This window comes from Chromohalobacter sp. 11-W, assembly GCF_029889905.1.
Classification (GTDB): Bacteria; Pseudomonadota; Gammaproteobacteria; order Pseudomonadales; family Halomonadaceae; genus Chromohalobacter.
The window spans coordinates 57,672-114,476 of record NZ_JARANZ010000007.1 but is presented as its reverse complement, the minus strand read 5'-3'; the positions used below and the strand labels follow the sequence as shown (position 1 = coordinate 114,476).

Sequence of the window (56,805 nt, the reverse complement as noted above, 5' to 3'; positions counted from 1 at the left end):
TCGCCACCGACGGCGGTCAGTTCGACGTCATGACCGTCGGTACCTATGAAGTGCCGATCTGGGCCAAGCAGGACTGGCTGGTCGAACTCGACGACCTGCCCGAGAGCTATAACGAGCAGGACCTGCTCAAGCCGATCCGCGACGGCCTGAGCCAGGATGGCTCGCTCTATGCCCTGCCGTTCTACGGCGAGAGTTCGATGATGTATTACCGCACCGATCTCTTCGAAAAAGCCGGCATCGAGATGTCCGATCAACCGACCTGGGATCAGGTTCAAGACTGGGCGAGTCAGATCAACGACCCTGCCAACGACGTTTACGGCATCTGCCTGCGTGGCAAGCCGGGCTGGGGCGAGAACATGGCCTTCGTCTCGACATTGGTGAATACCTTCGGTGGCCGTTGGTTCGACGAGGACTGGCATCCGGAAATCAATTCGCCGGAGTGGAAGGAAGCGGTCAGCTTCTACGTCGATCTGATGAATAACTATGGTCCGCCGGGAGCGACCTCCAACGGCTTCAACGAGAACCAGGCGCTGTTCTCCAGCGGCAAGTGCGGCATGTGGGTCGATGCCACCTCGGCTGCCGGCAAGCTTTATGATCCCGATGAGTCACAGGTGGCTGACAAGCTTGGCTTCGCCCCGGCCCCGATCGCCAAGACGCCGAAAGGCGCCAACTGGTTGTGGTCGTGGACGCTGGCGATTCCCGCCTCTTCGGACTCCAAGGACGCCGCCAAGACCTTCATCACCTGGGCGACCTCGCAAGAGTACATCGAACTGGTCGGTGAGAAAGAAGGCTGGACCAGCGTGCCCCCGGGAACCCGTGAGTCCACTTACGAGAATCCCAAGTATCAAGAAGCCGCGCCGTTCGCCGACTTCGTGCTGAACGCCATCCAGACCGCCGACCCGACCGATTCGACGCTCAAGCCGAGCCCGTATGTCGGTGTGCAGACCGTCAACATTCCCGAGTTCCAGTCGGTGGGTACCCAAGTCGGCCAGATGATCGGCGCCGCTCTGTCCGGCCAGCAGTCGGTCGATGCCGCCCTCGACCAGGCCCAGCGCTCGGTCGAACGTACCATGCGTCAGGCTGGCTACTACGACTAACCAGTAGCATCCCACGTCGGCCGGATCGTCATGATCCGGCCGCATTTCCCGACTCGTTTCCTTCAGTGGGGCACTCCCATGCGCGAGAGAACGTCTGGACGAACCGTCGGCGGTTTCCGCAATCTGTTCCTGCAGGGCCCGGCGGTTACCCTGCTGCTGTTATGGATGCTGGTGCCACTGGGCATGACCCTATGGTTCTCCTTCCAGCGCTATAACCTGATCAATCCCATGATCTCCGGCTTCGCCGGCTGGGATAATTACACCTATTTGCTCACCGACCCGGCCTTGTGGACGGCGATGGGCAACACGCTACTGCTGGTCGGCTGGGTGCTGGCGATCAGCGTGATCGGCGGCACGCTACTGGCGGTACTCTTCCAGCAGGAATTCTTCGGCCGTGGCATCGCGCGTCTGCTGGTGATCGCGCCTTTCTTCGTCATGCCCACCGTCGGTGCGTTGGTGTGGAAGAACATGCTGATGCATCCGGTCAACGGGGTGTTCGCCTGGCTGAGCAATCTGCTGGGACTGCCGGTGATCGACTGGTTCTCGTCGATGCCACTGACATCGATCATCATCATCGTTTCCTGGCAGTGGATGCCCTTTGCGCTGCTGATCCTGCTCACTGCCATCCAGTCACTGGACGACGACCAGGTCGAAGCAGCCCGCATGGACGGCGCCGGGCCATTGGCGATCTTCTGGTTCATCACCCTGCCGCACTTAAAGCGCGCGATCAGCGTGGTGATCATGATCGAGATGATCTTCCTGCTGACTATCTTCGCCGAGATATTCGTCACCACCTCGGGCGGTCCGGGGCTAGCCTCGACCAACCTGGCCTATTTCATCTATATCCGCGCGCTGCTGGATTTCGATGTGGGTGGCGCCTCGGCCGGCGGGGTCATCGCCATCATTCTGGCCAACATCGTGGCGATCTTCTTGATCCGCACCGTGGCCAAGAATCTCGAGACCTGAGGCGAGGAGCACTGCATGAACCCTACGATGACCAAAAAACTGCTGCTCACGCTGCTTGCCTGGGGCATCGCGCTGATCGTGTTCTTCCCGATCTTCTGGATGGTACTGACCGGCTTCAAGACCGAGGGTGAGGCGGTAGCGACACCGCCCAGTCTATTCTTCGAGCCGACCCTGGCAGGTTACAACGAGGTCATGGCGCGCGCCGACTACTTGAAATTCGCCCTGAACAGCATCGTCATTTCGTTCGGCTCGACGCTGTTAGCGTTGATCGTGGCGATTCCCTCGGCGTACTCGATGGCCTTTCTACCGACCAAGCGTACCCAGGGCACGCTGTTGTGGATGCTTTCCACCAAGATGCTGCCACCGGTAGGCGTGCTGATGCCGGTCTACCTGCTGTTCCGCGACATGGGGCTGCTCGACTCGCAGCTCGGGCTGACCATCGTTTATATGCTGATGAACCTGCCGATCGTGGTGTGGATGCTTTACACCTTCTTCAAGGATATTCCCAAGGACATCCTCGAGGCGGGGCGCATGGACGGTGCCGGCACCCTGCAAGAAGTGCTCTATCTGTTGTTGCCGCTGACCCTGCCGGGGATCGCTTCCACCGGGCTATTGTCGGTGATACTGAGCTGGAACGAGGCATTCTGGAGCCTCAACCTGACGACTTCGGATGCTGCCCCACTGACCGCTTTCATCGCCTCCTTCTCGAGCCCCGAAGGTCTGTTCTGGGCCAAGTTGTCCGCCGCCTCGACGCTGGCCATCGCGCCGATCCTGATCTTCGGTTGGATGACCCAGAAACAGATGGTGCGTGGTCTCACCTTCGGCGCCGTCAAATAAGGAATTCGCCATGGCAACGCTACAACTCAATAACATCGTCAAGGATTTCGGCGGCACCCAGGTCATCAAGGGCGTCGATCTCGAGGTCAAGGATCGCGAGTTCGTGGTCTTCGTCGGTCCCTCGGGCTGCGGCAAGTCGACCCTGATGCGGATGATCGCCGGGCTCGAGAGCACCACCAGCGGCGATATCTCAATCGACGGTCAGCGCATCAACGATGTCGGTCCGGCCGATCGCGGCCTGGCGATGGTCTTCCAGAGCTACGCGCTCTACCCGCACATGACTGTCGAGGACAACATGGGCTTCAGTCTGCGCCTGGCCAAGGTGAAAAAGGCCGAGCGTCGCGAGAAGGTGCTCGCCGCTGCACGTATTCTGCAGCTCGAACCCTTGCTCGACCGCAAGCCCCGCGCGCTCTCCGGTGGCCAGCGCCAGCGCGTGGCCATCGGCCGGGCGATCGTACGCAATCCCAGCATCTTCCTGTTCGACGAACCGTTGTCGAATCTCGATGCGGCGCTGCGCGTGCAGATGCGCATCGAGCTGGCGCGGCTGCACGAGGAACTCGACGCGACGATGATCTACGTCACTCACGATCAGATCGAGGCCATGACCATGGCCGACAAGATCGTCGTGTTGCAGGACGGCTTGGTCGAGCAGATTGGCTCGCCGATGGAGCTCTATCACCACCCGTGCAACCGCTTCGTGGCCGGCTTCATCGGCTCACCGAAGATGAACTTCCTCGACGTCGAGGTCCGCGAGGCAAGTAGCGAAGGCATCGATGTGGCGCTGCCTGGCGGTGATTGCCGGGTGCCGGTCGATGGTAGTGGCATCAGCGCCGGCGACACGCTGACGCTGGGCATCCGCCCCGAGCACTTGAAGCTCGATGACGAGGGCCCGCTGACCGGCAAGATCGTGGTCATCGAGCGTCTCGGCGGGGTCACTTCGCTGTATCTCGAGCACGGCGACAGCGAGTGGATTCTGGTTGCCGACGGCGATGTTGCTCACCGGGTGCACGACCAAGTGCGCTTTTCCTTCGACCCAACCTGCGGCCATCTCTTCAAGGGCGATGGCGAGGCGCTGAACCATCTGCATCGCCATCCGTTGGTCGACATCGACCGCAAGCAGAATCGCGTGTCCTCCGCCTCGGACGGCCAATGATGGAGTCGCCCATGGAGATGCTGATCTTCGATTGCGATGGCGTGCTGGTCGACAGCGAGGCCATAGCCGAGTCGGTCCTGCATGAGTGTCTGACGGCTTGGTTGCCCGACTTGGCTATCGGCGACGAGCTGCGCCATGCGCTAGGCATGACCACCGAGGCGATTCTCGAGCATCTCGCTGCCCACAGTGCCCACGCGTTACCTGGCGACGCCCTGACACGCATCGACGCAGCGATCGAGGCGCGTCTGGGCGAGGAGCTCGAGGCGATGGCCGGCGTGGCGGCGGCCATCGAGGCGCTCGATTTGCCACTGGCGGTCGTCTCCAACAGCCGTCGCCGCCGGGTCGTCGACTCGCTGGCCAACACTGGCCTCGATGCACTGCTCGGCAAGGCGCCGCTGTTCACCGCCGAGCAGGTGGCCCGACCCAAGCCGGCGCCGGACGTCTATCGGCTGGCGGCGGAGAGCCTCGGTATCAAACCTGAGGCTTGTCTGGTCATCGAGGACAGCGTCTCCGGCACCCGTGCGGCATGTGCCGCCGGCATGACGGTGATCGGCTTTACCGGCGCTAGCCATATCGAACCCGGTCACGAGGCTCGGTTGCGCGATGCCGGTGCCTGGCAGGTGCTCACGCAGATGGCGGAACTTGGCGCACTGGTGCAACGCTGGCGTGGCGAGCGACGGGTCGTGCGCTAGGCGGCCGCGTGTTGTGTCTCCCAACTTCTTCCGGACAAGGAATCACAGTGATGAAACTCGAACAGCGTACGGCCGTGGTGACCGGTGGGGCGCGCGGTATCGGCCTGGCAATCGTCACACGCTATTTGGCAGAGGGGGCTCGGGTGGCGATCGCCGACATCGACATCGAAGCCGCCGAGCGGGCAGTAGCCGACCTCCAGGCTGACTCGCGTGATGCGCCGGTGATGGCGGTGCGTCTCGATGTGGCCGACGCCGCTTCTCGACAGTCGATGATCGAGGCCGTCGAGGCGCGCTTCGGCGGCATCGATATCCTGGTCAACAATGCTGCCGTGTTCGACATGGCGCCGATCCTCGAGGTCAGTGAGGCCAGCTACGACCGGCAGTTCGGCATCAACGTCAAGGGTACCTTCTTCACCCTTCAGGCCGTGGCGGCGCATATGGTCGCGCGCGGGAAGGGTGGCAAGATCATCAACATGGCCTCCCAAGCCGGGCGCCGCGGTGAACCTTTGGTCAGCATGTACTGCGCCTCCAAGGCGGCGGTGATCAGCCTGACCCAGTCCTGTGGGCTCAGCCTGATCAAGCAAGGCATCAACGTCAACGGCATCGCCCCGGGCGTGGTCGACACGCCGATGTGGGACGAAGTCGATGCACTGTTCGCGCGTTTTGAGAACCGTCCGCCCGGCGAGAAGAAGCGTCTGGTCGGCGAGGAAGTGCCTTATGGCCGCATGGGGCTTCCCGAGGACCATACGGGCGCGGCGGTATTCCTGGCCTCGGGTGACAGCGACTACGTGGTGGCGCAGACGCTCAACGTCGATGGCGGCAACTGGATGAGCTGAAAAACGCCTGCAGGCCGTGCGCCTGGCGCTTCATTCGGGGACGCTGAGTCCGCTCTACGATTTTTTGATCTGGCGGGAACCAAAATGACGCCGAGTATTCACGACATGGCGACACGATTGCTCGAAGCGGCCGATGGGCGTCAACGCTTCATCGTGGCGCTGGCCGGGCCGCCGGCGGCGGGCAAATCCTTTCTCTCGGATGGCTTGTGCCGTGAGCTCAACACCCGCCGGGAAGGAGATGCCGTGGTGGTCCCGATGGACGGCTACCACTACGACAATGCCGTGCTCGAGCCGCTGGGGCTGGTCGCTACCAAAGGCGCACCCGAGACCTTCGATTGCGACGGTCTCAAGCACGACCTGATGCGTATACGCCGCGCAGAGCGCAGCGTGGCGGTACCGGTGTTCGACCGACCGCTGGATTTGGCCCGCGCCGGTGGGCGGTTGGTAACGCCACAGCACCGGCTGATCATCGTCGAGGGCAACTACCTGTTGCTCGATTGGGCGCCTTGGTGTGAGTTGCATCCCTTGTTCGATATGACGCTGTTCATCGACGTACCCGATGACGTGCTAGAGGCGCGCCTCATCCAGCGTTGGGGGGAGATGGGGGCGGATCCTGCCGATGCGCTCGACCGGGCGCGTAACAAGGACATGCTCAATGCCCGCTTGATCAAGACCGACTCCGTCGCCGCCGATCTGAACTGGTCCGCAAGCGACCGATCCTTTAAAGACCCTCAGGCGAAGCACTCGCCGTCTAAGGCAGGAGACATTCATGACCCGACTCAATAACGACAACCTGCAACATTTAGCATCCGATATCGCCGTGCCTGCCTATGATCGCGATAGCGTGACGCCGGGCATCGTGCACATCGGTGTCGGCGGGTTCCACCGTGCCCATCAGGCCATGTATCTGGACACGCTGATGAACCGTGGCGAGGCGCTGGACTGGGGGATCATCGGCGTGGGCTTGATGCCGGGCGATGTGCGTATGCGCGATGCTCTGGCAGAGCAGGACCACCTCTACACGTTGATGGTCAAGCACCCCGACGGGCAGTACGACGCCCGTGTCATCGGCTCGATCGTCGATTATCTGTACGCGCCCGAGGCCCCCGATGTGGTCATCGAAACCATGAGCGACCCGGCGATTCGCATCGTCTCGTTGACGGTGACCGAAGGCGGTTACAACGTCGATCACATCACCGGCGAGTATGATCTCACGACACCCGAGGTACGCCAGGACCTGGCGACGCCCGAGGCCCCGCGCACCACCTTCGGGTTGGTCGTTGCGGCGCTCAAGCGGCGGCGTGAACGCGGTATCGCGCCGTTCACGGTGATGTCCTGCGACAACATCGAGGGTAACGGCGATGTCGCCCGCAAGATGTTTACCGCTCATGCGCGTGCATTGGATGGTGAGTTGGGCAGTTGGGTCGACACCCAGGTCTGCTTTCCCAATGCCATGGTCGATCGCATCACGCCGGTGACGACGCCTGATGATAGCGCCGCGCTCGTCGAGCGTTTCGACGTCGAAGATCAGTGGCCAGTGGTCTGCGAGCCCTTCACTCAATGGGTCCTCGAGGATCGCTTCCCCGAAGGGCGCCCGCCCTACGAGCGAGTCGACGTGCAAATGGTCGACGACGTCGTGCCCTATGAACTGATGAAGCTGCGCCTGCTCAACGCCAGCCATCAGGCACTGACTTACTTCGGGTATCTTGCTGGTTACCGCTACGCCCATGAGGTGTGCCAGGATCCGCTGTTCGTCGACTTCCTGCTCGATTACATGAATCGTGAGGCCACGCCGACGTTGGCGCCGGTGCCGGGTGTGGATCTTGACGCTTACAAGCACACGCTGATCGAGCGCTTTGCCAACCCCGAGATCAAGGACACCCTGGCGCGGCTTTGTGCAGAAAGCTCGGATCGCATTCCCAAGTGGCTGCTGCCGGTGATTCGCGAGCAACTCGAGCGAGGCGGAGAGATCCAGCGTAGTGCCGCCGTGGTAGCCAGTTGGGCGCGCTATGTTGAAGGGGTCGATGAACAAGGCCAACCGATCGAGATCGTCGATCGTCTCAAGGAGCGTTTGATGGCGGTTGCCGGTGACAATCGCGACTACCCAACGGCGTTCATCGAGCAGCATGCTTTGTTCGGCGACCTGGCGAAAGAGACACGTTTCCGCGACGCTTACCTCCAGGCGCTTGCCTCCTTGCATGCAGATGGAGCACGCGCGACATTGCATGACTTGGTCGAGGGTCGTATGTCGTAACGTGGCCAAGGGGCGGATACTCGATGCCCCACCGGGGAATGCGATGCAGCCGAAGGAGAGAGCATGTACGTTGGCGTTGATTGTGGAACGCAGAGCACTAAGGTCGTGGTGGTCGATATCGAGCATGCGGCGATTCTGGGAGAGGCGAGTCGTCCGCATCATCTGATCGAAGGCGATAACGGCAAGCGTGAACAGCACGTGGGTGAATGGGTCACGGCCTTGACCGAGGCGTTCCATGAGGCGGTGAGCGAGGCGCGGATCGACGCGCGCGACATCCGTGCCATCGGTGTCTCAGGGCAGCAGCACGGCATGGTCGCGCTGGATGTGGACGGGCAACCGCTGCATCCCGCGAAACTATGGTGCGATACCGAAACGGCACTGCACAACGAGACGCTGATAGAGCGCTTGGGTGGTCGAGAAGGCTGCCTGGACAAGCTGGGGCTGGTGCTTCAAACCGGCTATACGGCCTCGAAAGTCACCTGGTTGCGCGATACGCATCCGGACGCCTACCGGCGTATCGCCACGTTGTTATTGCCCCACGACTATCTGAACTTCTGGCTGACCGGCGAGCGCGTCGCTGAGTGCGGCGACGCCTCCGGTACTGGGTATTTCGATACCCGCACGCGCAGTTGGCGTCATGACGTGTTCCAGACCATGGCGCCTGAACTCTCGCCGGAAGCGGTATTGCCGCGTTTGATCGACTCTCACGCCCCAGTGGGCACGGTGCGGCCCGAAGTCGCGCGCCTGCTGGGCCTCGGCGATGACGTACTGGTGTCCAGCGGCGGCGGCGACAACATGATGGCGGCCATCGGCACCGGCAACATCGCCCCTGGCATGGTGACCCTGAGCCTGGGCACCTCGGGGACCGTATACGCGCATTCGGCCGCGCCGATGGAGGCCGAGGACGCCCAGGTTGCCAATTTCTGCGCCAGTCACGGCGGGTGGCTGCCGCTTATCTGCACCATGAACGTGACCTCGGCGACAACCAAGGTTCGCGAGCTGTTCGGTTTCGATCTGGCGACCTTCGGAGAGCGCGTGGCCCAGGCTCCGCTGGGCGCCGAGGGCGTCATGGCGTTGCCTTTTTTCAATGGCGAGCGCGTCCCGGCGCTGCCGCATGCCACCGCCAGCTTCGAGGGCATGACGAGTCTCAACACGACCGCGGACAATCTGTGTCGCGCGGTAGTCGAAGGGACGACGTTCGGGCTACGCTATGGGTTCGAACGCTTGGGCGAGCTGGCATCGCAGGCCAGCCAAGTCCGTCTGGTCGGCGGTGGCGCCAAGAGTGCCGTCTGGCGCCAAATCGTTGCCGACGTGCTGGATGTCGACGTGATCTGTCCACGCATTACCGAGGCTGCTGCCTTGGGCGGTGCGATTCAGGCTGCCTGGTGCGATACCCAGACGCGTGGGCGGGGCGAGTCATTGGCGGCACTGACCGAACGGCTCGTCGAGGTGGATCTCGATACCTTGACCCGCCCGCGTGGCGAACCGGTGCGCCGTTATCAGGAACTCTACCAGCGTTACCGTCAGGCGCTGGCCGAACGCTACGACGTCGCGCCATGAGACGCGACCCATGACCCTTTTCGTTACAGGATATTTGCCATGACGCAACTCGAGGCTCTCAAGCAACTTTCGATGGTAGTCGCCGATACCGGCGATCTCGAGGCGATCAAGCGCTATCAGCCGCACGATGCCACGACCAATCCTTCGCTGATCCTCAAGGCCTTCGAGCTGCCCGGCTATCAAACGCTGATCGACGAGACGCTAGCGCAGGTCAAGACTGATATCGCCGACCCCCAGGCCCGAGTCGACGAGGCAGTGGATCGTTTATCCGTCGCCATTGGTAGCGAGATCACGCAACTGATTCCGGGGCGCGTGTCCACGGAAGTGGCTGCCAAGCTGTCCTTTGATCGCGAGGCGAGCATCAAGAAGGCGCATCGTCTCATCGAGCTTTACGAGCAGCACGGGATCGGCCGTGAACGCGTGCTGATCAAGCTGGCCTCCACCTGGGAGGGCATTCGTGCCGCCGAGCAGCTCGAAAAAGAAGGTATTCAGTGCAATTTGACGCTGCTGTTCTCCAAGGCGCAGGCCCGTGCCTGCTTCGACGCCGGGGTGTATCTGATCTCGCCCTTCGTGGGCCGCGTCACCGACTGGTACAAGCAGAAAACCGGGCAGGAGTACGCGCCGGAGGAAGATCCGGGCGTGGTGTTCGTGCGTGAGGTCTGCGACATCGCCAGCCGCTACCGCTACGACACGGTGGTCATGGGCGCCAGCTTCCGTACCCAGGGCCAAATCCTGGGACTGGCCGGCTGCAACCGCCTGACCATTTCACCGGCGCTGCTCGAGGAACTCGAGAGCCAGGAAGGCGACATCGAACGCAAGATCAGCGATGTCGGGGACGCCAGCGAGCGCCTCGCGCCAATCGATGAAGCCGAGTTCCGCTGGGGGCTCAATCAGGATGCCATGGCGACCGAGAAGCTCGCCGAGGGCATTCGCCGTTTCGCCGACGATCAGGCGACTCTCGAAGAGAAGCTCGCCGCACGTCTGGGGTGACGCGCAGTCGTTCTGCGTGAACGCAAAAAGGCCGGCGAATGCCGGCCTTTTCGTCTGCACAAATGGCTGGTGGGACTCAGCCTTTCCAGACATCGGCGAGAATCTCGTACGAGCGACGGCGGTCGTCATGGTCGTAGAAATCACCGTTGATCATGAGTTCGTCGGCTTGAGTATGTGCCAGGAAGTTCTCGAGTTCATCGCGGATCGTATCGGGGCCGCCGACGATGGAGGCGCCGAGGTTCTGGCTGACCATGGCGCGTTCCTGCGACGACCAGTCGAGTGCCTCGACGGGCGGCAGGGTCCGCGTGCTTTTGCCGCGAATCAGGTTGAGAAACTTCTGCTGCTGGGTGGTGGCCAGATACTGCGCATGGGCGTCGCTGTCGGCGGCGACCAGCGGGATGCCCAGCATTACATAGGGTGCGTCCAGCACGTCGGAGGGCTGGAACATCTGCCGATAGAGCTGGATGGCCTCGAGCATGTAGCCCGGCGCGAACTGACCGGCGAAGGCGAACGGCAGGCCGAGCTGTGCGGCGAGGCGCGCGCTGAAGTCGCTGGAGCCCAGCAGCCAGAGTGGTACATGCGTGCCCTGACCGGGAATCGCCTTGACGCGCTGGTCGGGCAGAGCCTCGCCCAGATAACCGCGTAGTTCGGCCAGACGGTCGGGGAAGTCATTCACGCCGGCGCGAGGATTGCGACGCATGGCCTGCATGGTCACGCCGTCGGAGCCGGGGGCGCGTCCCAAACCGAGATCGATACGACCGGGGTAGAGCGTTTCCAGCGTGCCGAACTGTTCGGCGACCACCAGCGGCGGATGATTGGGCAGCATGATGCCACCACTGCCCACGCGGATACGTTGCGTCTTGCTTGCGACATGGCCGATGAGCAAGGACGTGGCGGCACTGGCGATGCCGTCGATGTTGTGATGCTCGGCCAGCCAATAGCGGTTGTAGCCCAGAGTGTCGGTGAGTTGAGCGAGATCGACCGTGCGTTCGAAGGTCTCGGCGGGCGTGCCGTCATGCGAGATCGGCGCGAGATCGAGCACGGAGAGTGGGATTTGCGAGAGTCGGCTCATGATGGCCTCTTGGATAGGGTGAACGTTAGCGTCCTCAATATTTCCCTTCTGTTGGGATGGCGAGGGCATAACTCAAGGCAAGGGGGCTTCCGAAACTTGCTTATGGCGCTAACTGAGCCCAAGCCCAGATACCAAAGAGCGCGATGCCCAGCACGCCGATGGGGCGTGCGTGGCGCCGCCACAATGACAGGGCGGCGTCGCCGGCGAGATGCACCAGCAAGGCGAGGCCGAAATAACGCACGCCACGGGCCATCAAGGCGGCCAACAGGAAAAACGGAAATGGGTAGCCGCTGGAACCGGCAGCGAGCATGGCGATCTGGAAGGGGATGGGGATGATGCCCACCGCGAGCACGGCCATAAAGCCGTCGCTGGCCATCCGCGCTTGAAAGGCGGCATAGGCGTCCTGGCCACCGAATAGAGGAATGAGCGTCGTCCCCCAGGTATTCAATGCCCAGGCCCCTAGGGCATAACCGATGCAGGCGGCGGCCAAGTTGCCGGCCAGCGCTACGCTTGCCAGGCGCCATTTGCGACGCGGCTGGGCCAGCATCCAGGGAATCAGGATGGTTTCGATGGGAATCGGCACCAGCAGGGTTTCCAGCATCGAAGCGAAAAACAAAAGCGACAAGGCGTGCCGTGAATGCGAGAGACGCTCAAGCCAGGCGGTGGCGGACGCCAGGCGGTTCGTAGGCGGCATAACAGGCTCTTCAATGAAGTTTAATGGTTGATATGCTTAAATATAAATCGCGGTTATGGTCGTGCAGCGTTGGTTTTGCCATCATTGTCGATTGGTCTCATGCACCGAGCTTGGGTTCCCTGGGTTATTGCAGTCATGCCGAGCTCGGTGATAAGAACCCGGGAGGTGCATGAGGCGCCGTATCGTCGGAGACTAAGAGGATAGCTGCATGGCCAATATTGGAAGGCAATACGTATTTATCGTCTCCGCCCTGATCGTTGCGGTTCTGGTCGCCATTGGTGCGGCCTTTCCCGAGGGCTTCGGTGAGGCGGCATCGACGGCATTATCAACCATTTCACACTATTTTGGGTGGTTCTACCTGTTCTCGGTCTTCGGGTTCGTGGTGTTCCTGCTGACGTTGGCGTTCAGCAAGTATGGCAAGATCCGTCTGGGCCCGCAGGATAGCTCGCCCTCCTACAGCTTTTTCTCGTGGATCAGCATGCTGCTGGCGGCGGGATTTGGTGTCGGGTTGGTATTCTATGGCATGGCCGAGCCGATGACACACTTTCTCGAACCGCCGTACGGTGACATGGAAGGCGGCACCGAGGAAGCGGCACGCTATGCCATTCAATATAGCTTCTTCAATTGGGGCATTCACCAGTGGGCGGCGTTCTCGGTGGTGGGGTTGATCATCGCCTATTACCAGTTCCGCAAGGGGCAGGCGGGACTGGTGTCCAACGTGCTTTCGAGCATGACCGCCAAGCGCCCCAAGTTGCGCAGGGTGGGGCCGGCACTGGATGTGTTCGCCGTGGTCGCGACCGTGATGGGGGTAGCGACCTCCATCGGCCTAGCGGTGTTGCAGATCAACGGTGGTCTCCACGAAGTATTCGGTGTCGAAGAAGGTATCAAGTGGCAATTCATCATCATGGGCGCCATGTTCCTGTGTTATATGGCGTCCACCTGGTCGGGGCTGGATAAGGGGATCAAGCGCCTCTCCAACCTCAACATGGCGCTGTGCTTCGCGCTTATGTTCTACGTGTTGTTCACTGGCCCGACCGTGGCCATTCTCGAAACCATCACTCTAGGCATCGGCGATTACCTGCAAAACATCGTGGGGATGAGCCTGCGTATCGCGCCGTATAGCGATAACACTTGGGCGAGCAATTGGACGATTTTCTACTGGGCGTGGGTCATTGCCTGGTCTCCCTTCGTGGGAACTTTCGTGGCGCGTGTCTCGCGCGGGCGGACCATCAAGGAATATGTGTTCGGCGTCTTGTTCGTGCCGCCGCTGCTAGCCTGCCTGTGGATCGGCGTCTTCGGTGGAGCGGCGCTCAATATGGAGTTGACCGGCGATGTCGGGCTGGCCTCGGCAACCGCTGACAACATCACCGTGGCGTTGTTCCAGATGTTCAACTTGATGCCATTCTCCAACGTTCTGTCAGTCGTGGCGCTGTTTCTGATCTTCATCTTCCTGGTGACGTCCGCAGACTCGGCGACGTATATCGTCTCGCAGATGACCGATGGCGGCTCGCTGAATCCGCCCTTGGTGAAGCGGATTATCTGGGGTGTGTTGATCGCTGCGATCTGTCTCACCTTGTTAGTAGCGGGAGGCTTGAATGGTCTGCAATCCGCCGCGGTGCTGGCGGCCTTGCCATTCACCTTCATTCTCTATGGCATGATTATCGTCTTGATCAAGGAGTTGCGGGCGGATCGCAAGGCGATGCTGACCTCGCTGTACCATCGTCACGGTGAGACCCCGGTCGGCGCTGATGCTTTTGAAGCCGAAACATTGGCCGATGCCGAGCGGTATCGTCGCGCTCCGAATGTGGTCAACCGGCGTATCAATACGCGTGAAGGCGGGTAATACTTCACATGACGACGCGTATAACGCCCGGCTTTGGCCGGGCGTTATACGTTGGCGCTGGTGGAAACGCGCGTCACCTCTTATGGTAAGCAATATTGCATGCACGGAGTGAGGAATGCCCCAAGTGGCCAAAGCAGGTAGACGGCGACGTCAAGGTGCCACTCGTCGTCAGAGACGAGGCCCCGCGCGTTCCCGGGGCAGCGTCGATGATTGGTTGAATCGGCTGGTGAGCATCACCGTGCTCACCGCGTTGATCGTGGGCGTATCGGCGTTGCTGATAACCTTGTTGTGGGGCTGATCATGTTGACCGTGGTGAGACTCTCCAGAGCCCGAAGCAGCGTGCAAAGACCCAGATGCCCATCCCCCAGGCGCCATTGACCAGAAAGCCGATGGGGAACCCGGCGAGGTTGAGGCCGCGCCCCTTGAGCGGAAAGACGATGAACAGCGCCACGAGTGTCAAGGCGATACCGCCGAACAACACGCTTTTCCACCACAGCCCGGTCGTGACGTGGAAGCGTGTGAATACCCACAGCATGACGATGCCCCATACACCGCCCCAGAAACTCGCCGACAGCCACTGAGGAATGCCCAAGGGGGGGACGGCTGTCATGCCATAGGGTGCAAATGGCACGATGGCGTAAGCGTGCAACAGGCCCGCCATGGGCTGATGGAAGCAAAGCACGGCGAAGAAGCCAGCGATGAAGGCGAGTGGAATCCAGCGTGGCATGACGGTTCTCCTTTCAGGTCGAGGGTGCATACAGTATCGATCAAATTCACATGCCTCACAGGATGATCGTCATATGACTGCTGGCGTTCTCTACACTGTAGGCTTTGCACCATGCCGGGAGCGCCATGAAGCCGTCGCTTGCCTTCCTCGTGTTGAGTTTCGCCGTGATTGCCGCCGGTATCGCTCTGGACAAGGGCATCTGGTCAGTCCCTCGGGCGTGGAACCCCTTTCAGCCCTTGCACATCGAAGACCCGTTGACCCCCGTCACGCAGTGGAAGTTGCGCCAACTCAAGGGGGATCGCGAGGCATGCCGCAATGTTCTCGACTCCGCGCCTGCCGGAACGCTGAATTACACGCCGCTGGCGGATTACACCCCCATTGCCGGCTGTCCGCTTAAAAACGTGGTGCGCGTGCGGCATACCGGCGTCGGTTTCAATGCCAGCTTCGTGGCCAGCTGTCCGCTGGCGGTGGCTTGGTCGTTGTTCGAACGTCAACGCCTGCAACCGGCCGCGCGGGAGGTATTCGATGAGCCGGTGGAATCGGTGCGTCATCTAGGAAGCTTTGCGTGCCGTAATATCTATCATCGCGACAATGCTCGCCGCAGCGACCATGCCACTGCTGAAGCGCTCGATGTGGCGGCCTTTCGGATAGCAGACGGACGCCGTGTGTCCGTGCTCGACAACTGGGAAGGCGACGATGACGCGGCGAATTTCCTGCATCGCGTGCGCGACGGCGCTTGCGATGTGTTCGGGACGACCCTAGGGCCGGACTACAATGCTGCGCATGCCAACCATTTCCATTTTGGCATGCGCGGCATCTCGTTGTGTCACTAGTGACATCGCGCATGGGCGCGCCGTTCGTCCTATGCGCACCACCTCATGGATGTGCCAAACTGAGGGTCGTCATCTTCTTCACCACGGACTACCTGGAGGCAGCCGCATGCGCATCGACGTGCAGGACATCATCGACGGTGAACCTATTCCCGAACGCTTCGCGTTCGCCGTTCCCGATCCCGAGCAACACCTTCGTTTCAGCGACAATCGCAATCCGCGTGTTCGCTGGCACGATGTGCCCGCCGGGACGCGTAGCCTCGCGCTGTTGGTGGTCGATGTGGATGCGCCCACGGATCCTAGCGACGTCAACCAGGAAGGTCGCAGCGTGCCGGCCGACCTGCCTCGCGCCGACTTCTACCACTGGGTATTGATCGACATTCCAGCGGAGGTGAGTGGCATCGACGAAGGCGAAGATGCCGACGGCGTCGTGGCCATGGGCAAGGCACCGGGTGAGACCGGCAAGGGCGTACGCGGGATCAACAGCTACACGGACTTCTTCGTCGATGACGAACAGCTCGAAGGTATCTATGGGGGCTATGATGGGCCTTGCCCGCCGTGGAACGACGCGCGGGTGCATCGCTATCACTTCACCGTCTATGCGCTGGATATCGCCTCGCTGGGGCTACAGGGCGAGTTCACCGGTGATGAAGTGCTCGAGGCCATGCAAGGACATGTCATCGAGGAATCCAGCGTGGTGGGGACTTACACGCTCAACCCCGAGCTTGCACGTTAAGCTCGTTCACAAAGGTGGCTCATGGAATGAGACATAGACGCACGGGATGGTGGTTGGCCCTGGTGGGGCTGGCGCTAAGTGGCTGTGAAATGCTGCCGACGGGAGGACCGACACAGCCCGTCGAGATCGAGGAAGCCGGCGAAGGCACGCCGGTGGGTGCCGTCGAACGTCAGGTTGCGTTTCCCGCCGAGGAATACGCCAAGCTGGATAAGCATGGTTCCGCTGTCGTTAAAGGGCGGTTGCGCTATACCTCTTCGCCAGCAGGCACGCTGGTGGGCAAGAACGAAACCGTATCGATTGCCCCGGCCACGCGCTATTCCGCCGAGGCTGCCGAAGCCGCGCTGGCGGGGAAGCGTATCGAGCCCGCGGACCCACGTGCCCGTGAATACACGCATTACGCCAAGACCAACGACAACGGATATTTCGAGGCTACCGGTATCCCCGCGGGGGTCTTCTATGTGGCCGGAAGCGTGCGCCTGCCGGACGGCTCGCGCAGCCCACTGATTCTGAAGCAAATCGAGATCGGCGCCGGTCAGACGCGAGAGGTCGACCTGAGCCGCTGACGCGCGATGTATGAGCCCGATGACAAACGCCCTGCCGGTTGGCAGGGCGTTCATGGTTCGTTCCTTGCCCACGCAAGGGCGAGGCGTGCCCCGATCACTGACGTCAGCTCGAGTGCGTGGGTGTCTTCTTGTAGTGTCCGGGCACCGTCACGCGTTCGCCATTGGGCAGATCGCGGACATAGGTAGGAACGTAGACACGTTTGATGACACTCTTGGCTTCCGCCATGATCCAGTCTCCTATGAATTCGACGCCTTCACGCTACGCCGGTTGCGGATTGGAATCAATCCTATCCCCTGTAGGCGTTCGTATGATGATGGCCTGTTTATCTGACTGTTGACCGAGCTTGCCATGACTCCGTTCAAATCTCGTGCGCTTGAATATCTCGATGCCGTCGTTCGCTATGGCTCGCTACGCCGAGCCGCCTCCCATCTGGAGGTCAACCCATCGGCGCTCAGTAGGCAACTGCGGGCCCTCGAGGAAGAACTGGATGCCGTGCTACTGGTACGTTCCCCACGGCTTGGTTTGACCCCCGCCGGTGAATTGATGCTGCGTCACTATCGCGATAGGCGCGCCGCCGAGCGGGCGACACTTTCCCAGTTGCAGGCAATGCAGAATCTGGAACACGGCGAGGTACACATCGCCGTCGGCGAAGGATTCATAGCGGACTTGGTCTCGGCGCCCTTGCAGAACTTTTTGGCCACCTATCCGGGATTGGAGATCGAAGTGCACATGGCCGGGCTCACCGACGCGATGGCGTTGGTCGAGGAAGGGGGAGTCGATCTGGCATTGCTGTACGCGCCGCCCGACGATCACCGTTTGGTGTCGCATGTCGATCGGTGCCAACCGCTGGATCTGATCGTGCCCGCGGAACACGCATTGGCCCGCGCGACGGCGCCGCTGACGTTAGCCGAGATCGGTGCGCATTCCTTAGCGCTTATCGACGGACAAACCGGCATGGGGCAGTTGGTCGATATGGCATTGCGGACGGCCAAGCTGTCTTATCGACCGCGTATGAAAACCAACTCGGTGTCGGTGCTCAAGAATTTCGTGCGTTCCGGTTTGGGCGTGACGTTCATGCCCGAACTCAGCGTTCTGGAAGAGATTCACGAAGGAAGCATTGTCACACGCGAGGTTGATGCCGATGTACTGTGCCAGGCGCAGGCGCGCATTGTCAGTCAGGTCGAACGGCCCTTGACGGTGGCAGCCCAAGCGTTCATTGAACACTTGCGATATAGCATGCGTTTCTTCAGCGCCGACGCACCGCGCGTCTTGGACGCACGCATGTTGCCTTCAAGGCAACGCTAGAGCGCTTGAAAGGTCAACATCGCAACGATTAGCGTCATAGAGAGCCGCTGTAACCAACGGCCGACCAATACGCGAGTCATGTCGCGTTCCGATAACAACAAGGAGTCTCCTTCATGCATTTCTCAATGCTGCGTCCCGTGTTACTCACAGCTGCTGTTACCGGCTTGCTGACGACGGCGAGTCTGGCCAATGCGGCCACGACCATCAATCTGAGCTATAACGGACCATCCGATGCCGACAAGAATGCGGTCCATCTGTTTGCCTCCAATCTCAAGCGGCTAGTGGAAGAAAAAACCGACGGCGATATTCAGCTCAAGCTATATCCCAACTCCATGCTTGGCGAAGAACAGGAGCGCATGGAGCAAGTCGTCAATACGCCGAGCCTTAACATCGCCTCATTCGCCGGTTTGTCACCGATCGTGCCCGAAATCTATGTCAGTGCCACTCCCTTCCTGTTCGATGATTACAACGCCGCTCATGAGTTTTTCGACGAGGGCGATTATTGGAACAAGGTCGAGGAGGCCCTCAAGGAGCGTACCGGTGCCGAGTTGCTCGGCGTGATCGAGGAGGGTGGCTTTCTCGGGTTCACGAACTCCAAGCGGCCAATAAAGGGCCCCGATGATTTCGAGGGACTGCGCTTTCGTGCCATGGATCCTAGCCAGGTCGCGCTCTATGAGGCCTTCGGTGCGTCTGGCACGCCGATTCCCTGGACCGATACCTACATGGCGCTCAAGACCAACGTCGCCGATGGCCAGATGAACCCGCCGATGTACATCATCATGGGTAGTCTCTACGAAGTGCAGAAATACTTCACTCGGGCCAACGTGCAGTACTCCGATCAGTTCCTCGTGGCCAACGGCAGTTGGTACGAAGGGCTTTCCGAAGACGATCGCCATGCCATCGACTCAGCCGTCGAGGAAGCCAATGCGCTCAACCGTGAAGATGTCGAGAAGCGGGTCGACGAGCGCGTCCAGTTTCTTGCCGATAATGGCATGACGATAATCGAGCCTAGCGATGAAGAGATGGCGGCTTTTCGTGAAAAAGGTCAGCCGGCTTATATCGATTGGCTTGAAGAGCAGGGCATAGGCGACGAGTGGATCAAGATGGCGCTCGAAGATGCCGGCCAAAGCGACCTGCTCAGCGACTGATCTTCACGTTATTCACCCGGATGCCAGGAGTACGACCGGCCGTGCCGGTCGTACCATGTAATCGCTATGTTCCGAAACACCTTATTATCGCTGCTGGGGCGGATCACGACCGGCCTGGGCGGGTTGGCGTTATTGGTCACGCTCATCGATATCTTGTATGGCGTGGTGACGCGCTACGTGGTTGGTCAAGCACCTATCTGGAGTGACGAGCTTGCGCGTTACTGCTTGATCGCATCGGCATTGCTGATCGCCGGCAATGTGTGGGTGCGTGGCGAGCATATGCGAGTGGCGTTATTGGAGCGCAAGCTGAAAGGCGTTGCGCGACATGCATTGTTGGCCTATCAATGGCTGCTCACCTTGGTGCTGTGCACGGCCATGACTTGGTGGAGTTGGCATTACGCTTTATCGGTGAGCTACTTCACCTCCCAAGGGCTGGGCATTAGTCGCACTATTCCCATGCTTGCCATGCCGCTGGGTTTCGGCCTGCTTGCATTGCAGGTACTGCTTTACGGCCCTCGTCCATTGCCTCAGACCGGTGATAGCTCTCCAGACGTTGCGGAGGACGCCTCATGATGGTCGCCGTGATGTTCGCAACCTTGCTGGCCAATACCTTACTGGGTATTCCACTTTTCTTGACGCTGATCGTCACCGCCCTGGTGGGCTTCGTTTTCGTCGATCCGGGCATGATCGCGCGGATGATGCCGCAACAGTTCTTCGGTGGCCTCAATAGTTTTTCGCTGATGGCGATCCCGTTGTTCATTCTCGCTGGTAATCTGATGAATGCCTGTGGGATGACCGAGCGTTTGATGCGCGTCGCTCGACTGCTGGTGGGGCATCTGCGGGGCGGTATCGGGCATGTCAATGTGGTGGGTAGCGTCTTCATGTCCGGGGTCAACGGCTCGGCGGCTGCCGATGCCTCGGCCCTTGGGGCATTGCTGGTGCCGGCGATGAGGCGCGATGGGTATACCACGGCTTTTGCCGCCGGGCTGACCGCTGGAAGCTCGCTGATCGGGCCGATCATTCCGCCGAGCATCTTCATGATCTTGTATAGCGCGCAGACCAATACCTCGGTAGGTCAGTTATTCCTGGGGGGTGTGGTCCCCGGTCTTTTGCTGGCACTGGCGTTCATGGCGATGAATGCCGTGCATGCCAAGAGGGCGGGATTCGAGCGTCGCACCTCGCTGCCGGCAAGACACGAAGTGATCGATGCCGCACGCGGAGCGCTTCCGGCGCTGGTTGCACCGTTCATCATCGTCGCCGGCATCGTGCTGGGTTTTGTTACGCCGACCGAATCCGCCGCCTTGACCGTCCTCTACGTCGCGGTCTGCGGACTGCTGATGGGCGAGCTGCGTCTAACGGCTTTCTGGCGTGCTGCGATCGAGACCACACGGCTGACGGCAGCCATCTTCCTGATCATCGGCATCTCGTCGGTGATCAGTTGGGAGTTGGCCTATGCGCAAGCGCCTGACCGCTTCACCAGCTTGCTCGAGCCCTTCATCGAATCGCCGGTGATCGTCCTCTTGCTGCTTAGCGCCATCACCTTCGTGACCGGCATGTTCATGGAAGAAGTATCGGCGCTGATGCTGCTGTCGCCGGTATTTACTCCGGTGGCGCTGGCGGCCGGCATCGATCCTGTGGCGCTGGGTATCATTATCACGCTGAATATCACCATCGCCTTGATAACCCCTCCGATGGGGGCTTGCCTATTCATCGCTGCGGCGGTCAGTCGCTTGGATATCACCGTGCTCTTCCGCACTATCTGGCCGTTCATCCTAGTAGCGGTCGGGGTGCTGTTATTGCTGATCGTCTTTCCCGGCCTGATCACTTGGCTACCCAACACTCTGGGCTGACTTCAACTTGAAAATGAACCGCTTGAACGTGACTGACTCGACGCCCCAACCCATCGCTGCTATTGCCGATCCACAGTGGGAGGCCATCGCTGCCATCCCCATCGCCGATGATGGCACGGCGCTACATGCGTTTAGCCTCGCGACGCCGACTTTACGCGTGCAGCCTATCTATCATGCGCTTGGTGTCCCTGGGGCGGTGCCCGAGTGCTGGGCACGGGAGGCGGTCTATCGGCGACTCCTCAAGGTGGCTCGGAACCTGCCGGACGGCCTGGGGTTGGTGGTGCTGGATGCTTGGCGGCCCTATGTCGTGCAGCGCCATCTGTATGACACTTTGCTGGGAATGGTGGAAGCGCGCTATGCGGATCTCGACGAGGCGGACCTACGGGCGATGACCCGGGCATTTGTTTCGCCGCCCAGCGATCGACCGGAGTGCCCGAGCCCGCATCTCACCGGCGGGGCAGTGGATGTAGCACTATGCGATGCTGATGGGATACTGCTGGAAATGGGCTCGGCATTCGATGAAGCGCGGCCGGCCTCGCATACCGTCCACTTCGAACATCATGCCCACGACGCCGTGACACGGACCTACCGTGACCGGCGGCGGATTCTCTATCACGCCATGGTCGATGCCGGGTTCGCCAACCTGCCCAGCGAGTGGTGGCATTACAGCTACGGCGACCAGATGTGGGCCTGGTACCGCGGCGAATCCCGCGCGCTATTCGGCCCCAGCGGCCCCGATAGCCTGGAGGCTCGCTGGAGGCTCGCTGGCGGCGTTCGCTCGGGCAGGACGCCTAGCGGACTGGCGGGATGCCCAGAGACGTCAGAGCGGCATCCAGAGAACTCCGCTCGCGTTCGGCATAGAGCGTCAGCTCGTCGGTGACCGGCGCGCCCAGTGCCTCCTCGAAGGCTTCGCGGTTGGCGTGACCGGCATAGGCCTCGCTGCCGTCACCGCCGAGATTCGATTGAAAGATGCCGGCCGCGCTGACGGGCAGGAAATCCTCGTAGGTGATCGGCCGAGCGGCGACCAGCCCTTGCTCGATGAGTTTTTCCAGCTCGGTCTCGGCGCCCGCTCCGGCCTCGCGCCCCGCTTCGGTCAGCCGGTACTCGAAGAAGGCCAGGCCCTGATGGCGTAGCTCGGCTTCGGTGTCCGGGAAGTCGGCGAACACCTCGGCCAGAACGCGCTGGTGTTCGGCATTGGTCAGTCCAGCCGTACGCTGCCGCGATTCGGCGAGCAGCCGATCATAGAGCGCACGCCCCTTGGCGGTCAGCGCCACGCCACGTTGTTCGATCTCGCCGAAGCGCGCGGTGTGAGTGCCCTGGCGTTCGCCGGTGAAGCGAGTCGGCTCCTCCAGGGCTTTGAAGCTGGTCTGACGCAGCAGGATCGGGCAGTCGCGGTGCGGCGGGCCTTCGATGACTTCCTTGGGGTTCATCCCCGCCGCCGGCATCCGCCGCTGGACCTCGTCGATGTCCAGGGTGCGCGGCGTCAGGTGATTGATATGTGGCCCGTGGAAGCAGACCACATCGGCGATCAGCCGATGCTCGGCGTGCAGCGCCTCGTAGGTGTCCAGGTCCACCGTGGCGTCTTGGTGCCAGCGAAAGGTCTCCAGCGACTCGGCCACGAAGCGGTCGGCCTGTTCGTCGGTGAGCCCATCCTGGCGCTCGCTGAGTTCGATCAACTCTCGTGCGCTGGGCGTGAAGATGTCGCGCGCGGCAAGAATGCCGGCGGCACGCTCGCGCAGCTCGGGACTTTCGATCAGTTCCAGGCGCAACAAGGACGTGAAGACACGGAAGGGGTTACGCGCCAGGGCTTCGTCGTCGATGGGGCGGAAGGCGGTGGAGTGTACCGGCACGCCGGCCTCGGAGAGATCGTAGTAGCCCACCGGGTACATTCCCATCACCGCGAACAGCCGGCGCAGCATGCTGAGCTCCTCGGCAGTGCCGACGCGGATGGCGCCATGCCGTTCGACGCTGAGGCGATTCAGTTCGTCGTGGGCCTCGAGCCGCTCGGCCAGTTCGGGATCTCGCCCCAGGGTTTCGCGGTTCACCTCCGCCACCAGGTCGAGCAGGGTTTCGTACTGCGGCACCTCGTCCTGATACATGGCCGACATGGCCTTGGAAAAACGGTCACGAATCTCGTGATGGGAAACGAGGGTTGTCATCGGGTATGCCTCTCGGTGTCGGTCATCATGAATTCGGTTCGGGGCTACAGCCGCCCCAGGGCTCGCTCGAGCCTCGCTAGCCCTTCGTTCAGCACTTCGAACTCGGCGGTCAATGGGGGCAGCAGACGTAATACGTTGCGCCGGCGCCCGCTGGGCATCAACAGCACGCCCTCTTCGCGTCCGGCGACGATCAGCGCTGCCAGATGTTTGGCACCGCTCGCCTCGCGCGTATCTTCAAAGACGATACCGCGCATGGCGCCTACGCCTGTGATCTCTCCGAGCATCGGATAATGGCCCGAAGATCGCCAGTCGCGATACGCCGCCAGGACCGCCGCTTCCTGACGCTCGCTCCAGTCGGCCAGGCATTCCTCGCTCATGACGTTCATCACCGCCAGGGACGCGGCGCAGGCGACGGCATTGCCCGAATAGGTGCCGCCCAGGCCACCTTTAGGCGGGGCATCCATGATGTCTGCCTTGCCCGCTACTGCCGCCAGCGGCAGACCGGCGGCCATACTCTTGCCCATCAGCAGCAGGTCGGGTTCGACATTCAAATGGGAAAAGGCGAAACGCTTGCCGGTGCGTCCGAAGCCGGACTGGATCTCATCGAAGATCAGCACAATGCCGTGTGCTTCACATAGCGAGCGCAGGCGGGCGGCGAAGTCTCCATCAAGCAGCCTGAAGCCGCCTTCGCCCTGGACCGGCTCGACGATGATGCAAGCCACCTCATCGGCGGGTACCTCGACCTCGAACAACCGCTCCAGTGCGGCCATGGCGGTGTCGGCATCGACGCCACTGTCGCGGCTCGGGAAGGGCAAGTGATGCACCGGGCCGGGCAAGGCACCGAGGCGGTTCTTGTAGGGCTTGACCTTGCCGTTGAGATTCAACGCCGCCAGCGTGCGGCCATGGAAGCCGTCATCGAAGGCGATCACGCCCTGGCGCCCGGTGGCGGCGCGAGCGATCTTGAGAGCGTTCTCGGTGGCCTCGGCACCGCTGTTGGTGAGCATGCAGGACAACGGATACGACACCGGCACGAAGGCATCCAGGGCCCGGGCCACCTCGAGATAGCCACGATGCGGCAGGGCATTGAAGGCGGAGTGCATCAGGGTGCCGACCTGCGCCTTGACCGCCTCGATCACGGCGGGATGCCCATGCCCCAGGTTGAGCACGCCGATACCGCCGACGAAGTCGACATAATGCTTGCCCTGTTCGTCCCAGACCTCGGCGTTGCGACCTCGCTCGATGCAGATGGGGTGCACGATGCCGAGCGAGTCACTGATGTGCGGGAGATCCATGTCCTCGTCCTGTGGGAGCGTATGACCATGATGAGAACAGAGCCGCGTTCCGGGCTTCAAACGAAAAAAAGCGTGTTATCCATTCCATTAATTCATGCATTAGGTTGCAACACCGTCTCCAGGTGCCTCCCGATGCTCGAGTATCCAGTCGATGAAGCCTCGCACCTTGGCGACCTCTCCCTTGTGTTCGGGGTAGGCCAGGTAATAGGCATCCCGGCTGGTCAGCCCGAACGTCCAGGGAATCGTCAGCAGGCCGGCCTGTAGTTCCTCCTCGGCCAGGAAACGCGGTACCAGGGCCACGCCGCAGCCGGCCCGGGCCGCACGCAGGGCCATGTAGAAGGTATCGAAACGCGGCCCGTGGTAGCTGTGCTCGGTATAACAGTCCTGTGCCTCGAACCAGTCGTGCCAGGCCTCGGGCCGCGTCGAGCTTTGCAATAGCACCAATTTTGTCAGTTCCAGCGGCTCTCGAATGCCGTCGACTGGTAGCACCGTGGGTGAGCAGACCGGCACCATCTCCTCGTCGAGCAGCTTGATGCACTCGGCCCGCGGCCAGGCGCCGTGGCCGAAGAAGAAAGCGACGTCGACACGCTCCTCCTCCAGATCGAAGGGCTCCGAGCGGTTGGCGATGTTCAAGTAGACCCGTGGATGCCGGAAGCGAAAGCCATTGAGCCGTGGAATCAGCCAGCGCGCTCCGAAAGTCGGCAGGGTAGTGACATTGAGTACTTCGCTCTGGCCGCCGTAGGACTGCATGTAGCGCGTGGACATCTCCACCTGCGCCAGGATCTTGCGCACCTCGGTGAGATACAGCGAGCCCTCGGGGGTGACCTGGAGCCGCTTGCGTACCCGTCGGAACAGCGGATGCTCGAGCACCGACTCGAGCTGCGCCACTTGCTTGCTGACCGCGCTCTGGGTCAGGTTCAGCTCGTCGGCGGCTCGGGTGAAACTCATGTGCCGCACCGAGGCCTCGAAACACTGCATGGCGGTCAGGCTGGGCAGGTGTGGACGGCTCATGCATCTCTCCTCTTCATGTATCGCTCCTTGTCATGAGCGGCGGCGCGTCGTGGGCTTTCTTTTCATCTCTAGGATCATGACCCGAAAAAAAGGAATGATCTCCGTATAAAACGTCGTTTGAAGGGCGTCAAGTGCCGCACCAATACTGGTTTCGTTTTCTGCATCCTGAAACGAAAAGTAGGAGGAAGAATGATCGAATCCCTCATGCAGCGCCTCGGCGTCTCCGAGAACGCTTACCGCCAGGGCGACTTTGCGATCACGTCACCCACCGATGGTGGCGTGCTTGGCCAGATTCGCCTCGAGGGTGCCGATGCCGTCGAGGCCCGCGTGGCACGTGCCCAGAGAGCTTTCGAACAGTGGCGCCGAGTACCCGCCCCGCGTCGCGGCGAGCTCGTTCGGCTTTTCGGCGAACAACTACGTCGGCACAAGGAAGATCTCGGCGCCCTGGTCACGCTGGAGTGCGGCAAGATCTATCAGGAAGGCCTTGGCGAAGTGCAGGAGATGATCGACATCTGCGACTTGGCCGTGGGCCAGTCGCGCCAGCTTTATGGCTTGACCATCGCCTCCGAGCGCCCCGGGCACCACATGCGTGAGAGTTGGCATCCGCTGGGGCCGATCGGTCTGATCACCGCCTTCAACTTCCCGGTGGCTCCCTGGGCTTGGAATGCTGCCTTGGCCTTGGTGTGCGGCAACAGCCTGCTGTGGAAGCCCTCCGAGAAAACGCCGCTTACCGCCCTGGGCTGCCAGGCGTTGCTTGAACGCGCCATGGCCGAATTTGGCGACGATGCACCTGATGGTCTCAGCCAAGTGATTTTGGGGGATCGTGAAGCGGGCGAGCGTCTGGCCGACGATCCCCGCGTGCCACTGATCAGCGCCACCGGCAGTACACGCATGGGGCGCGAGGTCGCACCGCGGGTGGCCGCTCGTTTCGGTCGCAGCATTCTCGAACTTGGCGGCAACAACGGCATGATCCTGGCGCCCAGCGCCGATCTAGATATGGCAGTTCGCGCCATTCTGTTCTCCGCCGTGGGCACGGCCGGTCAGCGTTGTACCAGCTTGCGTCGCCTGATCGTCCATGAGTCGATCCGCGAAGAGGTCATCGAGCGCGTGAAGAAGGCCTATGCCGGCGTGACCATCGGTGACCCCATGGAGGGCAGCCTGGTCGGTCCGTTGATCGATGCCCAGGCCTTCGAACAGATGCAGTCCGTGCTCGATCAGGCGCGTAAGCAGGGCGCTAGCGTCTTCGGTGGCGAACGCCAACTCGCCGATCGGTATCCCGATGCCTATTACGTGACCCCGGCCATCGTCGAGGTCGAGCAGCAGGACGATCTGGTCAAGAACGAGACCTTCGCCCCGATCCTCTACGTCATGAGCTACCGCGACTTCGACGAGGCCATGGCCCTGCACAATGACGTTCCTCAGGGGCTGTCGTCGTGCGTCTTCACTAGCGACGTGCGCGAATCCGAAGCCTTCATCTCGGATCTTGGCAGCGACTGCGGTATTGCCAACGTCAACATCGGGCCGAGCGGTGCGGAGATCGGTGGTGCCTTCGGTGGCGAGAAGGAGACCGGCGGCGGTCGCGAGTCTGGCTCCGACATCTGGAAGAGCTACATGCGTCGCCAGACCAACACTGTGAACTACTCCCGTGAGCTACCGCTGGCGCAAGGGATCAAGTTCGACTGATCACGAGCGTCGTCCCGATGACGGGGCGGCGCCTCGTTGCATGAGCGTGCTCGAAACCTCGGCGCACACGGTCAGGTTTTTGGCACGTTCGACCATCCAGGCAGAACGTGTCATGGAGTCCCAAGATGACAACAACAATTTCTCGAGAACAATGGGGTAGCCGCTTTGGCTACCTGATGGCCGTCGTCGGCGCCATGGTCGGCGCCGGCAATATCTGGCGCATGCCCTACGTGACGGGCGAGAACGGTGGGGGCGCCTTCCTGATTGCTTATTTCCTGCTGCTTTATCTGATCGCGGTACCCGGCCTAATGGGCGAGACGAGTCTTGGGCGCTATACCCGGCAGGGATTGATTGGCACCTTCCGCAAGGTCTATGGCGACAATCGACTCGTCGGCCTGGGGCTGGTGATCCTGATCTTCAACATCGTGCTGATGTCCTACTACTCGTCGATCGTCGGCTGGTCGATCTACTATGCCTTTCATGCCGTGCTCGGCACCTTCACCCAGACCGGTTTTGACACTGCTGCCCTGTGGCGAAACTTTAGCGGCAACACGGCCCTGAACGTCGGTATGCATACTGTCGCTATGCTGATGGTCACCGGCATTCTACTGTTCGGTATCAAGGGGGGTATCGAACGTCTGGCCAAGTGGATGATGCCGATTCTGACCATTGCCTTGATCGCTATCGCCATTCGAGGGGTGACGCTGCCGGGGGCCATGGCTGGCCTGGAGTTCGCCTTCTCGCCCAACTGGGAGTACCTGGCACGGGGCGAAACCTGGCTGGCGGCGCTGGGGCAGGCGTTGTTCTCCACTGGCCTCGGTTGGGGGATCGCCCTGACCTACGGCAGCTACCTCGGCCGTAATGACGATATCCCGCTGGGTGGCGGCATCTTTACGGCGATCGGCAATACTAGTTTTGGCCTGCTTGCCATCTTTGCCGTCTTTCCCATCGTCTTCGCCTTCGGCATTTCGCCCAGCTCCGGCGCCGAACTGGCCTTCGTGGCACTGGCTAACGCCTTTGGGAGTATGGCGGGCGGTTACTTCTGGGCCCTGTTGTTCTTTATGGGCTTTTTCTTCGCCAACTTGACCACTGCTATTGCCATTACCGAGGTTGGCGTCACCACTTATCGAGAGGAGCGCAATACCAGCCGTACCAAGTCCGTGCTGACTATCTGCGGGGTTATCTGGCTACTTGGCATCCCGAGCGCCATGAACGCCAATATCTTGGGCTATCTGGATTTCGTGGTCGGCAACTGGGGCCTACCGCTAGCAACGTTCATCGTCATGATCGCCATCGGCTGGAAGTTCGATGCTCACCGACTGAGGGTCGTAAGCCTTAATCGGGGCGCCGATCTTTACGTGCCGCGTGTCTGGGAACTCGTCATTCGCTACCAAATCCCTGCCATCATGCTTGGCATCATGGCCTACTTCCTCTATAGCAACCTCGGGCAGACACCCTGGAAGACGATCAGCGGTCTGGTAATACTCACTCTGATGATTCCGCTATGCATGTGGATCATGAGTCGTCGCCATGACACGCCTTATGTCGCCAAGCCCAAAGGAGGTCAGTCATCATGAGCATGTCCGCCATTATTGTCATGATCGCTTCTATTATCGCCTTGTGGGGTGTGGCCAGCTACGCCCTGATCGTTTCGATTCGACACGAGGAGCACAAGCTGGCTCTGATTCGCTCACAGGGCGATTTTGAACCCTACTCGCCGCGTGCCTTTCGGGATCTTGAGCGCTGGCTGACGCAGCATCCCGAGAGCGAACACGCTCCAGAAATCCGGGAGTGGCAACAGTCGCAGCGACAGTCCATGAAGCGTAACCCGCAACGCTTCTACGATTGGTCGCACGCCGACGACATTAGGGAGGCGCCATGAAATCGGCTTGTATCTGGACCACCATCTCCCCCGAACGACAACGAGACTACCCACGTTTGGAAGGCAATGTCGCTGCCGATGTCGCTGTCATTGGCGGCGGCATCACCGGGCTCAGTACCGCTCTGCATCTTGCCGAAACCGGCGTTTCGGTGACGCTTCTGGAGGCGGGAGATATTCCTAGCGGTGGTTCCGGGCGCAGTGTCGGCTTGGTCAATGCAGGGATGTGGATACCACCGGACGATATTCTTGAGGCCTTGGGCCCGGAAAACGGCGAACGTGCCAACGAAGTTCTCGGTCGTGCTCCCGCTGACGTCTTCACACTCATCGACCGGCACGGTATCGACTGCCAGGATACTCGGACCGGCACCTTGCATCTCGCACACAATAGTAAGGGAGCCGAGGACCTGGCTCGCCGCTACGAACAGTTCTCGCGTTGCGGTGCTCCGGTCGAGCTACTCGAGGGAGAGGCGTGTCAACGGCGCACCGGCACCCCCCGAATCCGCCGTGCCCTGCTCGACCGGCGGGCCGGCACGCTGAATCCGGCCGCCTATACTCGGGGGCTCGCTCGAGCGGCTCATGATGCAGGCGCCAACCTGCACACTCACAGCTCCGCCGAGGGCATTGAGCGCGAAGGCGACAACTGGCGCGTCGACACCCCGCAAGGCAGCGTTCGGGCACCGCGTCTGGTGATCGCAACCAATGCCTACACTGAAGATCATTGGAACCAAGTGCGCGAGCACTTCTTCCGTGGACATTTTTACCAGGTTGCTTCCCCGCCGCTCTCCGACGAGCTCGCCGGTGACATCCTGCCTGAACGCCAGGGAGCCTGGGATACCCGCACGGTGCTCAGCAGCCTGAGACGCGATGCCGAGGGACGCTTGATTCTTGGCAGTCTGGGCTGCGGTGACAGCAAGCCGGCGTCTTTCTTGCGCTGCTGGGCCGATCGGGTGCAGCGCCATTACTTTCCGCAACTGGGACGGGTGGACTGGGAGTGCACCTGGACGGGCCAGGTCGGTTTCACTCCGGATCACACTCTGCGCCTCTTCGAGCCGGCGCCGGGCATTTTGGGCGTGGCGGGTTATAACGGCCGTGGTATCACGACTGGCACGGTGGTAGGAAAGGGCTTTGCTCATTACTTGAACACTGGTGATGATAGCTTACTGCCATTACCGATCTGTTCCCATCAACCGATACGCGCCAAGCCATTGTGGAGCACCGGTTACGAAGGAGGCTTCACGCTATACCATGCAGGGCAGTGTTTACGCGTATTGATATGAAAAGCATCTATCACAGCAGTTTTTACGTCAGCTATCCCTCCCTTTAATGGGAGTGTGAGGGGATTGGTCTCATTGGGCATAGGGACTGTTGACGTTTTATATGGTAGCTGTCGGGCCTGAGTTATTGACTCCCCGCTTGGTAAATAGCGCTGGCCGTTTGGCCCTTCATTCTTTCGCCGCTGCAATCGTGCAGTGTCTTCTGTGCGATATGGCGATTGCAGCAACCGCAGGAGAGTAAGATGCGTACAGTCTCCGCGCAGGAGGTCAGCGACGCCTTGGCATGGCCGGCGTTGATCGAGCGCCTGGAAGCGTGTTTCGACGGCAGTATCGAAACGCCGTTGCGCCACCATCACGCTATCCCGCGCGACGCGGGGGAGGCGACCTTGCTGTTGATGCCGGCGTGGCAACAGGCGGGCTATATCGGCACGAAAATGGTGAATGTCTTTCCTCACAATGCCGAGCGAGGCTTGCCGGCGATCTCGGGTGTCTACCTGCTGTGCGATGGGGAGACCGGCCATCCCTTGGCCTGTATCGAAGGCAGCGAGTTGACCCGCCGCCGTACCGCCGCCGCCTCGGCGGTCGCCAGTCGTTATCTGTCTCGCGAGGATGCCGAGACGCTGGTGATGGTCGGCACCGGCAAGCTGGCGCCCATGCTGATCGAAGCGCATGCCGCCGTGCGTCCTATCTCACGCGTCAAGATCTGGGGGCGCCACCCGGAGAAGGCGCAACATCTCGCCGAGGCCTACGCGGAGCGCTTCGACTGTGAGGCGGTCTCCTCGCTCAGCGAGGCGGTTGCCTCGGCCGACATCGTCAGTTGCGCGACGCTGAGCAACGAACCGCTGATTCGCGGCGAGTGGCTACGCCCGGGGACGCACCTTGACCTGGTGGGGGCGTTTCGCCCGACCATGCGTGAAAGCGACGGCGCATGCCTGAGCCGCGCGGAGGTGTTCGTCGATACGTATGAGGGCGCCAAAGGTGAAGCCGGTGATATTCACCAAGCCATTGAAGAAGGCGATTTCCAATTCGACGCTATTCGTGGCGAGTTGCGTGAATTGATCAGTGGTGCCTCGCCGGGGCGCAGTAGCCCTCAAGCGGTGACGTTGTTCAAGTCGGTCGGTGCGTCGCTCGAGGATCTCGCGGCGGCCATCGAAGTGTGGGAGAAGCTGGAATCATGACGTCGGCATCACGCACGGGTTTTTACTGGCATGAGCGTTGTTTCTGGTATGCCCGCAGGCTGTCGAGGGCTTTCCTCAGTATCGGGGGCAGGGACGGTATTCGGCCCCAGCGGTCCCGATACGCTTGAAAAGCGCTGGCAGCGGTCGCTGGGGGTAGGTGATTGATGTCCCTCGCGATACCGCGGCCAGCGCGTGCCGAGGCTACTGCGAGGGCGGTTCGACGTGGCCGCCAAAGCCGAAGCGCATCGCCGAGAGCAGCCGGTTGGCGTAGGTGCTGTCCTTGCGCGAGTTGAAACGCGCGAACAGCGCGTTGGCAAGCACCGGGGCGGAGACGCCTTGCTCGACGGCGGCGTCGATGGTCCAGCGGCCTTCGCCGCTGTCGGCGACGGCGCCGGAGTAATGATCGAGCTTGGGGTCGCCGGTCAGCGCCTGGGCGGTGAGGTCGAGCAGCCAGGATGAGACCACGCTGCCGCGGCGCCAGACTTCGGCCACGTCGGCGAGGTTAAGGTCGAAACGTTCGTCTTCCGGCAGTTCCGGCGATGACTTGCTCTGCATCAGCTCGAAACCTTCGGCGTAGGCTTGCATGAGGCCGTACTCGATTCCGTTGTGGACCATCTTCACGTAGTGGCCGGCACCGACCGGACCGGCATGGATATAGCCACGCTCGGCGCTGTCATGGGGCGCGTTGCGGCCATGCGTGCGCTCCAAGTTGCCGTGACCGGGCGCCAGGGTATCGAACAGTGGATCGAGATGAGCGAAGATCTCGTGTTCGGCACCGACCATCATGCAATAGCCACGCTCCAATCCCCAGACGCCGCCCGAGGTGCCCACGTCCACGTAATGGATGCCCGTGAGCGCCAGCGCCTTGGCGCGGCGGATGTCGTCCTTGTAGAAGGTGTTACCGCCGTCGATGATGATGTCGCCGGCGTCCATCCGCTCGGCCAAGGCATTGACCGTCTCCTCGGTGGGGTCGCCGGCAGGCAGCATGACCCATACCACGCGCGGTGTCTCCAGTTGATCCACCAGCGTCGCCAGGGAGTCCGCCGGGGTGGCACCGTCCTCGATCAACGCCGAGGCGATGGATTGATCGCGGTCATGGGCGACGACGTCGTGGCCGCCGCGCATCAAGCGTCGGGCGATATTGCCGCCCATGCGGCCGAGTCCGATGATACCGAGTTGCATGTTCGTACCTTTCGCGATGTCGGGTAGGGAGTGGGAACGGCGGCAAGCCTACCGATACCGAGTGCATGACGCAAAGCGGGCCATGTCGCATGACACGGCCCACTCGAAACCTTGCATGTGACGTGTCAATCCCAGCTCAGCGCGCCGCCGACCTGGTATTCCGTGACGCGCGTCTCGAAGAAGTTCTTCTCCTTGCGCAGGTCGATGATCTCGCTCATCCACGGGAAGGGATTGTCGGCGCCGGGATACTGCTCCTTCAGACCGATCTGCGCCAGGCGGCGGTTACAGATGAAGTGCAGGTACTCCTCCATGATCGCGGCGTTCATGCCCAGCACGCCGCGCGGCATGGAATCGCGCGCATAGGCGATTTCCAGCTCGGTGCCCTCGATGATCATCTGAGTGACTTCGTCCTGGAATTCTGCCGTCCACAGGTGCGGATTCTCGATCTTGATCTGGTTGATCATGTCGACGCCGAAGTTCAGGTGCATCGACTCATCGCGGAGGATGTACTGGAACTGCTCGGCGACGCCGGTCATCTTGTTGCGCCGGCCCATGGAGAGGATCTGGCTGAAGCCGCAATAGAAGAAGATGCCTTCCGTCACGCAGTAGAAGGCGATCAGATTGCGCAACAGCTCCTGATCGGTTTCCGGCGTGCCGGTGTGGAAGTCCGGGCGCGCCAGCGACTGGGTGTGCTTGAGGCTCCACGCCGACTTGGCGGCGACCGAGGGCACCTCGCGATACATGTTGAAGACCTCGCCTTCGTCCATGCCCAGCGATTCCACGCAGTACTGGTAAGCGTGGGTGTGAATCGCTTCTTCGAAAGCCTGGCGCAGCAGGTACTGGCGGCATTCGGGATTGGTGATCAGGCGATACAGCGCCAGCACCAGATTGTTGGCGACCAGCGAGTCGGCGGTCGAGAAATAGCCCAGGCTGCGCTCGACGATGCGACGCTCGTCCTCGGTCAGGCCGTCATTGCTTTTCCACAGCGCAATGTCGGCGTTCATGTTCACTTCCTGGGGCATCCAATGATTGGCACTGCCGTCCAGGTACTTCTGCCACGCCCACTCATACTTGAAGGGCACCAACTGGTTGAGGTCGGCGCGGGCGTTGATCATCTTCTTGTCGTCGACCTCGATACGCGCCGCACCCATTTCCAGCTCTTCCAGGCCGGCGGCGACATCGAGCTCGTCTAGAGACTTGCGGGCGCGCGCTAGCCGGTCTTCATCGGCCACCTGGTAGCGTGACGCGCTTTCGCGCACCTGCTCGGGTTCCGGGGCCGCAGGTTGCGCTGTCGGCTTAGCGGCCGGCGCGGGCTTTTGAGGCTCGGCGGCGGCACTCTCGTCATCAACCGTGTCTTCGTGAAAATCGTCCCAGTTCAACATGTTCTTCTCTCTTGTCCGTTGACGAATGGCGTCGGCTTGGGATGTGGGAGCGAATTCATTCGCGAACAAGTTCGCTCCCACAGGCGGCTGAGGCCACGTCGAATAAAAGTGGTCAGCGTCTACTGGCAAGCCTCGCAGCCGAGCTCGTCGATATCGCCCGCCGAGGGCGCGCGCGAGCCGCTGCCGCTCTTGCCGCTCAGGAAGTCGTCGATGCCGCGTGCTTCGCCGGAGGCGCCACTGGCCGCTGGGCTGGGTGCGCCGCTGGCGGCGGGTTGAGTCGACGCCGCCGCACTGCTATCGGCGTTGCCCACGGCATTGAGATTGCCACGATCGACGGTGGATTTTTCCACCGAGGTGGCGCCTAGCGCGCGCAGGTAATAGGTGGTCTTGAGGCCACGGAACCAGGCCATGCGATAGGTGACATCGAGCTTCTTGCCCGAGACGCCGGCGATGTAGAGGTTCAGCGACTGCGCCTGATCGATCCACTTCTGGCGCCGTGCGGCGGCTTCGACCAACCACTTGGGCTCGACCTCGAAGGCACTGGCATAGCGGGCCTTGAGGTCGTCCGGCACGCGGTCGATGGGCTGCACGCTACCGTCGTAGTACTTGAGATCGTTGATCATGACCTCGTCCCACAGGCCGCGTTCCTTGAGATCGTTGACCATGTAGGCGTTGACCACGGTGAACTCGCCGGAGAGGTTCGATTTGACGAACAGGTTCTGGTAGGTCGGCTCGATGGACTGCGTCACGCCACAGATGTTGGAGATCGTCGCGGTCGGCGCGATCGCCATGACGTTGGAGTTGCGCATTCCTTGGCTGGTGACCTTGTCGCGCAGACGCGTCCAATCTTGCGTGGTGGAGGTGTCCACCTCGATATAGTCGGCGCCGCGTTCCTCGGCCAGGTTCGCGATGGAGTCGATGGGCAGCACGCCCTTGCTCCATAGCGAGCCTTCGAAGCTTTGGTAGCGTCCGCGCTCGGCGGCCAGGTCACTGGAGGCTTCGATGGCGTGATAGCTGATCAGCTCCATCGAGGTGTCGGAGAATGCAACGGCTTCCTGGGAGGCGTAGGCGATCCCACGCTTGTAGAGCGCGTCTTGAAAGCCCATCAAGCCGAGCCCCACCGGGCGGTGCTTGAAGTTGGAATTCTTGGCCTGCGGCACGGCGTAGTAGTTGATGTCGATGACGTTATCGAGCATGCGCACGGCCGTCTTGACGGTCTTCTTCAGCTTGTCGCCATCGAGCTCGCCGTCGACGATGTGCTGCGCCAGGTTGATCGAGCCCAGGTTGCACACGGCGATTTCGTCCGCCGAGGTATTGAGGGTGATCTCCGTGCACAGGTTGGAGCTATGCACCACGCCGGCATGGTTCTGCGGGCTGCGCAGGTTGCACGGGTCCTTGAAGGTGATCCACGGATGGCCGGTTTCGAACAGCATGGACAGCATCTTGCGCCACAAGTCCTTGGCCTTGACGCGCTTGAACAGTTTGAGCTGTCCGTTGCGGGTCATTTCCTCGTACTCGGCGTAGCGCTTTTCGAAGGCGGCGCCGTACAGGTCGTGCAGATCGGGGCAGGTGGACGGCGAGAACAGCGTCCATTCTTCGTCGTCGAAGACCCGCTTCATGAACAGGTCCGGCACCCAGTTGGCGGTGTTCATGTCATGGGTACGGCGGCGGTCGTCACCGGTATTCTTGCGCAGTTCGAGAAATTCCTCGACGTCGAGATGCCAGGTCTCGAGATAGGCGCAGACCGCGCCCTTGCGCTTGCCACCCTGATTGACGGCCACGGCAGTGTCGTTGACCACCTTGAGGAACGGCACCACGCCTTGCGACTTGCCGTTGGTGCCCTTGATGTAGGAGCCCAGTGCACGCACCGGGGTCCAATCGTTGCCTAATCCGCCGGCCCACTTTGAGAGCATGGCGTTGTCGCGTATCGCCCCGTAGATGCCATCGAGCTGATCGGGCACGGTAGTGAGATAACACGAAGAAAGCTGGCTCTTGACGGTGCCAGCGTTGAATAGCGTCGGCGTGGAGCCCATGTAGTCGAAGCTCGAGAGTAACTCGTAGAATTCGATGGCGCGCGCTTCGCGATCGTCTTCGTTGAGCGCCAGGCCCATGGCGACACGCATGAACATGACCTGCGGGAGTTCGTAGCGGATGTCGTCGTGGTGCAGAAAGTAGCGGTCGTAAAGCGTCTGCAGGCCGAGGTAGGTGAACTGGGCGTCGCGGGTGTGATCCAACGCCGCACCGAGGCGCTCGAGATCGAACTCGGCAAGCTGCGGGTCGAGTTGGTCGAACGCGATGCCCTTGGCGATGTAGGCCTTGAAGGCCGGCGCATAGAGGTCGGCCATCTCCTGGTAAGTCGCTTCGTCGGCGATATCCAGGAAGGAGAGTGCCTCGCGACGCAGGTTGTCCTGCAAGAGTCGCGCGGTGGCGTAGGTATAGTTGGGCTCTTTTTCGACCAAGGTGCGCGCGGTCATCGTCAGCGCTTGCGACACGCCATCGATGGAAACGCCGTCATAGAGATTCTTCAGCGACGCGTCGACGATCTTCTGTGGCTCGACGTTGGTGAGCCCTTCGCAGGCGTCAAACACCAGCGTCTCGACCCGGCCCAGGTCCAGCGGACGCACGGTGCCGTCGGCCTGCGTGACGTTGAGGCTGGGGTGGGGCTTGGCGATATCGCCGTTCTGGGGCTGACGGGCGCGAGCATGTTCCTCGCGGTACAGCACATAGGCGCGGGCGACTTTCTGCTCGCCGGCGCGCATCAGAGCCAGCTCGACTTGGTCCTGAATGTCTTCGATGTGCAGGGTGCCGCCATCGGGCATGCGACGCAGGAAGGTATCGACGATGTTCTGGGTCGCCTCGTGAACGAAGTCACGGATGCGTGACGATGCTGCGGCATTATCGCCTTCGGTGGCGATGAATGCCTTGGTGATCGCCACCGAGATCTTGCTGCCATCAAAGGCTGCAACATCACCGCCTCGCTTGATGACACGCAGTCGCTGCGGCGCGGTGATGTCTACTGACGCCTTGTCAGGGGAAGAAAGAGTGGTATCCATGACGCCTTCCTGTCGTTACGGGTCCAAGGGAAAAGGTGCCGCCGGTCATGTCGCATCGCGAGAAGTCGAGCTTTATGGCGACGATGGCCGAATTAGCCGTCTTGTCTCGGCATTTTCGTGCCGGAAGAGGCCCATTCGGGACGAGCACGCTAAATACTGTGATCCCTATATATGGGGTGGGTCTTGATGATGAGCACAAGATAGAGCTGTTTCTCAGGGGTCGCAAGTGGATAAGCTGTGGATAGTCTGTGTCTCTCTTGGGGGTTGTTCTTGCGCTCCGTCAAGATATCTATAACTCGCTGCTACGCGACGATTTTTCAATCAGCGTGGCGATCTCTATGATGCTCGACAGCTACTCGAGAGTGAATTCGGGTATCATCGCTTGCTTTCCGCTATGGTAGGGAGTGGCGGCATGCACCCCTTTGTCGCACCGCTTATTCAGGCGGAGTCTCTTTGGATAGCGCGAAGAATACAAAATAAAGACGAACGGAACTCGCACGACAAGGCCGAAGGTAGGCAGGGCTTCATGGCACTAATGTAAAGGGATGGATGACAGCTTGGACAGCAGCAGACATCACGATCACGTCCTGATCATAGAGGACGACGAGCGGCTGGCGCATCTGACGCGGGAGTACCTCGAGGCGAATGAGTTCCAGGTCGATCTGGAATACGACGGCGCACGTGCCGTGGAGCGTATTCTCGACGAGCAGCCGGATATGGTCATTCTCGACCTCATGTTGCCCGGCGAGGATGGTCTTTCCATTTGCCGTCGTGTGCGTGCTCAGTATGCCGGCCCCATTCTCATGCTGACCGCGCGTACCGACGACATGGACCAGGTGCTGGGGCTCGAAATGGGCGCCGACGACTATGTGCCCAAGCCGGTGCAGCCGCGCGTGCTGCTGGCGCGCATGCGCGCCCTGCTGCGCCGTGCCGATGCTCTGGACGCCGCTAGCGGTGCCACCCGGCTGAACTTCGGCGATCTGCTCATCGATAGCGCCACCCGCGAGGCCTGGCTCAACGACGAGCGCATCGACTTGACCAGCGCCGAGTTCGACCTATTGTGGCTGTTGGCTGGCAATGCCGGCCGCGTACTGACCCGCGAGGAAATCTTTTCGCAGCTGCGGGGCATCAAGTATGACGGACAGGATCGCTCGATCGATGTACGGGTCTCGCGTATTCGGCCCAAGATCGGCGACGACCCCAACCAACCGCACCGAATCAAGACCGTGCGCAGTAAAGGGTATCTGTTCGTCAAGGATAGCTAACGTTGATGCGGCGAACCCTGTCGGACAGCACCTTCCTGCGCGTTTACGCCTTGTTGTTGCTGGCGTTGGTGCTGACATTCGGACTCGCATTACTGGGGTACCTGGTGGTCGATCAGGTGCGTCAGGAGAATTACCGCGAGCGTTTGGCCAGCGGCCCGATGCAGGTGCTCGCGCATCTGGCCGCCGAGCAGCCGGTCGACGAGCGCGATGAATGGCTGGCGTCGATGTCGTCGACGCTGGGTGTTCCCATGACGTTGCACCCCATCGATGACGTAGCGCTGAGTTACTTCGACCGCTCGCGGCTCAATGAAGGGCGGCCGCTGGTCGAGCGTCATGACGCGGCATGGTCGGTGCTAAGGCGTCTGCCGGATGCGCCTTGGCTGCTGGAAGTGCGTGTTGGTGGGCTCAAGGAGATGCAGTTACGCGGCGCGACCGAGGCTCTGCGAACCTGGCTCAGCGGCGTTTCGGAAGATGAGCGCGCCGAGCGTCTGGCGCGCCTTCAGCGTGTCTTCAAGATCCCGCTGGAGGTCTCACCGACGCCACCCTCGGGGGTCGATCCTATCCAGCAATCGCGTCTCGAGGGCGGTGAAGTCGTCGTGCGCCTCGAGCCGGGGCTCGGCGTGTTGTATGTGCACGCACGGTTGGGAGCGGATCGCTGGCTCGATATCGGCCCCATCCCGTCCTTCGAACCGATGCCTATCTCGTTGGCGCTGGTCCTGCTGGGCATCATGTTGCTGGTATTGGCGGGCACCATCTACTTCGTGGTGCGCGGTGTGGAAGGGCGCGTGGAGCGCTTGGAGCGTGCCGCCACGCGCATCGCCGGGGGCCATCTGGATACCCGCGTCAAGGTCGAAAGCAACGACTTTCTCGGGCGGCTGGGGATGGCCTTCAACGGCATGGCGGCCCAGGTGCAATCGTTGTTGCGTACGCAGCAGGAAATGATCCGCGCCGTCTCCCATGAATTGCGCACTCCGGTGGCACGTATTCGTTTCGCGGTGCAGATGGTCGAAGACATGACCGAAGAACCCGTGGTGCGGCGTCAGTTGCAGGACATCGACGGGGATATCGAGGAACTCGATCAACTCGTCGATGAGATCCTGACCTACGCCCGCCTGGGCAGTGACAGCGCCCAGGGCATCCAGCTCGCCACCGAGACCACCGATTGTCGCGCCATGGCCCATCGCGTGGTCGATACCCTGGCGCCGCTGCACGCGCATTTGCGCTTGGAAGTCTTGGCAGGCGAGGACGTCGATGTCGAGGCTGATCCGCGTTATCTGCAGCGCGCGCTTGCCAATCTCGTGGCCAATGCCTGCCGCCATGCGGAAGGGCATATCCATGTGAGCGTGACGCGGGAAGCGCGGGCCGTGCGGCTGGATGTCGAAGACGACGGCGCGGGGGTGCCCGAAGCCGACCGCCTGTTGATCTTCAAACCCTTCGCGCGTCTCGACGACAGTCGCACGCGGCGCTCCGGCGGTTATGGCCTGGGGCTCTCCATCGTACAGAAAATCATGGCCTGGCATGGCGGCAGCGTCGTGGTCGAACGCAGCCAACGCCTCGGCGGGGCGCGCTTCAGCCTGTTGCTGCCGACGTCGGATATGCTTCAGGGCGAGCCGCGCCATCCGTGGGGGCGCCGCCTAGGCGATGTTTGAGCGCTATCGCACTCGGTAGACGTGTGCATGCCGCCAGCGATGGCGTGCAAGCGTGGCGACGAGACGTGGCTACGCCGGCTTGATCCCCTCGAGTACCGAGAAGGAGGTCTCGCGCGCGGTGCGCAGGAAGTCCTCCATCCACGGCTCGTCACGGCTCTCCTCGCGAATCGCCGCGAACAGCGTGCTCCATACTCCCTGCTCGCCGAGATGCAGGGCGCGCACATAACCGCGCTCCAGATACTCCGTGAGCGCCCAATTGGGCAGCGCGCAGACCCCCCGACCGCTGGCCACCAACTGCATCATCATGATCGTCAGCTCGGCGGTGCGCACCTCGGCCGGTGTGAAGCCCGCGGGCGTCAGGAACTGGGTGAAGACGTCGAGGCGCGTGTGCTCCACCGGGTAGGTGATCAGTGTCTCGTCGGCCAGTTGTTCCGGCGTGACCCAGTCGCGGCGTGCCAGGGCATGCTGCTTGCCCACCGCGAGTAGCCCTTCGTAGCGGAACAAGGGTTCGTAATGAATCCCGGCTAGCGGCTGGGGGTCGGCAGTGATCACCAAATCCAGCGATTCCCGCGCCAGTGACGGCAAGGCATCGAAACTGTAGCCGCTGGGGATATCGACCTCGACCTCCGGCCAGTGATCGCGGAAATGATCGATGGTCGGCATCAACCATTGAAAGCAGCTATGGCACTCGATGGCCATGTGCAAACGCCCTTGTTCATGGCCGGCCAGGCGTGCCAGGTCGCGTTCCGCCATGCGGATCTGCGGCAGGATCTGTTCGGCCAGCGCGAGCAGACGCTCGCCCGCCCGCGTGAAGGTGACCGGACGTGTCTTGCGCTGGAACAGGGGCGTGTCCAGGCGCTCCTCGAGATCTTTGATCTGATGCGAGAGCGCCGATTGGGTGAGATGCACGCGTTCGGCGGCCTCGACGAGCGAGCCGGCGTCACGTAATGCGATCAAGGTGCGGAGATGGCGAAGCTCGAGCATGGTGTATGAGAGCCGTTCATTTTGATGATTAATTAATTTAGTTTGATTCACGCGCTGCCGCCAGCGAGACTGCCCGCCAGCACATCACGGCGCTGCCGTGACCACGAAGTCACTTATTCTAGCCGCATACCGCAAGGGGAAACACGATGGCGCTGGCACACGTTCTGGGTTATCCACGCATTGGCGCGAACCGTGAGTTGAAAAAGGCCGTCGAGGCTTACTGGAAAGGCGATATCGATCAGGCCGCGCTCGAAGAGAGCGGCAAGGCGCTGCGAGCCGCGCATTGGAAAGCCAGCCGCGATGCGGGGCTCGATCTCGTCACCGTGGGCGACTTCGCCTTCTACGATCAGGTGCTCAACGTCAGTGCGCTGCTGGGTGCGGTGCCGCCGCGTTTCGGTGCCGTCGAAGGCGAGGTCGATCTGGATACCACGTTCCGCATGGCGCGTGGCCGAGCGCCCACCGGCGAGCCAGCGGCGGCTTGTGAGATGACCAAGTATTTCGACACCAACTACCACTACCTGGTCCCCGAGCTGCATACCGATCAACGCTTCCGGGTGGCCTCCACGCGGTTGTTCGACGAGGTTGCCGAGGCCCAGGCCGAAGGGCACCCGGTCAAGGTAGCGTTGCTGGGCCCCATCAGTTGGTTGTGGCTGGCCAAGGAAAAAAGCGCAGGGCTCGACCGTCTGACCCTGCTCGATGCGCTGTTGCCGGTGTATGGCGAGATCCTCGAGCGTTTGGCGGCGCAGGGCGTCGAATGGGTACAGCTCGACGAGCCGGCCCTGGTGCAGGACTTGCCGCGCGACTGGCGCCAGGCCTTCGAGGCCGCCTACAACAAGTTGCAGTCCGCGCGGGTCAAGCTTCTGGTGGCGACCTATTTCGGCGCCCTGGGCGACAACCTGGGCCTGGCCGCCGGATTGCCGGTCGCCGGGCTGCATATCGATACGGTCCGCGCGCCCGAACAGCTCGATGCGGTGCTCGACCGTCTTCCCACCTATAAAGTGCTGTCCATCGGCGCCATCGACGGGCGCAACATCTGGCGCGCTGATCTGGCGGCGCTGCGCGAGCGCCTGCAAGTGGCCCGCGCGCGCCTCGGCGAGCGTCTGTGGATCTCGGCCTCCTGCTCGCTGCTGCACGTGCCGGTGGACCTCGACGCGGAAACCGATCTCGACGCCGAGCTCAAGAATTGGCTGGCCTTCGCCCGCCAGAAGCTCGATGAAATCGTCACCGTGACGCACTTGCTCGATGGCCGTGCGACCCCGGACGACACTGCTCGTCTGGAGGCCGCCACGCAAGCGCTGGAGGCACGCCGCAACTCCCCACGCATTCACAAACCCGCCGTGGGCGAGCGCCTGGCGGGTACTTCCGCCGCCGACGCCGAACGCCCGAGCCCTTACGGTGCACGTGCCAAGGCTCAGCTTCGTCACCTCGACCTGCCGCTGTTTCCGACCACCACGATCGGTTCGTTCCCGCAGACGCAGGACATCCGCGCTGCGCGCCGCGCCTTCAAGAATGGTGAATTAGGTCGGGATGCCTATGAGGCCCGCATGCGCGAGGAGATCGTTCACGCCGTCGAGCGCCAGGACGCCTTGGATATCGACGTGCCGGTCCACGGCGAGCCCGAGCGTAACGACATGGTCGAATACTTCGGCGAACTGCTGGATGGCTTTGCCTTCACGCGCTTCGGCTGGGTGCAGAGTTACGGTTCACGTTGCGTGAAGCCGCCGGTGATCTTCGGTGATGTGAGCCGCCCCGGCCCGATGACGGTGCGCTGGAGCGAGTACGCGCAATCGCTCACCGACAAGCCCATGAAGGGCATGCTCACCGGGCCGGTGACGATTCTGCAGTGGTCCTTCGTGCGCGACGACCAGCCACGCGATGCCACCTGCCGTCAGATTGCCTTGTCCCTGCGTGACGAAGTCGCCGATCTCGAAGCGGCGGGTATCAAGATCATCCAGATCGACGAGCCGGCACTGCGCGAAGGTCTGCCGCTGCGGCAGGGCGAATGGCAGCGCTACCTCGACTGGGCGGTAGAAAGCTTCAAGTTGAGCGCGGCCGTCGCCCGTGACGAGACGCAGATCCACACGCATATGTGCTATTCGGAGTTCAACGACATCATCGCCGCCATCGCTGCGCTGGATGCCGACGTGATCACCATCGAGACGTCGCGTTCGGACATGGAGCTGCTCGACGCCTTCCAGGACTTCGCCTATCCCAACGAGATCGGCCCGGGCGTGTACGACATCCACTCGCCCAACATTCCCGAGGTGGAGTGGATGGTGCAGTTGATGGAAAAAGCCGCCGAGAAGATTCCCGCCGAGCGGCTTTGGGTCAATCCGGATTGCGGGCTGAAAACGCGCGGTTGGGCGGAAGTCGAGCCGGCATTGGCCAACATGGTCGATGCGGCCAAGACGTTGCGTCGCCGTCACGGTTAAGCTTGCCGCGTTGACGCCATGAACGCGCCGCCGAGCCATCGCTCGGCGGCGCGTTTCTCATGCCCCCAGCGTTTCTCATGGCATCAGGACTGGTATGCTATCGGCCTTCTTTGATTGATCGATATTGCATGCAATATGCCCCGCTGATGTGGGGCGGGTCCTGACCAGCAAGGAGAAGCTGAATGTTCCCTAGAATGTCTCGGCGTGTGCGGCACGTCTTGTCGGGTGTGGTATGCGCTGTCGTGTTGGGCGGTTGCGCGAGTGCCGAGAAGCCGCCACAGGTGAGCGACGCCTCGGGAGGCGATTTCAACCCGCCGCCGCGTCTCGATAAGCCGGACGAGAACGACGACGCCCCCAAGTCGCCGCTGTTGCCGAGCGCCTTCTTTGCCGATGGTGCGCAGGCATTCGTGTCCTGGCGTTGCACACCGGCACAGGACCTCATTTCGGCCTCGCCCGGGGATAACCTGCGGTTGTGGTCGGCGCAGGGGTACTACGGGCTCGAGCGTAGCGTGGTTGCAGATGGCAAGCGTTACCGGAAAGGCACCCTGACGTTCGCCCAGCAGGGTGACGAGGCGCACGTCGAAAGCGATAACGGCCAGCTCGCCTGTCAGCAAGATGCTCGACGCGATGCGATCACGCGCGCCGACGCCCCGGATGCGATCTTCAAGGGGCAGGGCAATGAGCCTGGATGGACGCTCGAACTCGATCGCGAGGCGCCGCAGCTCACGCTGGTCACGCAATACGGTGAGCAAAAGCGTACGTTGAATTATCGGGTCACGCGGCTCGACAACGGCCACCAGGCTGGAATGACGCTCGAGGCTGGCGACGCTGACGCACCGGTGACCGTCGAGCTCAAGGCGCGGGCTTGTTTCGACAGCATGAGCGGCAAGCCGTATCCCGTCCGGGTACGTGTCGAGGAGGCGGGGCGCACCTGGGTTGGCTGCGGGCAGGGCATCGAGCGAACACGTTGATTGCATGCAATTCCGTGAGCCATGGGCGACGAATAAGCCGCTAGAACGTCGGCGTCAGGTGAATTTGCGAAAGAAGTGGGTCGTATCGAACAATTCATCTAGCCGTTCATAGCGGTCTCTGGCATCGGGCCAGCGTTGCTCCTGGACCGAGGCGATCATGGTTTCCAGCAGCATCATGGTCGCGACGTTGGAATCCCATCCCGAAGGAATCTCCACCCAGCAATGAAAGGTCAAATCGGCGAGCGATGAGATGGGGGAGCCCCACTGGTCGGTGAATAGCACGATTCGCGCACCGCGCTGTTGCACGATCTCCGTCAGGCGCAGCAGGTTGGTCTCATAGCGCCGGATGTCGAAGATCAGCAGGGTGTCCCCCGGCTCCATGTCCAGCACGTAATGCGGCCAGGTCCCCGAGGACGAGGTCATATGGGTGACCCCAGGGCGCACCGCCTGGAAATGCGTGAAGGCATAATCGGCCAGGGCCTGGGTGATGCGCCCGCCGACAATGTAAAGGCGCTTCTCGGCATCGGCCAGTTGGCGGGTCGCTTGATCGAAGCGTTCGGTGTCGATATGGGCGAAGGTCTGCTGCAGGTTATTGGTGACCGCCTGGGAGAACCGGTTGAGCAGATGCCTCTTGGGGGCCTCGGATGACCAGTTGTCACGCCTCTTGGTGGGCCCTATCCCCTTTGCTTCAAGCTCGCGCAACAGCGCCTTGTGGAATTCCGGGTAGCCCTTGAATCCCAACTTCTTGACCATCCGCGCCACGGTGGGAGACGACACGCCCACGTTGCTCGCTACGATAGTGATTGAGGCGAGGCCAGCCGCGGGATAATTATCGAGCAGTGCATTGGCAAACTTGCGTTCCGCTTGCGTCAACGCCGAGTAGTGCTCTCGGATCAGTTCACGCACGGTTGAGGCGGCATTGGTGGTCGCCATCGCCCTGTCCTCCTGAATAGGCTTTGCGCGGATGTTGACCGTGATATTTCAGTGTTTTCGCGGCCTTTGAAAAAATATTGACACGTGGTCTTGGCGACGTCTATATCTTTACAGAGTCGCGGAGAAATCATGATGTCCAGCGAATTAGAACAATTATCCCCGAACGTCGAGACTCTCTATGGGTATGCCAAGGGCCCGGTTCTCCTGCTGTGCGAGCATGCGTCGTACCATATTCCCGAGCACTATCATGGGCTGGGGTTGGAGCCCTCCCATCGGCACAGTCATGCGGCATGGGATCCTGGCGCACGCGATGTGGCCGTTGCGCTGTCGGGATTGCTCAATGCCCCGCTGGTGGCGAGCCGTGTCTCGCGGCTGGTCTATGACTGCAATCGCCCTCCCGAGGCGGCAAGCGCAATGCCGGAGCGTTCCGAGGTCGTCGAGGTACCGGGCAATCGTGAGCTGACGTCAGCGCAGCGAGCCGCTCGAGTCGAGGCCGTCTACTACCCGTTTTGCCACGCGGTGACACAGGTGCTGGCACAGCGTACGGCTCACGATATCCCCACCGTGCTGATCACGGTTCATAGCTTCACGCCGACCTTTCATGGCCGGGTGCGCGCGGTCGAGGTCGGTATCCTGCATGATGTCGACCGCCGTCTGGCCGATGCGATGCTGGCGCACGCCGATCGCCTGCCTCATCGATGCATACAGCGCAACGCGCCCTACGGGCCGCAGGACGGCGTCACCCATTCGCTGGTGCGCCACGGTATCGACAATGGCCTGGCGAACGTGATGATCGAGATTCGTAACGATTTGCTGGCCACTCTGGAAGACGCCCACGCCATGGCGCGGGAGCTGATGCAGCTCATCCAGCCGGCGCTGGCAACGCTCGGTGTCGAGCTTACTCATAGGGAGGGTAAGCACGATGCCTAGCGCCATCCTCTGCTACATCAGCGCGATCGATGCGATGAACCGCTTCATTGGGCGGATCGCGATGTATCTGATCTTCGTGCTGATCGCAGTGCTGCTGTGGTCCTCGGTCTCCAAGATGTTCTGGAACCCCACGATGTGGACGCTGGAGACCGCACAATTCGTCATGGTGGCATATTTCGTGCTGGGTGGGCCCTACTCGATCCAAATGGGTTCGAACGTACGCATGGATCTCTTCTACGGCGACTGGAGCCCGAAAACCAAGGCGTGGGTCGATGCCTTCACGATCTTCTTCCTGCTCTTTTATCTCGGTGTTCTTCTCTATGGGGGGCTGGTGTCGATGGCCTACTCCCTCGGCTACTTCGGCGATGAGCCCTTCCACTTCTTCCTCAACCTCGTCGTCACCTTCTTCACGGAAGGGCCCGAAGCGGCCGCTGACAAGCTCGGTTTCCTGGAGCGTAGTCCAACGGCCTGGCGACCCTGGCTGTGGCCCATCAAGGCCGTGCTCTGTCTCGGTGTGTTGCTGATGATCCTTCAATCTCTCGCCGAATTTTTCCGGGATATCGGCCGTCTGCGCGGGGTGCTCGACTGATGTCGTACGAGATGATCGCCATCGTGATGTTCAGTTCGATGATGCTGATGCTGCTCACCGGGCAGCGTGTTTTTGGCGCCATCGGCTTCGTCGGCGCCTTGGCAGGCGTCCTGCTGTGGGGGACCGGCGGGGTGGATATCCCGTTCTCATCGGCGATGAAGCTGATGAAATGGTATCCGCTGCTGACCCTGCCGATGTTCATCTTCATGGGGTACGTGCTTTCGGAGAGCCGTATCGCGGATGACCTCTACCGGATGTTTCATGTCTGGATGGGCCCGGTCAAAGGCGGCCTGGCCATCGGCACGATCGGCCTGATGGTGCTGATCTCGGCCATGAACGGGCTGTCGGTGGCCGGGATGGCGATCGGCGCCACCATCGCCTTGCCCGAACTGCTGCGGCGCGGGTACGACAAGATCATGGTCACCGGCGTCATTCAGGCGGGGTCGAGTCTCGGCATTCTGGTGCCGCCCTCGGTGGTGCTGGTGCTGTACGCCATGATTGCGCGCCAGCCGGTAGGGCAGTTGTGGCTAGCCGGCGTGCTGCCGGGGCTGATGATGGCGTTGCTGTTCATCCTCTATATCTATGTGCGCTGCCGCCTTCAGCCCAGCTTGGGGCCCGTTCTTCCCGCCGAGGAGCGGAACGTGTCGCTGGCCGAGAAGCTGCGTCTGCTAAGGGCGGGGCTGCTGCCCCTGGTGATCTTTGCGGTGATGATGGTGCCTTTCGCCAAGGGTTGGACATCTTTGGTCGAAAGCTCCGCGGTCGGCGCGATGGCTGCGCTGCTGGCGGCTATCCTCAAGGGACGAATGACGCGCCAAGTCTTCGAGGTATCGGTGCGAAAGACGCTGGCCATCTCCTGCATGTTCATGTGGATCATCCTGGCGGCGCTGGCCTTCGGAGCCATATTCGACGGGCTGGGCGCGGTGAAGGCCATCGAGGGCTTGTTTACCGAGCGCCTGGGACTCTCGCCCTGGACGATTCTGATCCTCATGCAGCTCAGCTTCATCGTCATGGGAACCTTCCTCGATGATACCGCCATGCTGGTGATCGTGGCGCCGCTTTACGTGCCGTTGGTCGATGCGCTGGGGTTCGACCTGATCTGGTATGGCGTGCTCTACACGATCACGACGCAGATCGCCTACATGACGCCGCCGTTTGGATACAACCTTTTCCTGATGCGTGCCATGGCGCCTCCGGAGATCGGGCTGCGTGACATCTATTTATCCATCCTCCCCTTCGTGGTGGTGATGATGGCAGCCCTGAGCCTGGTGATGGTCTTTCCACAGATTGCCCTCTGGCTTCCAGGCTACGTTTATGGAAATTGATAGCAGTGTGACCGAGCAACAATAGCCCTACCCAGGGCTATGTCCATTCGATAGTGACACCAGGAGAACTAGAACAATGACAACAAGACGCAAATTTCTGATCAATGCCGCAGCCGGCGCTGCCATCGTGCCGCTGGCCTCGAGAGTCATGGCCCAGTCATCCTCCGAGCCGACCATCAAGTGGCGCATGCAGACCTATGCCGGGGCCGCCTTGGCCGAGCATGTTGCCAAGCCCGCCATCGACCTGTTCAACCAGATCGCCGGGGATCGCATGCAGATCGAGCTGTACAGTGCCGATCAGTTGGTGCCGACCGGGGAGTTGTTCCGGGCGATGCAGCGCGGCACCATCGACGCCGTGCAATCGGATGACGATTCGATGGCGTCGCCCACCGAGGTGACCGTCTTCGGCGGGTACTTCCCCTTCGGGTGCCGTTATAGCCTCGATGTGCCGGTGCTGTTCAATCAGTACGGACTCAAGGAAATCTGGGAAGAGGAATACGCCAAGGTCGGCGTCAAGCATGTCAGTGCCGGGGCCTGGGATCCGTGCCATTTCGCCACCAAGGAGCCGATTCGCAGCCTCAAGGACCTGGAGGGCAAGCGCATCTTTACCTTCCCTACCGCAGGGCGCTTTCTCTCCCGGTTCGGCGTCGTGCCGGTCACTTTGCCTTGGGAGGATATCGAGGTGGCCTTGCAGACCGGCGAGCTGGACGGGATCGCCTGGTCCGGCATCACCGAGGACTACACGGTCGGGTGGGCCAACGTCACCAACTACTTCCTGACCAACAACATCTCGGGTGCCTGGATTGGCCATTTCTTCGTCAATATGGAGCGCTGGGAGGAACTGCCGGAGGATCTCAGGGTACTGTTCGAGGTGTGCTGTGAACAGTCTCACTATCACCGCCAGTACTGGTACTGGGGCGGCGAGGCCAGACTGCGCGTCCACGGCGACAAGCTGGAGCTGACGTCCATTCCCGATGCCGAGTGGGATCAGGTAGAAACGGCGGCCCAGAAGTTCTGGGATGAAATCGCGGCGCAATCCGAGACCAAGGCCAAGGTGGTCGAAATCTTCAAGCAGTACAACGCCGATATGCGCAAGGCCGGCAGGCCCTATCGTTACGTCGATGCATGAGCCGGCCCCGTGCCCTGGCGCCTGCCGGGGCACGCCGCTTGAAAAGGGGAGGGGCGACCGAGCGTCGGGCCTCGTCATGGTGATGGCTATTGGGAGCCTCGGAAATGACCAACGCGCTGGCGTGGGATGCTCTGAAGACCAAGGTCGAGAGCGGTGAGATCGACACGGTGCTCGTGTGCATTGTCGACATGCAGGGGCGCCTGATGGGCAAGCGGCTCCATGCGCGTCACTTCGTGGATGATGGCTGGGACGAGACTCACTGCTGCAATTATCTGCTGGCCACGGATCTCGAGATGGCAACGCCCGATGGCTATGCCAGCACCTCCTGGCAGGCGGGGTATGGCGACTACATCATGAAACCGGACCTGGCCACGCTGCGATCCATGCCGTGGCTGGAAGGTACGGTCATGGTGTTGTGCGATCTGCTGGATCATCACACCCACGCTGAAGTGCCGCATGCGCCGCGGGCCATCCTCAAGCGCCAACTGGCGCGACTGGAGGAGATGGGGCTGGAGGCGATAATGGCCACCGAACTGGAGTTCTTCCTGTTCGAGAAAAGCCTCGACGACATTCGCAAGGGAGGGTTTCGCGACCTACAGCCGATCAGCGGCTACAACGAGGACTATCATATCTTCCAGACCACCAAGGAGGAGCATGTGTTGCGTCCGCTACGTAACCACCTCCAGGTGGCGGGCATCCCCGTGGAAGGCACCAAGGGCGAGGCCGGGGCCGGTCAGGAAGAACTCAACATCCGTTATGCGAAAGCACTCGATACGGCGGATTATCACACCATCGCCAAGCATGCGACCAAGGAGATCGCCTGGCAGCAGGGGCGGGCGGTGACGTTCCTGCCGAAATGGCACCACGCGCATTCGGGCAGTTCCAGTCACATCCACCAGTCGCTGTGGAAGCAGGGGCAGCCAGTCTTCCATGATGAGAGCGATGCGCTGGGCATGTCCGCTGTGATGAAGCATTACCTGGCGGGATTGCTGAAATACGCGCCTGACTACACCTACTTCCTGGCGCCCTACCTCAATAGCTACAAGCGCTTCCAGAAGGGCTCCTTCGCCCCCACGCGTACGGTCTGGTCGGTGGATAATCGTACCGCAGGGTTTCGTCTCTGCGCCGAGGGCACACAGGCGGTGCGCATCGAGTGTCGCATCGGCGGCTCGGACTTGAATCCCTATCTGGCCATGGCCGGCCAGTTGGCCGCCGGCATCAAGGGAATCGAGGAAGGTCTGGAATTGCCTCCTCCCGCCGAGGGCGATACCTACGAGGGCGGAACCGGCCTGATACCACAGGACCTGCGCGATGCCATGCAGGCCCTGAAGGATTCCACCATGCTGCGCGAAGCCTTGGGTGATGAGGTGGTCGATCACTATGCGCGTGCCGCCGAAGTGGAGCTGGAGGACTTTCAGCGGGTGGTGACCGATTATGAGGTTGTGCGAGGTTTCGAGCGGTGTTGAGGCTTTGTCTGAACACTGGCTGCGCTCGGCCATACAGGAAATAAGAAACGGGAGGGGATGATGGGGCATATTTTGAGGTGTATCTCGCCGATCAACGGGACGGTCTTCGCCGAGCGTGAGGCGCTATCGCCTGAGGCCGCGCGGCAGGCCGCGGATCGGGCGCGGGCGGCGCAGGCCGACTGGGCGGCACGTCCCCTTCGGGAGCGTATCGATCTGGTGCGGGCCGGCATCGCCGCCGTGGGAGCGATGAATGATGAGATAGTACCGGAGCTTGCGCAGATGATGGGGCGTCCGGTTGGTTATGGTGGCGAGTTCGGTGGCTTCGAGGAGCGGGGTAGCCATATGGCGACCATCGCCGAAGAGGCGCTGGCCGATATCGCGGTGGGCGAGGACGCCGCCGTCAAACGCTACATCAAGCGCATTCCGCACGGGGTGGTGCTGGTCGTGGCCCCCTGGAACTATCCCTACATGACGGCGATCAACACGGTGGCACCGGCGCTGATAGCAGGCAACAGCGTGCTGTTGAAGCATGCCACCCAGACCCTATTGGCAGGCGAGCGCATGGCGCGCGCCTTCCATTCGGCTGGGGTGCCCGAGGCGGTATTCCAGAATGTCTTCCTGGATCACGACACCACCTCGGCGCTGCTTGCCGATCGAGCGTTCGATTTCGTCAACTTCACCGGTTCCGTGGGCGGTGGCCGTGCCATGGAACAGGCGGCGGCCGGTACCTTTACCGGGTTAGGGCTCGAGTTGGGCGGAAAGGATCCGGGTTATGTCATGGAGGATGCCGACCTCGAGGCCGCGGTTGCCACCTTGATCGATGGGGCGATGTTCAACTCGGGGCAATGCTGCTGCGGGATCGAGCGCATCTATGTGCACGAGAATCTTTATGAGGCCTTTGTCGACAAGGCGGTGGCAATCGTCGAGGGCTACAAGCTGGGCAATCCACTGGCCGCCGATACGGATATCGGCCCCATGGCGAATATCCGCTTCGCTAGAGAGGTCCGTGACCAGGTCGATGAGGCCCTGACCGCCGGCGCGAGGGCCAGAGTCACGCCGAAGCCTGAAGATGATGGCGGCGCCTATCTGAGTCCGCAGATCCTCACGGAAGTGACGCACGATATGCGTGTGATGCGCGATGAAAGCTTCGGCCCGGTGGTCGGCATCATGAAGGTGAGTGGTGATGAAGAGGCCATCCAGTTGATGAACGACAGCCGCTTCGGCCTGACCGCTAGCCTGTGGACGGCCGATATCGCGCGTGCCCAGCGTGTGGGCGACCGGGTCGAGACCGGTACTGTGTTCATGAATCGTGCGGATTATCTCGACCCGGGTCTGTGCTGGACCGGCTGCAAGGAGTCGGGGCGCGGCGGCGGCTTGTCGGTGATCGGCTATCACAACCTGACACGCCCCAAGTCCTACTATTTAAAGAAAAAAACGACCTAAAGAAAACAACAATCTAAAGAAAACAAAACAACAGGCTGAAGAAGGTGACGATATGACATTGACCGGAAACTGGACGTATCCCACCGCCATCCGCTTCGGGGCTGGCCGGATCAAGGAGCTGCCCGAGGCCTGTGCCGAGGCGGGCATCACCCGGCCGCTGCTGGTGACGGATCGCGGCTTGGCCGAGCTGCCGATCACCGTCGCCGCGTTGGACATCCTGGAGACTTCGGGCCTGGGACGGGGACTCTTCGCCGAGGTCGATCCCAACCCCAACGAACGCAACCTGACGGCAGGGGTCGAGGCCTTTCGGGCAGGCGCTCATGACGGGGTGATCGCGTTCGGCGGTGGCTCGGGGCTGGATCTAGGCAAGATGGTGGCCTTCATGTCCGGTCAGACGCGTCCGGTGTGGGACTTCGAGGATATCGGCGACTGGTGGACGCGGGCCGATGCCGAGGCGATCGCTCCCATCGTGGCGGTGCCTACCACGGCCGGGACCGGCTCGGAGGTGGGGCGGGCCAGCGTCATTACCAACGCCGAGACCCACGAAAAGAAGATCATCTTCCATCCCAGAGTCCTACCCAGAGTGGTGCTCTGCGATCCCGAGCTGACGGTGGGTATGCCTAGGGCGATCACCGCCGGTACCGGGCTCGACGCCTTCGCCCACTGCGTGGAGGCGTTCTCGAGCCCGCACTATCATCCGATGAGCCAAGGCATCGCGCTGGAAGGCATGCGGCTGGTCAAGGAATACCTGCCGCGCGCCTATGCCGATGGCACCGACCTCGAGGCGCGTGCACACATGATGAGTGCGGCGATGATGGGCTCCACCGCTTTTCAGAAGGGGCTGGGGGCCATTCATGCGATGAGCCATCCGATTGGCGCGGTGTTCAACACCCATCACGGCACCACCAATGCGGTCTGCATGCCGGCGGTGCTTGAGTTCAACGCCGATTGCATCCGCGAACGATTCGACATGGCGGCTGCCTATTTGGGGATCGACGGCGGCTTCGACGGTTTCAGAGCCTTCGTGCAAGCGCTCAACGATCAGCTGGGTATCCCGCGTACGCTCTCCAAGATCGGCGCCGACCCGGAACGCATCGACGACTTGGCCGCAATGGCTATTCAAGATCCTAGCTGTGGAGGAAATCCGGTGGCCTTGACCGTCGAGGATCTCAAGGCGCTGTTCCGTCAGTGCATGTGAGCAGCGCGTGACAACCCGCACGCGGCTTTCACCCCTCGTGACCGGGGGCTATGACGATCATGCCAAGGGTGCCGAGAGCAGCCGCTGAGCCACCTGCGGTTAACGTTTCATTATATCGAATGGTTTGTGGGCTTTTTTGCGTTTTTCTTTTCAAAAAGGGCAACGAATAATGGCGCTATCCGCACCATATGCCCTGAATTCAATGAGAGGAATTTCGCATGGCCTTTCGCAATGTTTTGTTGGTGACCGCTTCCATTCTCGGTGAACACGGTCAGTCACGCGCGCTAGCGACGCATTTCAAGGCGCAGCTCGGCGCGCGCGATGATATCCAGCTCACCGAGCGCGATGTCGTGGCGCTCGACCTTCCGCATCTCGATGGCGCCGAAATGGCCAGTTGGATGACCGCTCCCGACGAGCGTGATGCGGCCCAGCATGAGCTGGCGGCGCGTTCCGATACGTTGATCGAGGAGGTGCTGGCGCATGATCTGATCGTACTGGCGGTGCCGCTTTACAACCTCGGCATTCCGAGCCAGCTCAAAGCGTGGTTTGACCGTGTTCTGCGGGCCGGCAAGACGTTCAAGTATACCGAAAGCGGCCCGGTAGGCCTGATCGAGGGGAAACGTGCACTGGTGCTCGCGGCACGCGGCGGTCAGTACGCCGGTACCGAGATGGATACTCAGACCGGCCACGTCAGCAGCTTGCTGGGTTTGATCGGCATTCGCGACATCGACTGGATCTATGCGGAAGGCCTCAACATGGGCGAGGCGGTACGTGAGCAGGCCATGGGTGAAGCGCGTCAGGCGGTGGCGAATTACACGGTGGAACGTCTCTGACCCTGATGCATGAGAGTAGCGAAACAACGCAGGAGGCGGCTCATGGTGAGCCGCCTTCTTCGTGTCAGGGCGAGACGCCTGGCATGAGGCACTGCGCCTGACGCTCGTCCAGTGACAAGCAGGTGCCGGCCTGCGGCACGAACACACGGCTAAACAGCGAGGCGAAGGCTTTCCTATCGGGACGCGCGCCGGCAACACGTTCACTGTCGATGGGGTGCCAGCCATCGGCGCCGTGTTCGGCAAGCGTGAAGTTGAACATGTGATAACCGGGCGTGCCCAGCCGCAGATCGGTGGCAATCAACTGGGTGGTGCCCTGGCGTTCCTCGGTGCGATAGCGCAGGAAAGGCCCGGCGAACCATGCAAGACGCCGCCCGGCCGCCGTCGCCAACGCGGCATCCTGCCATTCGCCGCCACGCGGCAGGCGGGTCAGCGCCATCGGTGTGTGGCCATCGAAGAGGCTCACGACGCCTTCGTAGTAGGCGTCGTCCTCGACCACCGTAACGCGCCAGAGCAGGGTGTTGAAGGGCGTCGGCTGGACCAGACGCGGGGCGTCCTCGAGCCCTTGGCTGGCCAGGCTCGGGCCGATGCGTGCGTCCACTGTGTTCTGTGCTGCGACGGCGAACGTTAGATAAAAACACGCCAACGTCAGTCCCCAGCCCAGCAGGCGAGGCGAATAGCCCTTGATCAGGGTGGCGACGACGCCCACCAGCAACGGCAGCGTAAAAAGCGGGTCGATGATGAAAATGCTGTGCCAACTCACGGGTGGCGTCGTCATCGGCCACCAGAGTTGGGTGCCATAGGTGGTGAAGGCATCCAGCATTGGATGTGTCAGCAGGCAGCTGCCAAACAGCAAGCCCCAGCGCCATGTGCCGATGGGCGGCGAGATTTGACGCCAACGCTCGCCTGCTCGGGCCAGCCCGGTCAGCAGCACGGCAAGGGCGCCGAGTACCCACAGGGAATGGCTGAATCCCCGATGATAGGTGTAATCGGCCACGGCGTCGCCATAGTCGATGACCACGTCGAGATCGGGCAACGTGCCGAGCACGGCGCCGGCGATGACGGCCTTGCGTCCTAGACGGCGGCCCAGCACGGTGCCGCCAATGGCGGCACCGAGGCAGGCCTGCGTCAGTGAATCCATGCGCTGTGATCTCCCCTTGAGGCGGCGTTTTGCCGGTAGGCGTTCATGCGGTGTTTAGCCACGGCGGCCGTTGTGCGCGTACCTGATGCTGGATCGGGCAGTCTTCGCGATGGGCGCCCGGCAGATAGCCGGTACTCATCAAAAACTCGTTGACGATCTCCGGACCGGTGAAGCGGAAGGTGCGTTTGAATAGCGTCACCCATTCCGACAACGCGAGCGGATGATGCGCGTCGAGCCAGTCGGCGAAACTGCCGTGAGACGTCTGCAAGGCGAGCACGACGTTGGCATTGTGAATCGCGGCGTCGACCTTGCGCCGATTGCGGATGATACCTGCATCCGCAAGCAGACGCGCCCTTTGCGTATCGTCGTAGGCGGCGACGCGTGCCACGGCAAAGTCATCGAAGGCCGCCGAAAACGCTTCGCGTTTCTTGAGCACCGTCAGCCAGGAAAGGCCGGCTTGATTGATTTCCAGAATCAGGCGCTCGAAGAGCCGGTCGTCGTCGCGCACGGGAAATCCATATTCGTGGTCGTGATAAGGCCCATGAAAGGGATGGCCAGGGGCATGGTCGCAATACGTACTCATGGGAAGTGTGCCTCGCGGGTGTTGACGAATCGCCCTGCCGGTGATGAATTCGCCGTGACCGGCGGGCTGGTTTACCATAGACGTTTAGCCTGCATAACATCATGAGGAGCTTACCATGCAGTACCTGCACACGATGGTCCGTGTTGCCGATCTCGACGCCTCGCTGCGTTTCTACTGTGACCTGCTGGGCCTCAAGGAAGTGCGACGCAAGGAGAACGAAAAGGGCCGCTTCACACTGGTGTTCCTCGCCGCGCCGGAGGACGAAGAACGTTCGCGCGAGCAAAAGGCTCCAGAAGTCGAGCTGACCTACAACTGGGCCCCGGAGACTTATACCGGCGGCCGCAACTTCGGCCACCTGGCGTATCGTGTCGACGATCTCTACGCCTTGTGCCAGCACCTGATGGATAACGGCGTGACCATCAATCGCCCACCGCGCGACGGCCACATGGCTTTCGTCCGTTCGCCGGACGGCATTTCCGTGGAGTTGTTGCAAAAGGGCGATGCGTTGCCCGCTCAGGAACCGTGGGCGTCGATGGAAAATACCGGTAGCTGGTAAGCCGCCACGTGCCGCGCCCCTTCCCGCGATGGATGGGGCGCGACTATCGCTGGAGGCTGAACGACCTTCTTGAGCTGGAAAGGATGCCAAGCATGTCACAAGACGTGACCCTCCCCGCGGCGTTGCGCGATGCA

General features: G+C 61.6%; 53 protein-coding genes (2 of these 53 running past the window's edge). 39 read left to right on the top strand and 14 right to left on the bottom strand.

The window, feature by feature from the left end:
- From OP494_RS11420 to tal, 10 genes are all read left to right on the top strand, one after another.
- Positions 1-1,097, top strand: the 3' portion of a protein-coding gene (locus OP494_RS11420) for a sugar ABC transporter substrate-binding protein (RefSeq protein ID WP_280540876.1). The gene continues 214 nt to the left of window position 1, outside the view; 1,097 of the gene's 1,311 nt are visible here — the last part of the coding sequence; its start codon lies off the left edge, out of view; the stop codon is at positions 1,095-1,097.
- Between the two features lie 78 nt (positions 1,098-1,175).
- The gene (locus tag OP494_RS11415) at positions 1,176-2,063 is read left to right on the top strand and encodes a sugar ABC transporter permease (protein ID WP_040239646.1); all 888 of its coding nucleotides are present in this window, start codon (positions 1,176-1,178) and stop codon (positions 2,061-2,063) included.
- Between the two features lie 15 nt (positions 2,064-2,078).
- On the top strand, positions 2,079-2,900 hold the full coding sequence (locus OP494_RS11410; RefSeq protein WP_280540875.1) for a carbohydrate ABC transporter permease: 822 nt from the start codon (positions 2,079-2,081) through the stop codon (positions 2,898-2,900).
- 10 nt (positions 2,901-2,910) lie between these two features.
- The gene (gene ugpC / locus OP494_RS11405) at positions 2,911-4,053 is read left to right on the top strand and encodes a sn-glycerol-3-phosphate ABC transporter ATP-binding protein UgpC (RefSeq protein ID WP_280540873.1); all 1,143 of its coding nucleotides are present in this window, start codon (positions 2,911-2,913) and stop codon (positions 4,051-4,053) included.
- A gap of 11 nt (positions 4,054-4,064) precedes the next feature.
- Positions 4,065-4,745, top strand: a complete 681-nt coding sequence (locus tag OP494_RS11400) for an HAD-IA family hydrolase (RefSeq protein WP_280540872.1) — start codon at positions 4,065-4,067, stop codon at positions 4,743-4,745.
- A 50-nt stretch (positions 4,746-4,795) separates the two neighbouring features.
- Positions 4,796-5,581, top strand: a complete 786-nt coding sequence (locus tag OP494_RS11395; protein WP_280540871.1) for an L-iditol 2-dehydrogenase — start codon at positions 4,796-4,798, stop codon at positions 5,579-5,581.
- A gap of 84 nt (positions 5,582-5,665) precedes the next feature.
- Complete coding sequence (locus OP494_RS11390) at positions 5,666-6,367, top strand: nucleoside triphosphate hydrolase (protein WP_280540870.1); 702 nt, start codon at positions 5,666-5,668, stop codon at positions 6,365-6,367.
- A complete protein-coding gene (locus tag OP494_RS11385) occupies positions 6,351-7,835 on the top strand; it encodes a mannitol dehydrogenase family protein (protein WP_280540869.1) in 1,485 nt (494 codons plus the stop codon). The genes OP494_RS11390 and OP494_RS11385 overlap by 17 nt, the downstream gene beginning before the upstream one ends.
- A gap of 63 nt (positions 7,836-7,898) precedes the next feature.
- Positions 7,899-9,395 (top strand): xylulokinase, encoded by a 1,497-nt coding sequence (xylB, locus tag OP494_RS11380; RefSeq protein ID WP_280540868.1) that lies wholly within the window; start codon positions 7,899-7,901, stop codon positions 9,393-9,395.
- 39 nt (positions 9,396-9,434) lie between these two features.
- Entirely contained in the window at positions 9,435-10,385 is a 951-nt protein-coding gene (gene tal / locus OP494_RS11375; RefSeq protein ID WP_280540867.1) for a transaldolase, read from the top strand.
- Between the two features lie 76 nt (positions 10,386-10,461).
- Here tal and OP494_RS11370 read toward each other — a convergent pair whose 3' ends face one another.
- A complete protein-coding gene (locus OP494_RS11370; protein WP_280540865.1) occupies positions 10,462-11,457 on the bottom strand; it encodes an LLM class flavin-dependent oxidoreductase in 996 nt (331 codons plus the stop codon).
- A 100-nt stretch (positions 11,458-11,557) separates the two neighbouring features.
- A complete protein-coding gene (locus tag OP494_RS11365) occupies positions 11,558-12,151 on the bottom strand; it encodes a VTT domain-containing protein (protein WP_280540863.1) in 594 nt (197 codons plus the stop codon).
- Positions 12,152-12,359: 208 nt separating this feature from the next.
- Here OP494_RS11365 and OP494_RS11360 point away from each other — a divergent pair, with 208 nt between their 5' ends.
- Both OP494_RS11360 and OP494_RS11355 read left to right on the top strand, forming a co-directional pair.
- Positions 12,360-13,994, top strand: coding sequence for a BCCT family transporter (locus OP494_RS11360; RefSeq protein ID WP_280540862.1), 1,635 nt, complete (start codon positions 12,360-12,362; stop codon positions 13,992-13,994).
- Positions 13,995-14,109: 115 nt separating this feature from the next.
- The gene (locus tag OP494_RS11355; protein ID WP_280540861.1) at positions 14,110-14,292 is read left to right on the top strand and encodes a hypothetical protein; all 183 of its coding nucleotides are present in this window, start codon (positions 14,110-14,112) and stop codon (positions 14,290-14,292) included.
- Here the strand turns inward: OP494_RS11355 and OP494_RS11350 are convergent, their stop codons facing one another.
- Positions 14,293-14,721, bottom strand: a complete 429-nt coding sequence (locus OP494_RS11350) for a hypothetical protein (RefSeq protein WP_280540860.1) — start codon at positions 14,719-14,721, stop codon at positions 14,293-14,295.
- A gap of 125 nt (positions 14,722-14,846) precedes the next feature.
- On the opposite strand from OP494_RS11350, the gene OP494_RS11345 reads away from it, so the two are divergent.
- The 3 genes from OP494_RS11345 to OP494_RS11335 all read left to right on the top strand — a co-directional run bounded on the left by OP494_RS11345 (position 14,847) and on the right by OP494_RS11335 (position 16,850).
- Positions 14,847-15,554, top strand: coding sequence for an extensin family protein (locus OP494_RS11345; protein WP_280540859.1), 708 nt, complete (start codon positions 14,847-14,849; stop codon positions 15,552-15,554).
- 106 nt (positions 15,555-15,660) lie between these two features.
- On the top strand, positions 15,661-16,287 hold the full coding sequence (locus OP494_RS11340; protein WP_280540858.1) for a YbhB/YbcL family Raf kinase inhibitor-like protein: 627 nt from the start codon (positions 15,661-15,663) through the stop codon (positions 16,285-16,287).
- Positions 16,288-16,313: 26 nt separating this feature from the next.
- Positions 16,314-16,850, top strand: a complete 537-nt coding sequence (locus OP494_RS11335) for a carboxypeptidase regulatory-like domain-containing protein (protein WP_280540857.1) — start codon at positions 16,314-16,316, stop codon at positions 16,848-16,850.
- Between the two features lie 103 nt (positions 16,851-16,953).
- On the opposite strand, the gene OP494_RS11330 is transcribed toward OP494_RS11335, so the two are convergent.
- A complete protein-coding gene (locus OP494_RS11330; protein WP_257125191.1) occupies positions 16,954-17,076 on the bottom strand; it encodes a hypothetical protein in 123 nt (40 codons plus the stop codon).
- A gap of 123 nt (positions 17,077-17,199) precedes the next feature.
- Between OP494_RS11330 and OP494_RS11325 the strand changes: the two genes are divergently transcribed.
- The 5 genes from OP494_RS11325 to OP494_RS11305 all read left to right on the top strand — a co-directional run bounded on the left by OP494_RS11325 (position 17,200) and on the right by OP494_RS11305 (position 22,034).
- On the top strand, positions 17,200-18,156 hold the full coding sequence (locus OP494_RS11325; RefSeq protein ID WP_280540855.1) for a LysR family transcriptional regulator: 957 nt from the start codon (positions 17,200-17,202) through the stop codon (positions 18,154-18,156).
- 113 nt (positions 18,157-18,269) lie between these two features.
- Complete coding sequence (gene dctP, locus OP494_RS11320) at positions 18,270-19,304, top strand: TRAP transporter substrate-binding protein DctP (protein ID WP_280540854.1); 1,035 nt, start codon at positions 18,270-18,272, stop codon at positions 19,302-19,304.
- Positions 19,305-19,370: 66 nt separating this feature from the next.
- Positions 19,371-19,877: a TRAP transporter small permease gene (locus tag OP494_RS11315; protein ID WP_280540853.1), complete on the top strand. Its 507-nt coding sequence runs from the start codon at positions 19,371-19,373 to the stop codon at positions 19,875-19,877.
- On the top strand, positions 19,874-21,154 hold the full coding sequence (locus OP494_RS11310; protein ID WP_280540852.1) for a TRAP transporter large permease: 1,281 nt from the start codon (positions 19,874-19,876) through the stop codon (positions 21,152-21,154). The genes OP494_RS11315 and OP494_RS11310 overlap by 4 nt, the downstream gene beginning before the upstream one ends.
- A gap of 28 nt (positions 21,155-21,182) precedes the next feature.
- Positions 21,183-22,034 (top strand): M15 family metallopeptidase, encoded by an 852-nt coding sequence (locus OP494_RS11305; protein ID WP_280540851.1) that lies wholly within the window; start codon positions 21,183-21,185, stop codon positions 22,032-22,034.
- On the opposite strand, the gene OP494_RS11300 is transcribed toward OP494_RS11305, so the two are convergent.
- From OP494_RS11300 to OP494_RS11290, 3 genes are all read right to left on the bottom strand, one after another.
- Positions 21,946-23,313 (bottom strand): VOC family protein, encoded by a 1,368-nt coding sequence (locus tag OP494_RS11300; RefSeq protein ID WP_280540850.1) that lies wholly within the window; start codon positions 23,311-23,313, stop codon positions 21,946-21,948. The genes OP494_RS11305 and OP494_RS11300 overlap by 89 nt on opposite strands.
- A 44-nt stretch (positions 23,314-23,357) precedes the next feature.
- Complete coding sequence (locus OP494_RS11295) at positions 23,358-24,605, bottom strand: aspartate aminotransferase family protein (RefSeq protein WP_280540849.1); 1,248 nt, start codon at positions 24,603-24,605, stop codon at positions 23,358-23,360.
- A gap of 99 nt (positions 24,606-24,704) precedes the next feature.
- Entirely contained in the window at positions 24,705-25,616 is a 912-nt protein-coding gene (locus OP494_RS11290) for a LysR family transcriptional regulator (protein WP_231663777.1), read from the bottom strand.
- Positions 25,617-25,805: 189 nt separating this feature from the next.
- Here OP494_RS11290 and OP494_RS11285 point away from each other — a divergent pair, with 189 nt between their 5' ends.
- The 5 genes from OP494_RS11285 (at position 25,806) to OP494_RS11265 (ending at position 31,633) form a co-directional block, all read left to right on the top strand.
- The gene (locus OP494_RS11285; RefSeq protein ID WP_280540848.1) at positions 25,806-27,299 is read left to right on the top strand and encodes an aldehyde dehydrogenase family protein; all 1,494 of its coding nucleotides are present in this window, start codon (positions 25,806-25,808) and stop codon (positions 27,297-27,299) included.
- Between the two features lie 125 nt (positions 27,300-27,424).
- Entirely contained in the window at positions 27,425-28,876 is a 1,452-nt protein-coding gene (locus tag OP494_RS11280; RefSeq protein ID WP_280540847.1) for a sodium-dependent transporter, read from the top strand.
- Positions 28,873-29,181 carry a hypothetical protein gene (locus OP494_RS11275; RefSeq protein WP_280540846.1) on the top strand — a complete coding sequence of 103 codons (309 nt, stop codon included), beginning with the start codon at positions 28,873-28,875 and terminating at the stop codon, positions 29,179-29,181. The genes OP494_RS11280 and OP494_RS11275 overlap by 4 nt, the downstream gene beginning before the upstream one ends.
- Positions 29,178-30,458, top strand: coding sequence for an FAD-binding oxidoreductase (locus tag OP494_RS11270; protein ID WP_280540845.1), 1,281 nt, complete (start codon positions 29,178-29,180; stop codon positions 30,456-30,458). Before OP494_RS11275 ends, OP494_RS11270 begins: the two co-directional genes overlap by 4 nt.
- 239 nt (positions 30,459-30,697) lie before the next feature.
- Complete coding sequence (locus tag OP494_RS11265; RefSeq protein ID WP_280540844.1) at positions 30,698-31,633, top strand: ornithine cyclodeaminase family protein; 936 nt, start codon at positions 30,698-30,700, stop codon at positions 31,631-31,633.
- A 201-nt stretch (positions 31,634-31,834) separates the two neighbouring features.
- Here OP494_RS11265 and gnd read toward each other — a convergent pair whose 3' ends face one another.
- The 3 genes from gnd to OP494_RS11250 form a co-directional block, all read right to left on the bottom strand.
- Entirely contained in the window at positions 31,835-32,815 is a 981-nt protein-coding gene (gnd, locus tag OP494_RS11260; protein ID WP_280540843.1) for a phosphogluconate dehydrogenase (NAD(+)-dependent, decarboxylating), read from the bottom strand.
- A gap of 125 nt (positions 32,816-32,940) precedes the next feature.
- Positions 32,941-34,197: a ribonucleotide-diphosphate reductase subunit beta gene (locus OP494_RS11255; protein ID WP_097023530.1), complete on the bottom strand. Its 1,257-nt coding sequence runs from the start codon at positions 34,195-34,197 to the stop codon at positions 32,941-32,943.
- Positions 34,198-34,316: 119 nt separating this feature from the next.
- Complete coding sequence (locus OP494_RS11250) at positions 34,317-37,250, bottom strand: ribonucleoside-diphosphate reductase subunit alpha (RefSeq protein WP_280540841.1); 2,934 nt, start codon at positions 37,248-37,250, stop codon at positions 34,317-34,319.
- Positions 37,251-37,795: 545 nt separating this feature from the next.
- On the opposite strand from OP494_RS11250, the gene OP494_RS11245 reads away from it, so the two are divergent.
- Positions 37,796-38,515, top strand: coding sequence for a response regulator (locus tag OP494_RS11245; protein WP_280540840.1), 720 nt, complete (start codon positions 37,796-37,798; stop codon positions 38,513-38,515).
- Between the two features lie 5 nt (positions 38,516-38,520).
- Positions 38,521-40,164 (top strand): ATP-binding protein, encoded by a 1,644-nt coding sequence (locus OP494_RS11240; protein WP_280540839.1) that lies wholly within the window; start codon positions 38,521-38,523, stop codon positions 40,162-40,164.
- A gap of 69 nt (positions 40,165-40,233) precedes the next feature.
- On the opposite strand, the gene OP494_RS11235 is transcribed toward OP494_RS11240, so the two are convergent.
- Complete coding sequence (locus OP494_RS11235) at positions 40,234-41,148, bottom strand: LysR family transcriptional regulator (RefSeq protein ID WP_280540838.1); 915 nt, start codon at positions 41,146-41,148, stop codon at positions 40,234-40,236.
- Between the two features lie 146 nt (positions 41,149-41,294).
- Between OP494_RS11235 and metE the strand changes: the two genes are divergently transcribed.
- A complete protein-coding gene (gene metE, locus OP494_RS11230; protein WP_280540837.1) occupies positions 41,295-43,580 on the top strand; it encodes a 5-methyltetrahydropteroyltriglutamate--homocysteine S-methyltransferase in 2,286 nt (761 codons plus the stop codon).
- 182 nt (positions 43,581-43,762) lie between these two features.
- A complete protein-coding gene (locus tag OP494_RS11225; RefSeq protein ID WP_280540836.1) occupies positions 43,763-44,551 on the top strand; it encodes a C-type lysozyme, inhibitor in 789 nt (262 codons plus the stop codon).
- Positions 44,552-44,605: 54 nt separating this feature from the next.
- Here the strand turns inward: OP494_RS11225 and OP494_RS11220 are convergent, their stop codons facing one another.
- Complete coding sequence (locus OP494_RS11220) at positions 44,606-45,484, bottom strand: MurR/RpiR family transcriptional regulator (RefSeq protein WP_280540834.1); 879 nt, start codon at positions 45,482-45,484, stop codon at positions 44,606-44,608.
- A gap of 132 nt (positions 45,485-45,616) precedes the next feature.
- Between OP494_RS11220 and OP494_RS11215 the strand changes: the two genes are divergently transcribed.
- The 8 genes from OP494_RS11215 (at position 45,617) to OP494_RS11180 (ending at position 54,394) form a co-directional block, all read left to right on the top strand.
- Positions 45,617-46,414 (top strand): N-formylglutamate amidohydrolase, encoded by a 798-nt coding sequence (locus tag OP494_RS11215; protein ID WP_280540833.1) that lies wholly within the window; start codon positions 45,617-45,619, stop codon positions 46,412-46,414.
- A complete protein-coding gene (locus OP494_RS11210) occupies positions 46,407-47,003 on the top strand; it encodes a TRAP transporter small permease subunit (RefSeq protein WP_280540831.1) in 597 nt (198 codons plus the stop codon). The genes OP494_RS11215 and OP494_RS11210 overlap by 8 nt, the downstream gene beginning before the upstream one ends.
- Positions 47,003-48,325, top strand: a complete 1,323-nt coding sequence (locus OP494_RS11205) for a TRAP transporter large permease subunit (protein WP_280540830.1) — start codon at positions 47,003-47,005, stop codon at positions 48,323-48,325. Before OP494_RS11210 ends, OP494_RS11205 begins: the two co-directional genes overlap by 1 nt.
- Positions 48,326-48,401: 76 nt before the next feature.
- Entirely contained in the window at positions 48,402-49,454 is a 1,053-nt protein-coding gene (locus OP494_RS11200; protein WP_280540829.1) for a TRAP transporter substrate-binding protein, read from the top strand.
- 104 nt (positions 49,455-49,558) lie between these two features.
- Positions 49,559-50,920 carry a glutamine synthetase family protein gene (locus OP494_RS11195; RefSeq protein WP_280540828.1) on the top strand — a complete coding sequence of 454 codons (1,362 nt, stop codon included), beginning with the start codon at positions 49,559-49,561 and terminating at the stop codon, positions 50,918-50,920.
- Positions 50,921-50,980: 60 nt separating this feature from the next.
- Positions 50,981-52,363 carry an aldehyde dehydrogenase family protein gene (locus tag OP494_RS11190; RefSeq protein ID WP_280540827.1) on the top strand — a complete coding sequence of 461 codons (1,383 nt, stop codon included), beginning with the start codon at positions 50,981-50,983 and terminating at the stop codon, positions 52,361-52,363.
- Between the two features lie 52 nt (positions 52,364-52,415).
- Positions 52,416-53,561, top strand: a complete 1,146-nt coding sequence (locus tag OP494_RS11185) for an iron-containing alcohol dehydrogenase (RefSeq protein WP_280540825.1) — start codon at positions 52,416-52,418, stop codon at positions 53,559-53,561.
- A 218-nt stretch (positions 53,562-53,779) separates the two neighbouring features.
- Positions 53,780-54,394, top strand: coding sequence for an NAD(P)H-dependent oxidoreductase (locus OP494_RS11180; RefSeq protein ID WP_280540824.1), 615 nt, complete (start codon positions 53,780-53,782; stop codon positions 54,392-54,394).
- Positions 54,395-54,458: 64 nt separating this feature from the next.
- Here OP494_RS11180 and OP494_RS11175 read toward each other — a convergent pair whose 3' ends face one another.
- Entirely contained in the window at positions 54,459-55,532 is a 1,074-nt protein-coding gene (locus OP494_RS11175) for a metal-dependent hydrolase (RefSeq protein ID WP_280540823.1), read from the bottom strand.
- A 43-nt stretch (positions 55,533-55,575) separates the two neighbouring features.
- A complete protein-coding gene (locus OP494_RS11170) occupies positions 55,576-56,115 on the bottom strand; it encodes a DNA-3-methyladenine glycosylase I (RefSeq protein WP_280540822.1) in 540 nt (179 codons plus the stop codon).
- Positions 56,116-56,230: 115 nt separating this feature from the next.
- On the opposite strand from OP494_RS11170, the gene OP494_RS11165 reads away from it, so the two are divergent.
- The gene (locus OP494_RS11165; RefSeq protein WP_280540821.1) at positions 56,231-56,671 is read left to right on the top strand and encodes a VOC family protein; all 441 of its coding nucleotides are present in this window, start codon (positions 56,231-56,233) and stop codon (positions 56,669-56,671) included.
- 92 nt (positions 56,672-56,763) lie between these two features.
- A protein-coding gene (locus OP494_RS11160; RefSeq protein WP_280540820.1) for a uracil-DNA glycosylase family protein crosses the window boundary here: on the top strand, positions 56,764-56,805 show its beginning. It continues 648 nt past the right edge of the window; only the first 42 of its 690 coding nucleotides appear in the window; it begins with the start codon at positions 56,764-56,766; the stop codon falls past the right edge of the window.

Coding starts and splice junctions, on each gene's coding strand:
- OP494_RS11195 (WP_280540828.1), top strand. CDS start 49,559: ATGACCAACGCGCTGGCGTGGGATGCTCTGAAGACCAAGGTCGAGAGC.
- OP494_RS11165 (WP_280540821.1), top strand. CDS start 56,231: ATGCAGTACCTGCACACGATGGTCCGTGTTGCCGATCTCGACGCCTCG.
- OP494_RS11205 (WP_280540830.1), top strand. CDS start 47,003: ATGTCGTACGAGATGATCGCCATCGTGATGTTCAGTTCGATGATGCTG.
- OP494_RS11410 (WP_280540875.1), top strand. CDS start 2,079: ATGAACCCTACGATGACCAAAAAACTGCTGCTCACGCTGCTTGCCTGG.
- dctP (WP_280540854.1), top strand. CDS start 18,270: ATGCATTTCTCAATGCTGCGTCCCGTGTTACTCACAGCTGCTGTTACC.
- OP494_RS11325 (WP_280540855.1), top strand. CDS start 17,200: ATGACTCCGTTCAAATCTCGTGCGCTTGAATATCTCGATGCCGTCGTT.
- OP494_RS11390 (WP_280540870.1), top strand. CDS start 5,666: ATGACGCCGAGTATTCACGACATGGCGACACGATTGCTCGAAGCGGCC.
- OP494_RS11190 (WP_280540827.1), top strand. CDS start 50,981: ATGGGGCATATTTTGAGGTGTATCTCGCCGATCAACGGGACGGTCTTC.
- OP494_RS11270 (WP_280540845.1), top strand. CDS start 29,178: ATGAAATCGGCTTGTATCTGGACCACCATCTCCCCCGAACGACAACGA.
- OP494_RS11310 (WP_280540852.1), top strand. CDS start 19,874: ATGATGGTCGCCGTGATGTTCGCAACCTTGCTGGCCAATACCTTACTG.
- OP494_RS11315 (WP_280540853.1), top strand. CDS start 19,371: ATGTTCCGAAACACCTTATTATCGCTGCTGGGGCGGATCACGACCGGC.
- OP494_RS11285 (WP_280540848.1), top strand. CDS start 25,806: ATGATCGAATCCCTCATGCAGCGCCTCGGCGTCTCCGAGAACGCTTAC.
- OP494_RS11290 (WP_231663777.1), bottom strand. CDS start 25,616: ATGAGCCGTCCACACCTGCCCAGCCTGACCGCCATGCAGTGTTTCGAG.
- OP494_RS11245 (WP_280540840.1), top strand. CDS start 37,796: ATGGATGACAGCTTGGACAGCAGCAGACATCACGATCACGTCCTGATC.
- OP494_RS11365 (WP_280540863.1), bottom strand. CDS start 12,151: ATGCCGCCTACGAACCGCCTGGCGTCCGCCACCGCCTGGCTTGAGCGT.
- OP494_RS11355 (WP_280540861.1), top strand. CDS start 14,110: ATGCCCCAAGTGGCCAAAGCAGGTAGACGGCGACGTCAAGGTGCCACT.
- OP494_RS11370 (WP_280540865.1), bottom strand. CDS start 11,457: ATGAGCCGACTCTCGCAAATCCCACTCTCCGTGCTCGATCTCGCGCCG.
- gnd (WP_280540843.1), bottom strand. CDS start 32,815: ATGCAACTCGGTATCATCGGACTCGGCCGCATGGGCGGCAATATCGCC.
- OP494_RS11280 (WP_280540847.1), top strand. CDS start 27,425: ATGACAACAACAATTTCTCGAGAACAATGGGGTAGCCGCTTTGGCTAC.
- OP494_RS11300 (WP_280540850.1), bottom strand. CDS start 23,313: ATGACAACCCTCGTTTCCCATCACGAGATTCGTGACCGTTTTTCCAAG.
- tal (WP_280540867.1), top strand. CDS start 9,435: ATGACGCAACTCGAGGCTCTCAAGCAACTTTCGATGGTAGTCGCCGAT.
- OP494_RS11360 (WP_280540862.1), top strand. CDS start 12,360: ATGGCCAATATTGGAAGGCAATACGTATTTATCGTCTCCGCCCTGATC.
- OP494_RS11240 (WP_280540839.1), top strand. CDS start 38,521: ATGCGGCGAACCCTGTCGGACAGCACCTTCCTGCGCGTTTACGCCTTG.
- OP494_RS11185 (WP_280540825.1), top strand. CDS start 52,416: ATGACATTGACCGGAAACTGGACGTATCCCACCGCCATCCGCTTCGGG.
- OP494_RS11235 (WP_280540838.1), bottom strand. CDS start 41,148: ATGCTCGAGCTTCGCCATCTCCGCACCTTGATCGCATTACGTGACGCC.
- OP494_RS11250 (WP_280540841.1), bottom strand. CDS start 37,250: ATGGATACCACTCTTTCTTCCCCTGACAAGGCGTCAGTAGACATCACC.
- OP494_RS11295 (WP_280540849.1), bottom strand. CDS start 24,605: ATGGATCTCCCGCACATCAGTGACTCGCTCGGCATCGTGCACCCCATC.
- OP494_RS11395 (WP_280540871.1), top strand. CDS start 4,796: ATGAAACTCGAACAGCGTACGGCCGTGGTGACCGGTGGGGCGCGCGGT.
- OP494_RS11225 (WP_280540836.1), top strand. CDS start 43,763: ATGTTCCCTAGAATGTCTCGGCGTGTGCGGCACGTCTTGTCGGGTGTG.
- OP494_RS11330 (WP_257125191.1), bottom strand. CDS start 17,076: ATGGCGGAAGCCAAGAGTGTCATCAAACGTGTCTACGTTCCTACCTAT.
- OP494_RS11220 (WP_280540834.1), bottom strand. CDS start 45,484: ATGGCGACCACCAATGCCGCCTCAACCGTGCGTGAACTGATCCGAGAG.
- OP494_RS11335 (WP_280540857.1), top strand. CDS start 16,314: ATGAGACATAGACGCACGGGATGGTGGTTGGCCCTGGTGGGGCTGGCG.
- OP494_RS11400 (WP_280540872.1), top strand. CDS start 4,065: ATGGAGATGCTGATCTTCGATTGCGATGGCGTGCTGGTCGACAGCGAG.
- OP494_RS11210 (WP_280540831.1), top strand. CDS start 46,407: ATGCCTAGCGCCATCCTCTGCTACATCAGCGCGATCGATGCGATGAAC.
- OP494_RS11200 (WP_280540829.1), top strand. CDS start 48,402: ATGACAACAAGACGCAAATTTCTGATCAATGCCGCAGCCGGCGCTGCC.
- ugpC (WP_280540873.1), top strand. CDS start 2,911: ATGGCAACGCTACAACTCAATAACATCGTCAAGGATTTCGGCGGCACC.
- OP494_RS11350 (WP_280540860.1), bottom strand. CDS start 14,721: ATGCCACGCTGGATTCCACTCGCCTTCATCGCTGGCTTCTTCGCCGTG.
- OP494_RS11340 (WP_280540858.1), top strand. CDS start 15,661: ATGCGCATCGACGTGCAGGACATCATCGACGGTGAACCTATTCCCGAA.
- OP494_RS11415 (WP_040239646.1), top strand. CDS start 1,176: ATGCGCGAGAGAACGTCTGGACGAACCGTCGGCGGTTTCCGCAATCTG.
- xylB (WP_280540868.1), top strand. CDS start 7,899: ATGTACGTTGGCGTTGATTGTGGAACGCAGAGCACTAAGGTCGTGGTG.
- OP494_RS11180 (WP_280540824.1), top strand. CDS start 53,780: ATGGCCTTTCGCAATGTTTTGTTGGTGACCGCTTCCATTCTCGGTGAA.
- OP494_RS11175 (WP_280540823.1), bottom strand. CDS start 55,532: ATGGATTCACTGACGCAGGCCTGCCTCGGTGCCGCCATTGGCGGCACC.
- OP494_RS11345 (WP_280540859.1), top strand. CDS start 14,847: ATGAAGCCGTCGCTTGCCTTCCTCGTGTTGAGTTTCGCCGTGATTGCC.
- OP494_RS11265 (WP_280540844.1), top strand. CDS start 30,698: ATGCGTACAGTCTCCGCGCAGGAGGTCAGCGACGCCTTGGCATGGCCG.
- metE (WP_280540837.1), top strand. CDS start 41,295: ATGGCGCTGGCACACGTTCTGGGTTATCCACGCATTGGCGCGAACCGT.
- OP494_RS11255 (WP_097023530.1), bottom strand. CDS start 34,197: ATGTTGAACTGGGACGATTTTCACGAAGACACGGTTGATGACGAGAGT.
- OP494_RS11385 (WP_280540869.1), top strand. CDS start 6,351: ATGACCCGACTCAATAACGACAACCTGCAACATTTAGCATCCGATATC.
- OP494_RS11215 (WP_280540833.1), top strand. CDS start 45,617: ATGTCCAGCGAATTAGAACAATTATCCCCGAACGTCGAGACTCTCTAT.
- OP494_RS11275 (WP_280540846.1), top strand. CDS start 28,873: ATGAGCATGTCCGCCATTATTGTCATGATCGCTTCTATTATCGCCTTG.
- OP494_RS11170 (WP_280540822.1), bottom strand. CDS start 56,115: ATGAGTACGTATTGCGACCATGCCCCTGGCCATCCCTTTCATGGGCCT.